This window comes from Mesorhizobium sp. M0904, from assembly GCF_040319475.1.
GTDB lineage: Bacteria > Pseudomonadota > Alphaproteobacteria > Rhizobiales > Rhizobiaceae > Mesorhizobium.
In genome coordinates, this window is record NZ_JAMYOC010000031.1 from 1 (window position 1) to 57,428 (window position 57,428).

At 63.2% G+C, this 57,428-nt stretch carries 52 protein-coding genes (1 of these 52 running past the window's edge); 23 read left to right on the forward strand and 29 right to left on the reverse strand.

Annotated features, from left to right (window positions below):
- Both NKH80_RS26685 and NKH80_RS26690 read left to right on the forward strand, forming a co-directional pair.
- On the forward strand, positions 1-372 hold a 372-nt coding region (locus NKH80_RS26685), incomplete at its 5' end, for an ABC transporter permease subunit (protein ID WP_352994636.1).
- A 33-nt stretch (positions 373-405) separates the two neighbouring features.
- On the forward strand, positions 406-1,407 hold the full coding sequence (locus NKH80_RS26690) for an Ldh family oxidoreductase (protein ID WP_352994639.1): 1,002 nt from the start codon (positions 406-408) through the stop codon (positions 1,405-1,407).
- A 57-nt stretch (positions 1,408-1,464) separates the two neighbouring features.
- On the opposite strand, the gene NKH80_RS26695 is transcribed toward NKH80_RS26690, so the two are convergent.
- Positions 1,465-1,881: a hypothetical protein gene (locus tag NKH80_RS26695; protein ID WP_352994642.1), complete on the reverse strand. Its 417-nt coding sequence runs from the start codon at positions 1,879-1,881 to the stop codon at positions 1,465-1,467.
- A gap of 98 nt (positions 1,882-1,979) precedes the next feature.
- Here NKH80_RS26695 and NKH80_RS26700 point away from each other — a divergent pair, with 98 nt between their 5' ends.
- Positions 1,980-2,954 (forward strand): complex I NDUFA9 subunit family protein, encoded by a 975-nt coding sequence (locus NKH80_RS26700; protein WP_352994645.1) that lies wholly within the window; start codon positions 1,980-1,982, stop codon positions 2,952-2,954.
- A gap of 21 nt (positions 2,955-2,975) precedes the next feature.
- Here the strand turns inward: NKH80_RS26700 and NKH80_RS26705 are convergent, their stop codons facing one another.
- A complete protein-coding gene (locus NKH80_RS26705) occupies positions 2,976-4,349 on the reverse strand; it encodes a cytochrome P450 (RefSeq protein ID WP_352994648.1) in 1,374 nt (457 codons plus the stop codon).
- Positions 4,350-4,534: 185 nt separating this feature from the next.
- On the opposite strand from NKH80_RS26705, the gene NKH80_RS26710 reads away from it, so the two are divergent.
- The 4 genes from NKH80_RS26710 (at position 4,535) to NKH80_RS26725 (ending at position 11,610) form a co-directional block, all read left to right on the forward strand.
- Complete coding sequence (locus NKH80_RS26710; RefSeq protein WP_352994651.1) at positions 4,535-5,104, forward strand: NADPH-dependent FMN reductase; 570 nt, start codon at positions 4,535-4,537, stop codon at positions 5,102-5,104.
- A gap of 58 nt (positions 5,105-5,162) precedes the next feature.
- Positions 5,163-7,829 (forward strand): caspase family protein, encoded by a 2,667-nt coding sequence (locus NKH80_RS26715; protein ID WP_352994656.1) that lies wholly within the window; start codon positions 5,163-5,165, stop codon positions 7,827-7,829.
- Between the two features lie 146 nt (positions 7,830-7,975).
- Positions 7,976-10,447, forward strand: a complete 2,472-nt coding sequence (gene gyrB, locus NKH80_RS26720) for a DNA topoisomerase (ATP-hydrolyzing) subunit B (protein ID WP_352994658.1) — start codon at positions 7,976-7,978, stop codon at positions 10,445-10,447.
- 245 nt (positions 10,448-10,692) lie between these two features.
- A complete protein-coding gene (locus NKH80_RS26725) occupies positions 10,693-11,610 on the forward strand; it encodes a hypothetical protein (RefSeq protein WP_352480094.1) in 918 nt (305 codons plus the stop codon).
- A gap of 95 nt (positions 11,611-11,705) precedes the next feature.
- Here NKH80_RS26725 and NKH80_RS26730 read toward each other — a convergent pair whose 3' ends face one another.
- The 11 genes from NKH80_RS26730 to NKH80_RS26780 form a co-directional block, all read right to left on the reverse strand.
- Entirely contained in the window at positions 11,706-13,226 is a 1,521-nt protein-coding gene (locus NKH80_RS26730; RefSeq protein ID WP_352994661.1) for a hypothetical protein, read from the reverse strand.
- A gap of 92 nt (positions 13,227-13,318) precedes the next feature.
- Entirely contained in the window at positions 13,319-14,716 is a 1,398-nt protein-coding gene (locus tag NKH80_RS26735; RefSeq protein ID WP_352480092.1) for an NAD(P)(+) transhydrogenase (Re/Si-specific) subunit beta, read from the reverse strand.
- A 6-nt stretch (positions 14,717-14,722) separates the two neighbouring features.
- On the reverse strand, positions 14,723-15,145 hold the full coding sequence (locus NKH80_RS26740; protein ID WP_302893582.1) for an NAD(P) transhydrogenase subunit alpha part 2: 423 nt from the start codon (positions 15,143-15,145) through the stop codon (positions 14,723-14,725).
- Positions 15,145-16,419, reverse strand: a complete 1,275-nt coding sequence (locus tag NKH80_RS26745) for a Re/Si-specific NAD(P)(+) transhydrogenase subunit alpha (protein WP_352686627.1) — start codon at positions 16,417-16,419, stop codon at positions 15,145-15,147. The genes NKH80_RS26740 and NKH80_RS26745 overlap by 1 nt, the downstream gene beginning before the upstream one ends.
- 81 nt (positions 16,420-16,500) lie before the next feature.
- A complete protein-coding gene (locus tag NKH80_RS26750; protein ID WP_254816044.1) occupies positions 16,501-16,725 on the reverse strand; it encodes an aa3-type cytochrome c oxidase subunit IV in 225 nt (74 codons plus the stop codon).
- Between the two features lie 173 nt (positions 16,726-16,898).
- Entirely contained in the window at positions 16,899-17,048 is a 150-nt protein-coding gene (locus NKH80_RS26755; RefSeq protein WP_352480107.1) for a DUF3096 domain-containing protein, read from the reverse strand.
- 116 nt (positions 17,049-17,164) lie between these two features.
- On the reverse strand, positions 17,165-17,947 hold the full coding sequence (locus NKH80_RS26760) for an N-acyl amino acid synthase FeeM domain-containing protein (protein ID WP_352480090.1): 783 nt from the start codon (positions 17,945-17,947) through the stop codon (positions 17,165-17,167).
- A gap of 149 nt (positions 17,948-18,096) precedes the next feature.
- Positions 18,097-20,418 carry a putative bifunctional diguanylate cyclase/phosphodiesterase gene (locus NKH80_RS26765; RefSeq protein ID WP_352505881.1) on the reverse strand — a complete coding sequence of 774 codons (2,322 nt, stop codon included), beginning with the start codon at positions 20,416-20,418 and terminating at the stop codon, positions 18,097-18,099.
- 152 nt (positions 20,419-20,570) lie between these two features.
- The gene (locus tag NKH80_RS26770; RefSeq protein ID WP_352505882.1) at positions 20,571-24,050 is read right to left on the reverse strand and encodes an indolepyruvate ferredoxin oxidoreductase family protein; all 3,480 of its coding nucleotides are present in this window, start codon (positions 24,048-24,050) and stop codon (positions 20,571-20,573) included.
- Positions 24,051-24,274: 224 nt separating this feature from the next.
- Entirely contained in the window at positions 24,275-24,805 is a 531-nt protein-coding gene (locus tag NKH80_RS26775) for a hypothetical protein (protein ID WP_352505883.1), read from the reverse strand.
- The gene (locus NKH80_RS26780; protein ID WP_352505884.1) at positions 24,798-25,406 is read right to left on the reverse strand and encodes a CGNR zinc finger domain-containing protein; all 609 of its coding nucleotides are present in this window, start codon (positions 25,404-25,406) and stop codon (positions 24,798-24,800) included. The genes NKH80_RS26775 and NKH80_RS26780 overlap by 8 nt, the downstream gene beginning before the upstream one ends.
- Before the next feature lie 138 nt (positions 25,407-25,544).
- On the opposite strand from NKH80_RS26780, the gene NKH80_RS26785 reads away from it, so the two are divergent.
- The 4 genes from NKH80_RS26785 to NKH80_RS26800 all read left to right on the forward strand — a co-directional run bounded on the left by NKH80_RS26785 (position 25,545) and on the right by NKH80_RS26800 (position 30,074).
- Positions 25,545-26,450: a branched-chain amino acid ABC transporter permease gene (locus NKH80_RS26785; protein ID WP_352820150.1), complete on the forward strand. Its 906-nt coding sequence runs from the start codon at positions 25,545-25,547 to the stop codon at positions 26,448-26,450.
- Between the two features lie 206 nt (positions 26,451-26,656).
- Positions 26,657-27,241 carry a TRAP transporter small permease subunit gene (locus tag NKH80_RS26790; protein WP_352700890.1) on the forward strand — a complete coding sequence of 195 codons (585 nt, stop codon included), beginning with the start codon at positions 26,657-26,659 and terminating at the stop codon, positions 27,239-27,241.
- Complete coding sequence (locus NKH80_RS26795) at positions 27,241-29,019, forward strand: TRAP transporter large permease (RefSeq protein WP_352506052.1); 1,779 nt, start codon at positions 27,241-27,243, stop codon at positions 29,017-29,019. Before NKH80_RS26790 ends, NKH80_RS26795 begins: the two co-directional genes overlap by 1 nt.
- A gap of 32 nt (positions 29,020-29,051) precedes the next feature.
- Complete coding sequence (locus NKH80_RS26800) at positions 29,052-30,074, forward strand: zinc-dependent alcohol dehydrogenase family protein (protein WP_352820151.1); 1,023 nt, start codon at positions 29,052-29,054, stop codon at positions 30,072-30,074.
- A gap of 66 nt (positions 30,075-30,140) precedes the next feature.
- Here the strand turns inward: NKH80_RS26800 and NKH80_RS26805 are convergent, their stop codons facing one another.
- A complete protein-coding gene (locus tag NKH80_RS26805) occupies positions 30,141-31,250 on the reverse strand; it encodes a TRAP transporter substrate-binding protein (RefSeq protein ID WP_254816035.1) in 1,110 nt (369 codons plus the stop codon).
- Between the two features lie 284 nt (positions 31,251-31,534).
- Between NKH80_RS26805 and NKH80_RS26810 the strand changes: the two genes are divergently transcribed.
- Positions 31,535-32,308: a gamma-glutamyl-gamma-aminobutyrate hydrolase family protein gene (locus NKH80_RS26810; protein ID WP_352480083.1), complete on the forward strand. Its 774-nt coding sequence runs from the start codon at positions 31,535-31,537 to the stop codon at positions 32,306-32,308.
- A gap of 6 nt (positions 32,309-32,314) precedes the next feature.
- Here the strand turns inward: NKH80_RS26810 and NKH80_RS26815 are convergent, their stop codons facing one another.
- The 5 genes from NKH80_RS26815 to NKH80_RS26835 form a co-directional block, all read right to left on the reverse strand.
- Positions 32,315-32,710, reverse strand: a complete 396-nt coding sequence (locus NKH80_RS26815) for a hypothetical protein (protein WP_352480082.1) — start codon at positions 32,708-32,710, stop codon at positions 32,315-32,317.
- Between the two features lie 152 nt (positions 32,711-32,862).
- Positions 32,863-33,843: a 2-hydroxyacid dehydrogenase gene (locus NKH80_RS26820; protein WP_352994668.1), complete on the reverse strand. Its 981-nt coding sequence runs from the start codon at positions 33,841-33,843 to the stop codon at positions 32,863-32,865.
- On the reverse strand, positions 33,840-34,862 hold the full coding sequence (locus NKH80_RS26825) for a LacI family DNA-binding transcriptional regulator (protein WP_254816382.1): 1,023 nt from the start codon (positions 34,860-34,862) through the stop codon (positions 33,840-33,842). Before NKH80_RS26825 ends, NKH80_RS26820 begins: the two co-directional genes overlap by 4 nt.
- 68 nt (positions 34,863-34,930) lie before the next feature.
- Entirely contained in the window at positions 34,931-35,815 is an 885-nt protein-coding gene (locus NKH80_RS26830; protein WP_352994671.1) for a DMT family transporter, read from the reverse strand.
- Positions 35,816-35,991: 176 nt separating this feature from the next.
- A complete protein-coding gene (locus NKH80_RS26835; RefSeq protein ID WP_352994674.1) occupies positions 35,992-36,399 on the reverse strand; it encodes a DUF2000 family protein in 408 nt (135 codons plus the stop codon).
- 51 nt (positions 36,400-36,450) lie between these two features.
- On the opposite strand from NKH80_RS26835, the gene NKH80_RS26840 reads away from it, so the two are divergent.
- Positions 36,451-37,323: an AraC family transcriptional regulator gene (locus tag NKH80_RS26840; protein ID WP_352994732.1), complete on the forward strand. Its 873-nt coding sequence runs from the start codon at positions 36,451-36,453 to the stop codon at positions 37,321-37,323.
- 1 nt (position 37,324) lies between these two features.
- On the opposite strand, the gene NKH80_RS26845 is transcribed toward NKH80_RS26840, so the two are convergent.
- The gene (locus tag NKH80_RS26845) at positions 37,325-37,807 is read right to left on the reverse strand and encodes a MarR family winged helix-turn-helix transcriptional regulator (RefSeq protein ID WP_254816029.1); all 483 of its coding nucleotides are present in this window, start codon (positions 37,805-37,807) and stop codon (positions 37,325-37,327) included.
- A 202-nt stretch (positions 37,808-38,009) separates the two neighbouring features.
- Complete coding sequence (locus tag NKH80_RS26850) at positions 38,010-38,606, reverse strand: intradiol ring-cleavage dioxygenase (protein WP_352994677.1); 597 nt, start codon at positions 38,604-38,606, stop codon at positions 38,010-38,012.
- A gap of 327 nt (positions 38,607-38,933) precedes the next feature.
- On the opposite strand from NKH80_RS26850, the gene NKH80_RS26855 reads away from it, so the two are divergent.
- Together NKH80_RS26855 and NKH80_RS26860 are read left to right on the forward strand one after the other, a co-directional pair.
- The gene (locus NKH80_RS26855; RefSeq protein ID WP_352505892.1) at positions 38,934-40,001 is read left to right on the forward strand and encodes a CobW family GTP-binding protein; all 1,068 of its coding nucleotides are present in this window, start codon (positions 38,934-38,936) and stop codon (positions 39,999-40,001) included.
- A gap of 153 nt (positions 40,002-40,154) precedes the next feature.
- Entirely contained in the window at positions 40,155-41,129 is a 975-nt protein-coding gene (locus tag NKH80_RS26860; protein ID WP_352505893.1) for a WD40 repeat domain-containing protein, read from the forward strand.
- An 8-nt stretch (positions 41,130-41,137) separates the two neighbouring features.
- Here the strand turns inward: NKH80_RS26860 and NKH80_RS26865 are convergent, their stop codons facing one another.
- The gene (locus tag NKH80_RS26865; RefSeq protein WP_352994680.1) at positions 41,138-41,593 is read right to left on the reverse strand and encodes a hypothetical protein; all 456 of its coding nucleotides are present in this window, start codon (positions 41,591-41,593) and stop codon (positions 41,138-41,140) included.
- Between the two features lie 158 nt (positions 41,594-41,751).
- Between NKH80_RS26865 and NKH80_RS26870 the strand changes: the two genes are divergently transcribed.
- The 3 genes from NKH80_RS26870 to NKH80_RS26880 all read left to right on the forward strand — a co-directional run bounded on the left by NKH80_RS26870 (position 41,752) and on the right by NKH80_RS26880 (position 45,379).
- Positions 41,752-43,134 carry an aspartate aminotransferase family protein gene (locus tag NKH80_RS26870; RefSeq protein WP_352994683.1) on the forward strand — a complete coding sequence of 461 codons (1,383 nt, stop codon included), beginning with the start codon at positions 41,752-41,754 and terminating at the stop codon, positions 43,132-43,134.
- A gap of 14 nt (positions 43,135-43,148) precedes the next feature.
- Positions 43,149-44,570 (forward strand): glutamine synthetase family protein, encoded by a 1,422-nt coding sequence (locus NKH80_RS26875; RefSeq protein WP_352807425.1) that lies wholly within the window; start codon positions 43,149-43,151, stop codon positions 44,568-44,570.
- A gap of 86 nt (positions 44,571-44,656) precedes the next feature.
- A complete protein-coding gene (locus NKH80_RS26880) occupies positions 44,657-45,379 on the forward strand; it encodes a UdgX family uracil-DNA binding protein (protein ID WP_352994735.1) in 723 nt (240 codons plus the stop codon).
- A 1-nt stretch (position 45,380) separates the two neighbouring features.
- On the opposite strand, the gene NKH80_RS26885 is transcribed toward NKH80_RS26880, so the two are convergent.
- The 4 genes from NKH80_RS26885 to NKH80_RS26900 form a co-directional block, all read right to left on the reverse strand.
- On the reverse strand, positions 45,381-46,646 hold the full coding sequence (locus tag NKH80_RS26885) for a glycerate kinase type-2 family protein (RefSeq protein ID WP_352882246.1): 1,266 nt from the start codon (positions 46,644-46,646) through the stop codon (positions 45,381-45,383).
- Positions 46,643-47,146, reverse strand: a complete 504-nt coding sequence (locus NKH80_RS26890; protein WP_352800659.1) for a heme-degrading domain-containing protein — start codon at positions 47,144-47,146, stop codon at positions 46,643-46,645. Before NKH80_RS26890 ends, NKH80_RS26885 begins: the two co-directional genes overlap by 4 nt.
- Positions 47,147-47,220: 74 nt before the next feature.
- Positions 47,221-48,534 carry a guanine deaminase gene (guaD, locus tag NKH80_RS26895; protein WP_352994688.1) on the reverse strand — a complete coding sequence of 438 codons (1,314 nt, stop codon included), beginning with the start codon at positions 48,532-48,534 and terminating at the stop codon, positions 47,221-47,223.
- A 1-nt stretch (position 48,535) separates the two neighbouring features.
- Positions 48,536-49,753: a urate hydroxylase PuuD gene (locus tag NKH80_RS26900; protein WP_352882241.1), complete on the reverse strand. Its 1,218-nt coding sequence runs from the start codon at positions 49,751-49,753 to the stop codon at positions 48,536-48,538.
- A gap of 139 nt (positions 49,754-49,892) precedes the next feature.
- On the opposite strand from NKH80_RS26900, the gene NKH80_RS26905 reads away from it, so the two are divergent.
- The 5 genes from NKH80_RS26905 (at position 49,893) to dps (ending at position 53,780) form a co-directional block, all read left to right on the forward strand.
- On the forward strand, positions 49,893-50,813 hold the full coding sequence (locus NKH80_RS26905; RefSeq protein ID WP_352882238.1) for a LysR family transcriptional regulator: 921 nt from the start codon (positions 49,893-49,895) through the stop codon (positions 50,811-50,813).
- A gap of 75 nt (positions 50,814-50,888) precedes the next feature.
- Complete coding sequence (locus NKH80_RS26910) at positions 50,889-51,239, forward strand: LLM class flavin-dependent oxidoreductase (RefSeq protein WP_352994691.1); 351 nt, start codon at positions 50,889-50,891, stop codon at positions 51,237-51,239.
- Positions 51,203-51,895 carry an LLM class flavin-dependent oxidoreductase gene (locus tag NKH80_RS26915; protein WP_352994738.1) on the forward strand — a complete coding sequence of 231 codons (693 nt, stop codon included), beginning with the start codon at positions 51,203-51,205 and terminating at the stop codon, positions 51,893-51,895. The genes NKH80_RS26910 and NKH80_RS26915 overlap by 37 nt, the downstream gene beginning before the upstream one ends.
- On the forward strand, positions 51,892-53,145 hold the full coding sequence (locus tag NKH80_RS26920) for an LLM class flavin-dependent oxidoreductase (protein WP_352994694.1): 1,254 nt from the start codon (positions 51,892-51,894) through the stop codon (positions 53,143-53,145). The genes NKH80_RS26915 and NKH80_RS26920 overlap by 4 nt, the downstream gene beginning before the upstream one ends.
- 146 nt (positions 53,146-53,291) lie before the next feature.
- Positions 53,292-53,780 (forward strand): DNA starvation/stationary phase protection protein Dps, encoded by a 489-nt coding sequence (gene dps, locus NKH80_RS26925; protein WP_023676226.1) that lies wholly within the window; start codon positions 53,292-53,294, stop codon positions 53,778-53,780.
- A gap of 8 nt (positions 53,781-53,788) precedes the next feature.
- Here the strand turns inward: dps and xdhC are convergent, their stop codons facing one another.
- The 3 genes from xdhC to xdhA all read right to left on the reverse strand — a co-directional run.
- Positions 53,789-54,769 (reverse strand): xanthine dehydrogenase accessory protein XdhC, encoded by a 981-nt coding sequence (xdhC, locus tag NKH80_RS26930; RefSeq protein WP_352994740.1) that lies wholly within the window; start codon positions 54,767-54,769, stop codon positions 53,789-53,791.
- A 62-nt stretch (positions 54,770-54,831) separates the two neighbouring features.
- The gene (gene xdhB / locus NKH80_RS26935; RefSeq protein ID WP_352994743.1) at positions 54,832-57,183 is read right to left on the reverse strand and encodes a xanthine dehydrogenase molybdopterin binding subunit; all 2,352 of its coding nucleotides are present in this window, start codon (positions 57,181-57,183) and stop codon (positions 54,832-54,834) included.
- Positions 57,183-57,428: the 3' portion of a xanthine dehydrogenase small subunit gene (gene xdhA / locus NKH80_RS26940; RefSeq protein ID WP_352994697.1), read on the reverse strand. Its footprint extends 1,236 nt past the window's final position; 246 of the gene's 1,482 nt are visible here — the last part of the coding sequence; the start codon falls outside the window, past its right edge — the gene reads right to left on this strand; the stop codon is at positions 57,183-57,185. The genes xdhB and xdhA overlap by 1 nt, the downstream gene beginning before the upstream one ends.

Below are 57,428 nucleotides of genomic sequence, written 5' to 3' on the forward strand. Positions count from 1 at the left end.
AACTCGTATGCCGGCTATGAAGGCGAACTAATGCGTGGCGCCTTCGCCGGGGTACCGCATGGCCAACTCGAAGCGGCCCGCGCTTTCGGCATGAGCCGTTGGAAAATCTTCAAGCGCATATGGCTCCCGCAGGCGATCAGCCGGGCACTGCCGACGCTGGCGGGTGAAACTGTTCTCCAGCTGAAAGCAACACCGCTGGTGGCAACGATAACCATGGTCGACATCTACGCCGTAGCCTCGCGGGTGCGCCAGGATCTATTCATCACCTACGAACCCTTGCTGCTTCTGGCGTTGGTCTATATGTCCATCACCGGTATCCTGGTGTTCGGTTTCCGCAGGCTCGAGGCGCGGATCCCGAGCAAGCTAGGCTAAGGCTGTTAAAGTCGCGAATTCAGGGCAGCTGCCATGCAACTCAGTCTCGACCAGGCGACAGGGCTGTGCCGGATGGCCGCACTTGGCGCCGGCGCCAACGAAGAGGCGGCGCAGTCGCTGGCTGCCTCGATCGTGGCGGCCGAGGCTGAAGGACTGTCGACCGTCGGGCTGTCGCACTTCATCGATTATCTCGAAGCACTGGAAGCTGGCCGTATCGACGGCAACGCCGATCCGGTGATCACCAGGCCGGCACTCGCGGTCTATCTTTGCGATGCGCGCGGCGGCTTAGCGCATACCGGTTTCGACCGCACGATCGATGACCTCGCCAAGGCGGCGCGGCTGTTCGGCGTCGCCATCTTTTCGCAGAAGAATGCTTATACCTGCGGCGCGCTCGGCTATTTCACCGGACGGCTGGCCGCGCAGGGATTGGTGTCGTTCGCCGCCACCAACGGCCCGGCCGTGCTTGCCGGCTCAGGCTCGATCAAGCCGGTCTACTGCACCAACCCGATGTCCTTTGCTGCACCCACCATGGACGGGGCGCCGCTGGTCATCGACCAGTCGTCGAGCGCCACCGCCTTCGTCAACATCCGGAAAGCGGCCGAGGACGGCAAGAAGATACCCGAAGGCTGGGCACTGGACGCCAGCGGCAATCCGACCACGGACCCGGCAGCCGCCATGAAGGGCGCCATGCTTGCCTTCGGCGGCCAGCGCGGCGCCAACATCGCGCTGATGGTCGAGGTGCTGGCTGCGGGCCTGTCGGGCGCCAACTGGTCGCTCGATGCGCCATGGTTCGACGGCGGGCCGGACAGTCCGGGAACCGGCCTGTTCGTGCTTGCCGTCGAGCCCAAGCTGCTCGATCCGGATTTCGAAAAACGGATGAAGGACCAGCTCGACAGGTTGCGGCGGCGCTATGGCGTGCATGTGCCGGGGCGTGCTCGGGCCGAGGCCGCGGAGAAGGCGGCGGCGCGCGGCATAAGCGCGCCGAAAGCCGTGGTGCAACGCATTTCCGAATTCGCCGCGCGCTATTCGTCCTGAAGAAATTCGTTTGTCGGATGAGCGGCTGAGGAGGCCGGCCGATCCGGCAGCGCGAGCCTACTTCCCGCAATGATGATCGTTGATGACGTTCACCGCGTTCGCGTCCGGTCCTGCCCTGTTGTAGGAGCAGGGTTCGGCGGCCGTCGTGAACAGGTGGTTGTCATAGTAGCGCGGGCCACCGAACAGAATGTCGATGATATCGCCGTTGGCGGGAACGTAGCGTTCGGGTTGCGCTTGGTGGTGATGCCGGTTTGCCGCGAATGCCGGGGCACCAATGCTGCAGCCTGTTGCGAAAGCCAGAGCGAAGATCGCAACGCGTTTTGTCGTCATCGGCAATATCCTCCATTCGGAATCAAACCATACATCTAAAATCGCCGACCGAACAAAGGTTCCTGTTCCTAATGGAGTTGCCGTAAAGCCGGGCCTCGGCGGCGTTTCTGCCATTTCGAACGGATCCGGAAAATCATGCTTCAACAGTGCCGGGCGACCTATGGTCGCCCTTTGCCTTTGGCGCGAAACCGACTATGAAACGGCTTCAATCAAGCCATCTGGATAGCCCGCCGGAGCCAGCCATGACCGAAATCCTTCAGACCCCAAAGCTCGTCGTCGTTTTCGGCGGCTCCGGCTTTGTCGGTCGTCATGTCGTGCGGGCGCTGGCCAAGCGCGGCTACCGCATCCGGGTGGCCTGCCGCCGGCCCGATCTCGCCGGTCATTTGCAACCGCTTGGCAATGTCGGGCAGATCCAGCCGGTGCAGGCCAATGTCCGGGTGCGCTGGTCGGTCGACCGCGCCGTGCAAGGCGCCGACCATGTCGTCAATCTGGTGGCGATCGCGCATGAGGCCGGCCGGCAGAAATTTACTGCCGTCCACGAGTTCGGCGCGCGCGCTATTGCCGAAGCGGCGCGCGCCGTCGGCGCCGGCCTCACCCACATCTCGGCTCTGGGAGCGGACCTCCACGCGCAATCGGACTACGCGCGTACCAAGGCGCTCGGCGAAAAGGCCGTTCTTGAGACGGTCCAAGACGCCGTGATCTTGCGGCCATCGATCAATTTCGGGCCGGAGGACGGTTTCTTCAACCGCTTTGCCAACATGGCCCGCTTTTCCCCAGTGCTGCCGCTGATCGGCGGCGGGCAGACGAAATTCCAGCCGGTCTATGTCGGCGACGTCGCCGAGGCGGTGGCGCACTCGGTCGACGGCAAGGTCCAGGGCGGCTGGATCTATGAACTCGGCGGGCCGCAGGTGCTTACCTTTAAGGAATGCATGCAAGGGCTGCTCGTCATCATCGAACGCAAGCGGTTTTTGCTGCCCGTGCCATGGTGGCTGGCGAACCTCCAGGCATCAATTCTCGGGCTGCTGCCCAATCCGTTGTTGACCAAGGACCAGGTCCTGCTGTTGCGCCAGCACAATGTCGTGTCGGATGCCGCCGTCAAGGACAACAGGACGCTCGCTGGCCTCGGTATCCAGCCGCGTTCGATCGGAACCATCCTGCCAAGCTATCTCTGGCGCTACCGCGCCGCCGGCCAGTTCCAGCGCAAGTCCGCCGCATAACACGAACGGACGTCCGGTTGCCTACGGCGCGCGCCTGGTGACCTGCATCGGCAGCCCGCCTTGCGGCTGCGTCGTCAGCTTCTGCACCGGCCAGGGTCGGGTTTGCGCGGTGGTATCGAAACGATAGCGCGAAAGCATGATCGCCAATGCGATGATTGCTTCCTGCATGGCGAAGCTGGCGCCGATGCAGACGCGAGGCCCGGCGCCGAACGGCAAATACTGGAAACGGTCGATCTTTTCGCGATTCCCCGGATGGAAGCGTTCCGGCATGAAAGCGTCCGGCCGGTCCCACAATTTCCGATGGCGGTGGACGACCCACGGCATCACCAGCACCGCGGCACGCCGCGGTATGTAGAGGCCGTTCCAGGTTTCGGGCTCGATCGGTTCGCGATTGATCGACGGCGCCGGCGGATAGAGCCTGAGCGCCTCGTCGAAGGCGGCGCGTGTCAGCGGCATGGCGTCGAGCCATTTCGTCGGGTCGGGCTCACGCGCCAGCACGGCATCGATCTCGTGCTCGATCTTTTCGCGCTCCCACGGCGCTTCGGCAAGGCAGTAGAGCGTCCAGCCGAGCGCCCTGGCCGTAGTCTCGTGGCCGGCGCCGATGAAGGTGATGATGTTGTCCTCGACCTCGGCCCGGGTCAGCCCGCCCGGTCCCTCCGCTTTCAACAGCAGCGTGAGAAAATCCTGCGGCACCGTGTCCGGAGCACGCCTCAACCGCGCCTCGCGCATCTGCACCGTGTCGGTGACGATCTTGCGGAAGTAGGCCATGGTCTTGCGGCCGCGGATGCGGGTCAGGCGGGGCAGCCAATCGGGTGCCCGCAAAAGGTCGAGCGGATCGACCCGACCCATGGTCTCGAACAGGCGGTCGATCTCCTTGGCAAAGCTGCCCGGCTCGCCTGAAATCTCACCGGAAAACAGCGTCTCGGCCAGGATGTCAAAGGTAAGCAGCGTCATGTCGTGAGCGATGTCGAACGTACCGCCGCCCTCGTAGCGCGTGACGAACTCCCGCGTGCGCCTCAGCATCGGCTCGGCAAAACCGAAGATATGGCGCGGCGTGAACACCGGCGCCATCGCCTTGCGAGAACGCCTCCACACCTCGCCCTCGGCGGTCAGCAAGCCGTCGCGCAGGATCGGCCGCAGGATCAGCTGGCGAACCGTCGCCATCTTGTAGTTCTTGGCGTTATCGACGAGCACATGGCGGATGAGGCCGGGATCGTTGGCGATGACCAGCGGCCCACCGATACCGGTCACCGAAATCCAGGGCTCGTTATAGGTCGGCTCGCCCCACAGCTCGAGCGGATTGCGGTAGACGATGCGGATCATCTCCAGCGTCGAGGGCGGCGCTGTGCGCGGCTTCGGCGCCGGCGGGACGAAGGGGACGGGCTGACTGTCCATGGCTTGCTCCGCTGACACCTCAATGTAGTGGCGGGCAAGGCAGGCGTCCATGTGACTGGACGACAAGGCGAAGCATCCGCTCTCTGGAATGTGACCAGGGCACCGGAAAGTGCCTGCTTGCTGTGTCCGGCTGCGTGTCTTAGGTGGCAGCACCACAGATGCCACCGATCGGCAGGAGCCCCGCTTTGAAGCACCAGTTGAACGTCATCATCGGCAGCACGCGGCCGGGCCGCGCCGGACCGGTTTTCGCAAAGTGGCTGGAAAGCTTTGCGCGCGAACACGGCAAATTCGAGCCGTTGCTCACCGATATCGCCGCCTTCAATCTGCCGGTGCTGGACGAGCCGCATCATCCGAGACTCGGCAAATACGAAAACAGCCACACGAAAGCCTGGTCGAAAGCAATCGACGCCGCCGACGCATTCGTCTTCGTAGCGCCGGAATACAATTATTTCGCCGCTCCCGCGATCGTCAACGCGGTCGACTACCTGCTCAGGGAATGGCGATACAAGCCGGCCGCCATCCTCAGCTACGGCGGTGTCTCCGGCGGCTTGCGAGCGGCGCAGGCAGTCAAACCGTTGCTGACCGCGGTCGGCGTCATGCCGATCCCGGAGGGCGTGGCGCTGCCGATGTACCAGGAGCTGCTCGACGAGACCGGCGCCTTCCTGCCCAGCGAGCAGGTGCTCGGCGGGGCCAGGACCATGCTGGACGAGCTGTTCCGCTGGAGCGAAGCGCTGAAGCCGATGCGGGTCGGCTGACAACGCGAACGGCCGAGCTTGCCGATGCCATAACTTGCTCATGCCATAAAGAGATGGAATGCTCCGGCAAACGACCGGGCCGGGGCGGTTCGATTTGCGTCTTCTGTTTGCCTTGCTGCTGATCCTCTCGACGGCCTCCGCTGCCGTGGCGGAGCGGCGCGTTGCGCTAGTTATCGCCGAGAACGACTACCGGCTGATCCGGCCGCTCGCCAATCCCGTCAACGACGGCGAGGTGATGGAAACGGTGCTGAGCAAGCTCGGCTTCGAGGTCTTCCTCGAAACCAACCGCGACCTGCGGCGCATGCGCCGGGCGCTCGACGATTTCCGAGAGGATGCCAAAGGCGCCGACGTGGTACTGGTGTTCTTTTCCGGCCATGGCGTCGAGATCGCCGGCAAGAATCGGCTCCTGCCGGTCGATGCAGACGCGTCGTCGCTCGACGCACTGGAAAAGACCAGCCTGCCGCTGGAGGAGATCCGCACGACCGTCGCCGCCACCAGCAAGGTCGGACTGATCGTGCTCGATGCCTGCCGCAGCGATCCGTTTGCGGCTACAGGCGGCGAAGGCCGCGGCGCAACGGCGCTGGCAAAAGAGGTCCGCGTCAAAGTCCGGCCGGGTCTTGGCCGCGTCGGGCGGGCTGAAAACATTCTGTTTGCCTTCTCCGCGGCGCCCGGCGAGACGGCCGCGGATGGGACCGGCCAGAATTCGCCGTTCACCGCGGCGTTGACGAAATATCTCGGCACCGATGGACTCGAGATCCGCTCCGTGCTGACGCTCGTGCAGCAGGAGGTCTACGACCTCTCGCGCGGCAAGCAATTGCCCTATGTCGAGAGCGGCCTGCCGCAGCTGTTCTTTGCCACGACAGCCAAGGAGAAACTGCCCGAGCGCGAACGCTTGTTGCTCGCCATGGCCGAGGTGACGCCTCAGATGCGCGGCGAGGTGGAGAAGATCGCCAGCGACGCCGACATGCCGCTGGCACCGCTCTATGGCGCGTTGATCAGTTCCGATACCGGCCACCTCTCCGCTGACAGTCTGAACGCCAGGCTGCGTGAGGCAGCCGACGCCTTCGTCAAGGTGCGGAGCGAAATGCAGACGCTTGGATCCGACGATCTGCGGGTGGCAGCGTTGCGCCGGCAGGCCGAAGAGCAGCTTTCCCTGGGAGCGTTCGATGCGGCGCGTAAAAAGCTCGCCGAGGCAGCCGAGATCGATAATGCCTCTCGCAACGCTCTGAAGGCCAATTTCGTCAGCCGCACGCTCTCCGAGGCCGCAACGCGCTATCTGTCCGGCGGGGCGGCGCGCGCCGACCTCGACTACGCCACAGCCATCAGGGACTATGAGTCCGTACTCGCGCTTTATGGCGAAGCCGGACAGGTGGTGCTGTCGCTCGACGATGCCGACCGCTTGATCCGCACGCTGGACGAACTCGGCAAGCTCTATACCACGGTCGGCAATATCGATGCGGCCGGCCGCGCCTTCGAGGCGCTGCGAGCCGATCTCGAACGGCGGTTGCATCATGAAACCGATCCCAACGTGAAGCGCGACTTCGCCGTCAGCCACGTCAAGCTCGGCAATGTGCGGATGGCGCAAGGCAATCTGCCGACAGCGCTGCAGAATTATGAGACCGCCAAGACCATTCTGCAGGGTCTGACCGAGGCAGAACCGGACAATCTGGAGTGGTTCGGCGACCTCGCCATGGCCGACGATAAGATCGGCAACGTACTGGCGACGCAAGGCGATCTGGCCGGCGCCGCAGAGGTCTACCAGGAAAGCCTGTCGATCAAGAAACAGCTCGCCGCCGGAGAGCCCGACCGTGCCGAACTGCAGCGCGACCTGACCATCACCTACGATGAGATCGGTCACCTTGCCCATGTCGCAGGCCAACTGGACAACGCACAGGCGGCCTATGAAGAGAGCCTGAAGGTGCGGCTGGCGCTGGCGGCGGACAAACCGGGAGACGCCGACCGGCAGCGTGACGTCTCGGTCAGCCACGATACGATAGGCGACCTGCTGCGCGAACGCGGCGACGCCGCCGGGGCGCTGGCGGCTTACAGGGAAGGCCTCGCGATCGTCAAGCACCTGGCGAAACGCGATCCGGACGACACCGAGCTAAAACGAGACCTGTCGGTCGGCAACGCCAAGATCGGCAATGCGCTGAGCGACCAGCAGAATTGGCCGGCGGCACTTTCGGTTTATCGTGAGGCACTTTCGCAGGCCAGCGCGCTCGCCGTCGGCGACCCGAACAACACCGAATGGCAGCGCGACCTGTCCGTCTGCCTCGAGAAAGTCGCTGGCGTCCTGGCGATACAGGGCGACCACAAAGGCGCGCTGAAAGCCTATCTGGACAGCTACGCGATTGCGCAGCGGCTGGCCAAGCTCGATCCCGCCAATTCCGACTGGCAGCGGGACTTGTCGATAACGCTGTCCGAAGTCGCCACCCTGCGCCTAAAGCAGCGCGACGTCAGCGGAGCCCGGCAAGCCTTTCAGGACAGCCTGACCATCCGCGAGAAACTTGCCCGGTCCGATCCGGACAACGCCACCTGGCAGCGCGACCTGGTGGTCGCCTATATCGACTACGCGCAAGTCGCTAAGGATCCGAAAGCCGTGCTTTCCAAGGCGCTCGACATGACGCTCGAGCTCGACCGAAGCGGGCGGTTGGCGCCGCGATACAAATTCATGATCAAGTTCCTGCGTCAGCGGCTGGCCAGGATCGAAGCCAAGCGCCAGTAGCCGGCCGACGCGACCGTCATTCCGTCCGGAAATGCCTGCAAACCTTGGAAAAACCGCCTTTTGCGCCTATATCTACGACATTAGAAATGCGCGATTCGAAGCCGATTTTTCGCGCTCTGCACACGGCATCAATCAGACAGGTTTTCATGAGCGAACAGACCGACATCGCCAACGGCGTTGAAGCCGAGTACGGCGCCGATTCCATCAAGGTTTTGAAGGGCTTGGATGCCGTTCGCAAGCGGCCGGGCATGTATATCGGCGATACCGACGATGGCTCGGGCCTACACCACATGGTCTATGAAGTCGTCGACAACGCCATCGACGAAGCCCTGGCCGGCCATGCCGACCTGGTGACGGTGACGCTCAATCCGGACGGATCGGTGACGGTCATCGACAATGGCCGCGGCATTCCGACCGATATCCACACCGGCGAAGGCATTTCGGCGGCCGAAGTGATCATGACGCAGCTGCATGCAGGCGGCAAGTTCGACCAGAACTCCTACAAGGTGTCGGGCGGCCTGCACGGCGTCGGCGTGTCGGTCGTCAACGCGCTGTCGGCCTGGCTGAAACTGAAGATCCGCCGCAACGGCCAGATCTACGAGATGAGCTTCACGCATGGCAATGCCGACGCGCCGCTGCGCGTCACCGGCAGTTATGAACAAGACAAGGTCCCCGGCACCTATGAAGGCCGCAGCGGCAGCGAAATCACGTTTTTGCCGTCGTCCGAAACCTTCACCATGGTCGAATTCGACTACGGTACGCTGGAGCATCGGCTGCGCGAACTCGCCTTCCTGAACTCCGGCGTGCGCATCGTTTTGACCGATGCCCGCCATGCCGACATCGTGCGCCATGAATTGCACTACGATGGCGGCCTCGAAGAGTTCGTCCGATATCTCGACCGGACGAAAAAGCCGTTGCTCGACAAGCCGATATCGATCCGCGCCGAGCGCGACGGCATCACGGTCGAAGTCGCCATGTGGTGGAACGACAGCTACCACGAGAACATGCTGGCCTTCACCAATAACATCCCGCAACGCGACGGCGGCACGCATCTGGCAGGCTTTCGCGGTGCGCTGACACGCCAGATAACCGGCTATGGCGACTCTTCGGGCCTGACCAAGAAGGAAAAGGTGGCGCTGATCGGCGACGATTGCCGTGAAGGGCTGACGGCGGTGCTGTCGGTCAAGGTTCCCGACCCGAAATTCTCCTCGCAGACCAAGGACAAGCTGGTGTCGTCCGAGGTCCGTCCGGTGGTCGAAGGGCTGGTCAACGAAGCGCTCGGCACCTGGCTCGAAGAGCACCCGACCGAGGGCAAGGCGGTCATCGAGAAGGTCATCCAGGCCGCCGCCGCGCGTGAAGCCGCGCGCAAGGCACGCGACATTACCCGCAAGAGTTCGCTCGGCGTCACCTCGCTGCCCGGCAAGCTGGCCGATTGCCAGGAGCGCGATCCGGCAAAATCGGAGATCTTCATCGTCGAGGGCGACAGCGCCGGCGGCTCGGCCAAGGGCGGCCGTTCGCGCCAGAACCAGGCCATTCTTCCGCTGCGCGGCAAGATCCTCAATGTCGAGCGCGCCCGCTTCGACCGTATGCTCGGCTCCGACATGATCGGCACGCTGATCACTGCGCTCGGCACCTCGATCGGCAAGGACGAGTTCAATGCCGACAAGCTGCGATACCACAAGATCATCCTGATGACCGACGCCGATGTCGACGGCGCCCACATCCGCACCTTGCTGCTGACCTTCTTCTTTCGCCAGATGCCGGAACTGATCGAACGCGGTCATCTCTACATCGCGCAGCCGCCGCTCTATAAGGTGACGCGCGGGAAGAGCTCGCAATACATCAAGGACGAAGCCGCCTTCGAGGAATTCCTGATCGGCTCCGGGCTGGAAGAAGCGTCGCTTGCGCTCAGCACGGGCGAGGTGCGGGCCGGGCAGGACCTGCGCAGTGCCATCGACGACGCCTTGGCTGTCCGCCAGCTCATCAACGGATTGCACACCCGCTATAACAGAGGCGTGGTCGAGCAGGCAGCGATTGCCGGCGCGCTCAACCCGGAGATCTTCACCGACCTCGGCCGCGCCAATGAGACGGCCGAGCGTGTTGCCCGCCGTCTCGACATTATCGCCGAGGACACCGAGCGCGGCTGGATCGGCCGCATGTCGACCTCGAACGAGGGCATTGGCGGCTATGTCTTCGAGCGAACGGTGCGCAGCGTCAAGGAGTTCGCACATCTCGACCTGGCGCTGATCAATTCCGCCGACGCACGCCAGCTCGACCGCTATGCGCCGCGTCTGGCGGAAATCTATGGCGAGCCGCCGGTGCTGCGCCGCAAGGATGTCTCGGAAACCATTTCGGGGCCGCTGGCACTGCTCAATGCCGTGTTTGCCACCGGCCGCAAGGGCCTCACCATGCAGCGCTACAAGGGCCTTGGCGAAATGAACGCCGAGCAGCTCTGGGAAACGACGCTTGACCCGAATGTGCGCTCGCTCTTGCAGGTCAAGGTCAATGACGCAACGGATGCGGACAGCTTGTTTTCGCGGCTGATGGGCGACGAGGTCGAGCCCAGGCGCGAATTCATCCAGGAAAACGCGCTGTCGGTCGCCAATCTGGACATCTGAGCCACGATCTCAGATACCCAGCCAGCAGGCATGAAGTGCATTGGTGCGCCTTGGCGCACCGATGCCGACTGTTGCAAGCAACAGAGATCAGCAGGACCGCCGGAACGGAAAGGCTTTCAAGGCATTGTAGTTGATCACAATCGCCGCAGGAGGCATCCATGGGACGTGGCATTTTGCTCTGGCTTCTCGGAGTCCCGATTCCGATCATTATTCTGATCATGCTGTTTGCAAGGTAGGGGGCTTCGATGCCGTCCACCCTAACGACTGCCGACGTTTCCGCACCGACGGAATCCGCTTCCCCCGCTGTCAGCTGGGGGCCAATCGTCGCCGGCGCCTTTGCTGCGTCGACGCTTACCTTCATCTTGATGCTGCTCGGCTCCGGGCTTGGGCTGAGCATGGTGTCGCCATGGTCCGGCTCGGGTGCGTCAGTCACCACTTTCGCAGTTTCCACTGCCGTCTGGCTGATCGTCGTGCAGTGGTTGTCGTCGGCGCTGGGCGGCTACCTCGCCGGACGCCTGCGCACCAAATGGGTCGGCATCCACACCGATGAAGTCTTCTTCCGCGATACCGCTCACGGTTTCCTGGCCTGGGCGCTGGCGACGTTGCTCGTCGCCGGCGTGCTCGGCACGGCGCTTTCGGCCGCAATAGGCAGCGGTGTCCAGGCTGCTTCGACTGTGGCATCGGGCGCGGCAATGGGCGCTTCGGCAGGTGCTGCCGCAAACGCTGGTGGCGCCTCGACTAACGACGCCACGTCGTATTTCGTCGATACGCTGTTTCGCCCGGCCGATCCGGCAAGGCTCGCTGCCGCCAATCCGGAGAGCGACGCCGCGGCATCGGCGCAGGCATCGCGCATTCTGATCGCGAGTGCCGCAGCAGGCGAAATATCGGCCGACGACAAGACCTATCTGTCGCGGCTGGTGGCCGCCCGCACAGGCCTGTCCGAAGCGGATGCCACCGCTCGCGTCGATGCAGTAATCGCCAGAGCGCAGGAGGCCAAGGTCAAGGCGCAGCAGGCGGCCGACACCGCCAGAAAGGCAGGCGCCACCTTCTCGCTGATTGGCGCGCTGTCGCTGGTCATCGGCGCCTTCATTGCCAGTGCGGCCGCAGCACTTGGCGGCAGGCAGCGCGACGACGAGGAAGCAATTTTCCTGACCAATCGTTGATCGGTGACTAGGCGAACTCGGTCCGCTTCGGGAAGATTACGCCCGAAGCGGACCCTTGCCTTGAAGTGCCGCCGCGGCATTGTTGTGCTCACCGCCTACAGCTCAGCTTCCAGTTTGCGGCCGAGATCGACCGCATCGCGCAGCACGGCAAGGTGCGAGCGCGGCCGTGCGCCGACCGGCGCATTGACTTCGACGCCGCTCGCCGTCAGCGACCAATAGAGCCTGTGCGTGAAGACGCGGCCAAGCGAGCCGCGCAGCTCGACCTGGATGTTTTCCACGCCGGGACCGAAGTTTTCCGTCATCCGCCCTGAGATCGGGTCGCCGGTCAGCCAGCCATTGCCCCTGTCAAAAATATTGGTCCAGCGCGTTGCGGCAAACACCGCGCCATGATGCACCGCCCGCTGCGGCTTGCCGGAATGGCTGCGCCCTTCCTGGTAGAGCATGGTCCCGCCCGCCGCCCTGTCGGCGATCGGCGGGCATGCCGAAAACAGGCGCTCGGCGATGCCGCGCCTGAATTCGGCGAGGTTGTAGGTCACCAGGAACTCGCTGTGGGTCAGCGGACTGCCGAGCGTGACGAAATCGCTGATCTTCCACGGCAGCGGATGATCGGCGTCGCCGACGCGAAGCTGCCGGTAGAGCTCCCATTGGTGGCGCCGGAATGCGGGGAGATCATTGAGGCTGTCGGGCCAGGCGGAGGCATCGGCGGCCAGCGTCGCCTTGTCGACGGCGTGGATCGCCTTCAGCCGCGCTTTGTCGCGAATGGCTTCCAGCTTTCTAGGCCTGAAATCAGCCCACAAGATCTGCAACAGATCATAGGCGATGATCGACCCGAGGCTGTGCGAGACCAGCACGATGCGATCATAGGCATCGTCCATCATGAGACGCTTCAGCAGCTTGAGGCCACGCTCGCGGACCAGCGCCCGTTTCTCGACCGTTGCCGCTTCGGCCCGCACATAGGCGGCGACGTCGCCGAAATAAGGCAAGCCAAACTGGTCCACCGACCAGATGACGAACGACGCCAGAACCGTGACAAGCACACCGGTCGTCCAGGAGATGTAGCCTTGCCAGGTCGACGTTGCGAGCGCCAGCGCCGCGCCGAGGACGACGATGGTGGCCAAAAGCGTGACGACGTAGAGTTTGCGCACATCGCGCGGAATATCGACGGGCTTGCGCCAGAGCAGGGTCGTCACCCAGGCAGCAAGGCGGCTTCGGGTCGTGCCCTGGGTGATGTCGGCCCAGTAAAGCTCGTAGAAATCGGTGCGGCGGCCATCGACATCATAGGGCGTGGTGATCCGGCGGAGTTCGTGCGAATTGGTCCGGCTGTCGGGCGTGATCCAGCTCTGGTTGATCTTCGCACCCATCGGGTCGGCCGGATCGGCGACATGGGCATAGAACGGTGCACGGGCCGGATCGTGGCTCCATACGGCCTGGACAAACTCCCTCAACGTGTCCATGGGCCGCTGCTCGCCCATGCCGTGCACGACCACTACCGCCTGGCTGCGCTTGCGTGGCACCTTCTCTGCTGCGGTCAGATCGGCGGCCGGCGATGCAGCAGAACCAGGGTCGGGCACCAGCACCTCCACGATGACGCCGTTTGCAAGACGACGGGTCGGCATCGTAGCTTCAGAACCGGTAACAGCCAAGAAAAAGCCCGGCGCGGAGCCGAGCTGTATTCGACGATCGGCAGTGAATTGGCAACGAGGCCTTTTCAGTGATCCATGGCCTTGACGATCTCCTCGGTCATCTTCTTGGCGTCGCCGAGCAGCATCATGGTGCCGTCCTTGTAGAACAGCGTGTTGTCGATGCCGGCATAGCCGGAGCCAAGCGAGCGCTTGACGAACAGGCAAGTGCGCGCCTTGTCGACGTCGAGGATCGGCATGCCGTAGATCGGTGAGGACTTGTCGTCACGAGCCGAGGGATTGGTGACGTCGTTGGCGCCGATGACATAGGCGACGTCGGCCTGCGCGAACTCAGAGTTGATGTCCTCCAACTCGAACACTTCGTCATAAGGCACGTTGGCTTCGGCCAAGAGCACGTTCATGTGGCCGGGCATGCGGCCGGCGACGGGGTGGATGGCGTATTTGACGTCGACGCCGTTGGCCTTGAGCTTGTCGGCCATCTCGCGCAGCGCGTGCTGCGCCTGGGCGACGGCCATGCCGTAGCCCGGCACGATGATGACCTTTTGCGCATTCATCATCAGATAGGCGGCATCCTCGGCCGAGCCCTGCTTGACCGTGCGCTCGATGCCGTCGTTGGCAATGGCTGATGTCTCGCCGCCGAAGCCACCGAGGATGACCGAGATGAAGCTCCGGTTCATGCCTTTGCACATGATGTAGGACAGGATGGCGCCCGATGAACCGACCAGAGCGCCGGTGATGATCAGCGCCAGATTGCCGAGCGTGAAACCGAGTGCGGCGGCGGCCCAGCCGGAATAGGAATTCAGCATCGACACCACCACCGGCATATCGGCGCCGCCGATCGGGATGATGAGAAGGACGCCCAGCACCAGCGAGCCGGCAACGATCAGCCAGAACACCAGCTTGGACTCGGTGGTGACGAGCAGCACGATCAGCACGATCAGCGCAATGCCCAGGGCCGCGTTGATGAAGTGGCGGCCACCGATCATGATCGGCTTGCCCGACATGCGGCCGTCGAGCTTCAAGAAAGCGATGACCGAGCCGGTGAAAGTGATGGCGCCGATGGCAACGCCGAGGCTCATCTCGATCAGCGCCTGGGCATGAATATCGGCGACGGTGCCGATGCCGAAGCTTTCCGGTGCATAGATGGCGGCGGCCGCCACCATGACCGCAGCAAGACCGACCAGCGAGTGAAAGGCGGCGACCAGCTGCGGCATCGAGGTCATGGCGATGCGCCGTGCCGTGACCGCACCGACCGAGCCGCCGATCAGCAGCCCGAGCACGATCAGCGCGAAGCGGCCGGCGGAAGGGGTGGCCAGAGCCAGCGTCGTGGCGATGGCAATGCCCATACCGATCATGCCGTACATGTTGCCCTGGCGGCTGGTGGTCGGATGCGACAGGCCGCGCAATGCCAGGATGAACAGGATGCCGGAGACCAGATAGAGGAAGGAAGCGAAGTTGGCGTTCATAGCGGCCTACTTTTCCTTCTTCTTGTACATAGCCAGCATGCGCTGGGTGACGAGGAAGCCGCCGAAGATGTTGACCGATACCAGCATCAGCGCAACGAAGCCGAAGCCGGTGGCGATGCCCGAGGCCGAGATGCCGACGGCCAGCAACGCGCCGACTACGATGACGGAGGAAATGGCGTTGGTGACGGCCATCAATGGCGTGTGCAGCGCCGGCGTCACCGACCAGACGACGTAGTAGCCGACGAAGATCGCCAGCACGAAGATGGCGAAGCGGAAGACGAAGGGATCGATGGCACCGCCGGACAGCGCGTGAGCGGCGTCACCCGCCGCTTCGGTGCCGGGCGCGGCGGCTAGGTTCTGAACCGCGAGCCGCACGGCAGCTGTCGCCTGGTCGAGCTGGTCGAGGGCTTTCTGCAGAGTCTGATCCATCACGCGATCCCTCCGGTGGTCTTGGGCTTCCTCGAAGCGGCTGGTCTCTTCGCAGCCGGCTTCGCCGAAGCCTCGGCAACCATCGTCCTCGCCGGAATGGCCGGTGGTTCGACATGTTGGCCCTTTGGTGGCTCCTGTTCAGCCCTGACGAACGCGGGATGCACGACCTTGCCGGCATCGGTCAGCATGGTTGCCTTGACCAGCTCGTCGTCGCGGTTGATGGCAAGCGTCTTCGTCGCCTTATCGACCAGCGTCTCAAGGAAGGCATAGAGGTTCCTGGCATAGAGAAGCGAGGCCGAGGCGGCGACGCGACCGGGAACGTTGAGATGGCCGACGATCTTTACCCCGTTGGCGGTGGTCACCACCTTCCCGGGCACGGCGCCCTCGACATTGCCGCCGCGCTCGACCGCGAGGTCGACGATCACGGAGCCGGGTTTCATCGACGCGACCATCGCCGCCGAAACCAGCTTCGGCGCTGGCCGGCCGGGGATCAGCGCCGTGGTGATGACGATGTCCTGCTTGGCGATGTGCTCGGCGGTCAGCGCCGCCTGCTTGGCCTGGTACTCCTTCGACATTTCCTTGGCGTAGCCGCCAGCCGTCTCGGCCGCCTTGAACTCCTCGTCCTCGACGGCCAGGAATTTTGCGCCGAGCGAGGCGACCTGCTCCTTGGCGGCCGGGCGCACGTCGGTGGCGGTGACCACGGCGCCGAGGCGGCGCGCGGTGGCGATGGCCTGCAGACCGGCGACGCCGACGCCCATGACGAACGCCTTCGCAGCCGGCACCGTGCCAGCCGCCGTCATCATCATCGGCAACGCCCGGTCATATTCGGCAGCCGCATCGATCACCGCCTGGTAGCCGGCGAGGTTGGCCTGGCTGGATAGAACGTCCATCGATTGCGCCCGGGTGATGCGCGGCATGAACTCCATGGAGAAGGCAGTAACACCGGCCCTGGCAAGGGCTGCGACGGCAGCATCGTTGCCATAGGGATCCATGATGGCGATGACGGCGGCGCCGGACTTGTAGCCCTTCAGCTCGACGTCCATGGGGCGGCGCACCTTTAGCACCACGTCGGCCTTGGCAGCATCGCCGGCTTTGCCGATCGCGGCGCCCGCCTTGGCAAACTCCTCGTCGGGAATGCGCGACGCCGTGCCGGCGCCGGTTTCCACGGTTACGTCGAAACCCAGCGCTGCCAGCCGCTTCACCGTATCGGGCGAGGCCGCGACGCGAGGCTCGTTTGCGTCGAGCTCACGAGGGATGAAAACCGTCTGTCCCACCGCACGATCCTTTCGGCCGGAACCCTGTTACCGCAAGACACCGACCGTCCGCGGCGGCGCCTTCGACAAAGGTTGGAGGAGTTATCGGAGAATAAAGGCGCCGATGGCCAGGATCAGCACGAACAGGATAGTCGCCGAGAAGAAGCCGCCCACAAAGAAGCCGAACGCCATGGCAAGAAGCACGGCGGCGCAAAATAGCGACCCATATTTGGCCAGCATCACAAAGCCGGCATAGGTGCGGTCGTGCTCGGCATAGTCCATCTTCGCGCCCAGTTCGACAGGACCGGTCGGCGTATGTTCAGCCATTGGAATACCCCTTCGAAGACATCTTTCAGGCACATAGCGAAAAGCCGCGTTAAGGGCAATGGCGCTATTGCCGCATCGCCGCAGCCAACAATCTCAAGCAAAACTTGAAATCGCTGCGCGGAGCGCGGCGATACCAATCCTAATGGATGGCAGGTCCGCTATTGCCGATGTCGTTAGCCGGCGAGATGCGGGAACAGACCGAGCAGGCCGACAACGATCAGATAAAGGGCGACGATATAATTGAGTAGCCGCGGGATCACCAGGATCAGCACGCCTGCAATCAGCGAGATAAGCGGGGTAAGGGCGAGCGTGGAAATGGTCATATCGGTTCCTTTGATCGGATCGCTATCGAAGCGGTGCGTGATGGATGTCGGCCATGCCGACCTACCAACACCCTTGCCCAGAACGCCGAAGCGATCGGAAGGCTCCATGGGCTCGTTCAGGCGGCTTCGCGAAAATACTTGGCGGTGGGCAGGATGGTCAGCGGCGCGAGTTCGCCGGCGCCGGGCTTATCGAACAACATGCGCTGCTCCATCGGCGTCGAACGGAAGAACGGAAAGCGAGCGTAGGTTTCATTCTTGATCGCCAGGACATCGGCCTGATAAAGCAGCGCAAAACAGTTGATCACGCCGGCATAGGGCCGCGCATCACCGATCGGTCGCGCCCGATAGATGCGCTTGTAGAAAGCCGCATGGTCCTCACGGATCATGGATATGCAATAAGGCGCGCCGAAATGGAAGCACGCCATGCCGGCAAGGCGCAGCGTCACATACGGGATCTGAGGGTAAAGCCGTGACCATTCGGCGTCCACGGCAAAACGGCTCGGGTCGATAAAGACTTCGCCGGCCGCCAGACGCGGCATCAACAAGTCCTTGTATACGCTGAGCGCTGGTGATGTGGCGTTATCAGCAGACACGTCATGCAGGCGCATCGTGCTGACCAGCCGCCCCTCGATGTAGATTCCAAACGTATGGCAATTGGGCAGTTCGTCAAACTCGTCATGGACCTGACGGGACGCATTCTCGGGCACCAGATCGTTCATCCGATAGGAATTGTAGCGCAGCCTGTAAATGCTTTCGAAGTCCTCGCCGCTTTCACAGCGTCGGTACTCCGTCCGGTCAAGCAGCGCATAGACATGTTGCGCGAAGCTGGACATGGTCTCGGACGCATCTTTCCCACCAGCGCCCGCCGCATGGCCGAGCGAACTCAACTGGGCACACATGAACTCTATTCCCCGCGATTGCCGCCACCAGCCGACACTACGGACGGGTCATGAGATGTAAAGATGAAAATAAGTAGGAGGTCGTTTACCGCCCGTTAAGGTTAATAATTAATAAAATTATACTAAAATACGCGGTTTTCAGCGCGAAGTCAGCGCCGCGGCGCCTTCCTTGCCGTCTGGATGTCCTTGGCGAAAGGCCAGACGGTGCTCGACATGGTCTCGATGCCGGACGCGCTGAGCGCAGATCCGAACAGAAAGCCCTGGACCAGGTCCGGCTTGACCTGCAATGCCAGGATCTTGAGCTGTTCGAAGGTCTCGACACCTTCGACAGTGACTGAAAGTCCCAGCGGTCGCGACAGGTTGACGATGCCCTTCAGCAATTCGAGCGACCGGCTGTTCTGGGTGACGTCGATCAGGAACGAGCGATCGATCTTGATCTTGTCGAGCGGCAGCTTGTGGAGATAGCTCAGGCTCGAATAGCCGGTACCGAAATCGTCGAGCGCAATGCGCACGCCGAGCCGCTTCAACTCCTCGATATATTGGCGTGTCAGCGACTTGTCGTCGAGCAGCGCCGTCTCGGTGACCTCGATCTCCAGACGTCCGGCGGAAAGACCGGATTCAGCTAGCGCGTCGCGAACCTTCTGGATGACATCACGGTTGCGGAAATCCTTGGCCGAGAGATTGACCGACACGCTGGTCTGGGCCGGCCATTTCGCGCATTCCGTGCAGGCCGCATGCAGGACGAAGGTGCTGATGTCGGAAATAATCCCCATTTCCTCCGCCAGCGGAATAAAGATACCGGGGGAAATCGGCCCGAGATCGGGATGATCCCAGCGGCACAGCGCTTCGCAACTGGCGATACGCATCGTGCTCATCGCCACGATCGGCTGATAGACCACCCGCAATTCGTTGTTTTCCACGGCGCTGCGCAGGTCCGCCTTCATCAGCTGACGGCTGCGGAAGGCAGCATCCATGGAGGCCTCGAACAGCCGCCAACCGTTCTTGCCAAGCTCCTTGGCCTTGTAGAGTGCAAGGTCGGCTTTGACGATCATGGCGTCGACGTCGGTATCCTTGACCCGCGACAGCACCGCGCCGCCGCTGGCCTGGATGCGTAATCCGTGGCCGGCGACATCGACCTCGCCCTGTAGATTGACAAAGATCTCATCAACCTGGCCGATCAGGTGGCTTTCATCCTCGATGCGCTCGAAGAAGATCATGAACTCGTCGCCGCCGAAGCGGCTGACGGTGATGCCTGGCCCAGCGACCGCGGCCAGCCGCTCAGCAACGGCGTAGATCAATCCGTCGCCGACCGGATGGCCGAGCGTGTCATTGACGCTCTTAAAATCGTCGAGGTCGAGCACCACCAGCCCGCAGAGACGCGCGGGATCCCCTGAGGCCATGGCTTCCACCACCAACTCGTGGAAGTAGCCGCGGTTGGGCAGGCCGGTGAGACTGTCGTAGCGCGCCATGAAGCGGATCTTGTCTTCCGCCTCGACCCGGGCGGTCACATCCTCGAAAGTGACGACGCCCAGTTCCTGGCTGCCTTCGCGCGCCGAAAATTCATAGTGCTGGCCGTTGGTGAGCGAGACCAGGACCTTGCGGTCGCGGCCCTCGCGCAACGCACGCGTCAGTTGGGCTTCGATGTAACGGCAATCTTTCGGCGCCAGCATGCCGCCTGCAGCGCCGCGCATCAGCAGACCGTGGATCGAGCGGCCGAGCAGCGCATCGGCCGATTTGAGCGACATCAGGTGCGCGGCTTCGGCATTGGCCACCGCAACCCGGCCGTCGGGACCAAGCATGACAAGGCCATGCGACATGGTATTGAGCGCGCGGTTGAAACGCTGCGCGATGCGGTTCGCCTTCTTTTCCTCCGACAGGGCGGTAAACAGGACTTCGCGGACGATGTCGGCGAATCGCTTGATTGCAAACAGAAAAGGGGCCGACATCAGACCGAGGATAATGTGGTAGATATCGCCGCGCAGGATAAAGCCAAGCGATATGGGCCATGTGGTGGTAATGATAAAAATCATGACCATGCGCGGCGACCCATAATTGCGGCCGGCAATCGACGTGACCGATGCAAGAGTGACGCAGACAGAGGCTATTTCGGCATAGTTGTCGTGGCTGTCATTTGCCAGATAGATACTAACGAAACAGAACGCGCCAAGCATAAAACCATGCATCGAACCGAAAATTATGTAATCATTTTCGCGATCATGGGCTTCTTCCCACGTCGTCGGGGAAGGAAGTCGCCCGTATTTCCGGATGTTGCGAAGGCGCAGAGTACCGACGATGATGAGCCCAGCAGCAACCAAAAGATACGCCAGGTCCATGGTCTTCCAATAGACCAGAATGACGAGAAGTGTCTGCGCAACAAGGCCGATCGACAGCGTGAACCCGTCGCGAAACAGTGTTTCCACGAACGGAATGTAAACGTCGACCGGAATCTCGTTTTTTCGTCTCAGATGCACGCCTGGATCCCAACCCTGGGGAACCCAGCAGTGTCACATTGGCCTTAAGAAAGGTTTAGAGCGGCGTTTCGAGCCCTGCCGTCATCCATTGGTGACGCTGCGGAAGCAGGGAAACTACAGTTCAGGTAAACAAGGGGTATCAGAGCGCGGAATCATTCGGCGGCTTGAAGTTGCGGCCGCAGCGGCGCCCTCGAGAGGCGGTCGAGTAGACGCTGGCGTTCGCCGGCGGCTTTTTCGGCACTGGCCTGCTTGACGCGGCCAAAGCCGCGGATGAGCGCCGGTACCGAAACAAGCGCGGCAGCGGCCTCGATCTTGCCCGGCGTCAGCGCGCCGGCGACAAGCTCCAGGTCGGCTTCATAGAGGGCAAGAAGCTGCCGCTCCATACGCCTCTCGGCGCTGTAGCCGAACAGGTCGAAAGCGGTGCCGCGCAGGCCCTTCATCGCCGCCAGCAGGCGGAACCCGTTCATCATCCACGGGCCAAAGCTCGATTTCTTCGGCTTCCCGTCACTGCCGCGCCTGCCCATGATCGGCGGTGCGAGATGGAATTCGAGCTTGCCGTAGCTCTGGAACTGCTTTGCGAGCTCCGCGGCAAAGGAGCCGTCCGTATAAAGCCGCGCCACCTCGTATTCGTCCTTGATCGCCATCAGCTTGAACAGGTTCTTTGCGGCAGCCTCGGTCACCACGGTCGACCCGGGCACAGCATCGGTTTCGGCCTTGCGCAGCGCCGCCAGTCTGTCGGCATAGCGTTTGCCATAGGCGGCGTTCTGATAGGCGGTCAGGAAGGTGACGCGGCGGGCAATGATGTCGTCCAGCGTCTCGGCAATGGCGGCAGGCTGCGTGGCCTTGCCCGGCTGGGCGAGAAGGCCACGCACGAAATCCGGCTGGTGGGCGGCGCGGCGGCCCCAGCGAAATGCCGCGACATTCATCGCCACCGCCTCGCCGTTGAGTTCGATCGCCTTCTCGACCGCCTCCGCCGACAGCGGCAGGCCGCCATGCTGGAAGGCGAAGCCGAGCATGAACATGTTGGCGCCAAGCGAGCTGCCGAACAGCGCGGTGGCGGTGCGGGTGGCGTCGAAGAAATGCGCCTTGTCGTCGCCTGCGGCCGTTCTTATCGCTTTCTTCAGCCGCTCGACGGGCAGCGAGAAATCGGCCGAACGGGCGAACTCGCCCGGCATGATCTCGGCGGTGTTGGCGAGGAAGATGGTATGGCCTTCGCGCACCGCGGCCAGCACCTTCTTGGCACCCGAAACGACGAGATCGCAGCCAAGCACGAGGTCGGCCTTGCCGGCCGATACCCGAATGGCGTGGATGTCGTCCGGCGTGCGGGCGATGCGGACATGGGTGAACACGGAGCCGCCCTTCTGGGCGAGGCCGGCCATGTCGATCATGCCGCAGCCCTTGCCTTCCAGGTGCGCGGCCATGCCTAGCACCGCGCCTATGGTGACGACGCCGGTGCCGCCGACACCGTCGATGATCGCCGCCCAGCCTTGTTCACCGAGCGTAAATTGCGCCGGCGCCGGCACCCCCGCGAGCGGGTCGGCCGCGCCGGCTATGCCTTCGGCTTTCCTGATTTTGGCGCCGTGGACGGTGACGAAGGACGGGCAGAAACCGTTGACGCAAGAGAAGTCCTTGTTGCAGCTCGACTGGTCGATCTTGCGCTTGCGGCCGAATTCGGTCTCGACCGGCTGGATCGAGACGCAATTCGACTGCACGCCGCAATCGCCGCAGCCTTCGCAGACCAGCTCGTTGATGAAGATACGCTTGTCGGGATCGGGGAAGGTGCCGCGCTTGCGCCGACGACGCTTCTCGGCAGCGCAAGTCTGGTCGTAGAGCAGCACCGAGACGCCTTTGACCGAGCGCAACTCGCGCTGGATGAGATCGAGGTCGTCGCGGTGATGGATAGTGGCGCCGGCGGGAAATTCCACCTTGCCGGTATATTTGTCCGGCTCGTCGGTGACGATGGCGATGCGCTGGACGCCCTCGGCGCGCACCTGCCTGGCGATCATGTCCACCGTCAGGCCGCCTTCGTGCGGCTGCCCGCCGGTCATCGCGACGGCGTCATTGTAGAGGATCTTGTAGGTGATGTTGGCGTCGGTCGACAGCGCGAAGCGGATCGCCAGCACGCCCGAATGGTTGTAGGTGCCATCGCCCAGGTTCTGGAAGATGTGCTCGCGCTTCGAGAACGGCGCCTGGCCGACCCACTGCGCGCCCTCGCCGCCCATGGCGGTGAAGCCTACGGTATTGCGGTCCATCCATAACGCCATGAAATGACAGCCGATTCCGGCGGCGGCGAGCGAGCCGTCCGGCACCTTGGTCGAGGAATTGTGTGGGCAGCCGGAGCAGAAGAACGGCGTGCGCGAGGCGATGTCTGACGTGTCGGCCAGCATCGCCTGGAACTGTCGCAACTTCGCCACCCGCGCGGCGATTTCCTCCGACGGGCCGATCGTTCGCAAAATCCTCTCGCCGAGCGCGATGGCAATATCGTTGGGGTCGAGCGCGCCCTTGGCCGGGAACAGCCAGTCGCCGCGCTCGTCCTTCTTGCCGATGATGACCGGCTGCGTCGCGGTGCCGTAAAGGTTCTCGCGCAGTTGCACCTCGATCAGCGAGCGTTTCTCCTCGACGACGACGATGGTATCGAGGCCGCGAGCAAAGTCGGCGACGTGCTGCAGGTCGAGCGGCCACGGGCAGCCGACCTTGAACAGCCTGATGCCGATACGATTGGCGGCCGCTTCGTCGATGCCGATATCCTCCAGCGCCTGGCGAACGTCGAGATAACTCTTGCCGATGGTGACGATGCCAAGCCTGGCGCTGCTGCCGCCCGAATAGACGATCCGGTTCAGCCCATTGGCGTGGATGAAGGCGGAAGCTGCGGCGCGCTTGTATTCATGCAACCGCTCCTCCTGGCCGAGCATGTCGATCTCGTTACGGATGTTGAGGCCGCCGGGCGGCATGTCGAAGTCCGGGACGACGATATCTAGCCGGTCGAGCGCGGCATCGACCGAGGCCGTCGATTCGATGTTGTCCTTGACGCATTTGATCGCCGCCCAGGTGCCGGCAAAACGCGACATGGCAAAGCCGTAGAGGCCGTAGTCGATGATCTCCTGGACGCCGGCAGGATTGAGGATCGGCACCATGGTGTCGACGAACAGGAACTCGGTGGCATGCGCGTTGGTCGAGGATTCGGCCATGTGGTCGTCACCCATCAGGGCTAACACGCCGCCATGTTTCGACGACCCGGCGAGATTGGCGTGGCGGAACACGTCGCCGGAGCGGTCGACGCCCGGACCCTTGCCGTACCAGACCGAAAAAACGCCGTCATGGGTACCCTCGCCCAGCAATTCCGCCTGCTGCGAGCCCCAGCACGCGGTGGCGGCGAGCTCCTCGTTGAGACCGGGCTGGAAGACGATGTCCGACTGCGCGAGCTGGTTTCTGGCCTTCCACAGCTGCATGTCGAGGCCGCCGAGCGGCGAGCCACGATAGCCGGAGACGAAACCGGCGGTGTTCAGGCCAGCCCGGCGGTCGCGCTCGCGCTGCATCAGAAGCATGCGGATGACTGCCTGGGCGCCCGACAGGAAGATGCGCTCCCTTGCCAGGTCGAACTTGTCGTCGAGCGCGACGTTGTGCAGCGTCATCAGGCGTTTCCTGTGCGGAGACCGTGCCAGGAGATGCACGGCCAACGTCGGAGTCGAGTGCCTACAGTCTTTCTTCCCTTGCCGGGGAGGTCAAACAAAATCGAAGGTGCCAGGCGGTCCGCAACAAACGATCGGTGCGCGGCCGTGTGGCGCCACGAAACGCCTGTCGGGGAGGATGGCCGAGCACGAAAACTCCGGCGGCGGTCGGTGCCGCTGGTGACGCATCATGCAGCCTTTGGGCAACTGGGCTTCGGTTCACCGGGCAGCTTGCCGTCGACGTGGCCGGCCAAGTCCTTGTTGAGCTCGTAGACTGGCCCGACCACCAGGGGCCGGTCGGGCAGGACCGACTGGTCGAGCGAGGACGTCAGAGTGGTCTCGAAACTCTGCAGCAATTTGCCGCTGGAATCCTCGATGCGGATCGACACCGCATAGGGCTTGTCCTTGACAACGCAGGTGAGCGGCGGGCTGGTGAGCGTCACATGCGGCAGCTTCGGCCATATTTTCTGGGTGACGATGATCGGATCACCACCGGCCGGGTTCTGGAAGGACACCACGGCGACCTGCCCCTCACCCACCGGCCGCAGCGGATTGAGGGTGATGACGTAGGTGGCGATACCCAGCCGGTAGTTGAACTCGAACAGCTTCCCGGAAATGGCGAACAGCTGGTCCTTGCCGGAATCCCGGCAGGCGCCGAGCGCGGCCGCCGCGAACAACGCCGCGACGACAATCATCGCGCGCGAATATTTCTTAGGCATTGGTGACCTCCCTGGCCGCGGTCCGGCGGCGATAGTATCGGTTTGCCTTCTGGCGGTTGCCGCACACCGCCATGTCGCACCAGAGGCGGCTGGAATTGCGGCTTTTGTCGACAAACAGCCAGCTGCAGTTCGGACATATCCTCAGCCTGGCGATGGTGTCGCTGCGCAGCAGCGACAGCGCCGAGACCGCAAGCGCCGCCTCGAAGGCGATCGGCGTTGCCGGATCGCCGAACGGTTTTCCGGGCGTGCCGATTTCGGTGCGGCCATCGGCGAGGCCATCGGCGCAGGCTTCCAGGAATTCAGGCATGTCGGCGGTGTCGATCGCACCGTTCGATACCGCGCCACGAAACAGCCGATCGGTCGTCTCGCGAATCGACAGCACCACCGGTGCGATCTTTTCAGGCGCCGGCGCTACGAGCCGCCTGCCGCCGAGCTCGGCGGCGCGAAAGCCACTCGCGGCTTCGGCAAAGCGGGCGATCTCGGCCGGATCGTCGAAACGGTCGAAAGTTTCCTCCGGATCGTTCCGCAAAACGACGGTATTCGCCGTGTCGAGCGCCAGCATGCCACCGGTGAAGCGGTGCGGAGTCCAGGATACTGTCATATCGCGAATCTAACCGATAAATCGCGTTTGACAAGTTAGATTCCGGGTGCAACGCTCGTCAGTGAGGCGATCGCCGTATCGAGAATGTCGTTCGTCCCAAGCCCCGCCCCGATGTGGGGCATGCATCGAGGGTCTTGCATGCTCTATTTCTTCCAGCAGGTTCTGAACGGGCTGCATTCGGGCGCGCTCTACGCATTGCTTGCCTTCGGCTACGTGCTGACCAACGGCATCCTGCACCGCACCAATCTTGCCTATGGCGCGCTGTTCGCCTTTTGCGGGCATACGATGATCCTCACCGCGGCGTTCGGCTATCAGGCGCTGTGGTTGACGCTGTTTGCATCGGTCGCGCTCGGCGTAGTGGCGGCATTCCTTTATGCGGCGCTGCTCAGCCATGTCCTGTCGCGAAGCATCTTCGAACCGCTGGCCGCCCGCTCGCCCAACGCCATCGTGGTGACCACGCTCGGCATATTGCTGGTCTTGTCGGAAGCCAGCCGCATCGCCGCCGATACCCATGACCTATGGTTGCCGCCAATGCTGGCCCAGACCATCGTCTTCGCGCAGAATGCCAGCTTCAAGGCGACGTTGACACTGATTCAGTTGCTCGATTGCGCCGCCGTCCTGGCGGCTATTTCGCTGGCTGCGTGGGGGTTCACACATTCCAGCTTCGGCCGAAGCTGGCGTGCCGTATCCGACGATCCAAACGCCGCTGCGATGTGCGGCGTCGATGTCCGCGCGGTGTTTCGGCGTGCGGTGCTTTTCGGCGGCCTTTGCGCGGCAATGGCTGGCGTGCTCGCCGCCTTCTACTACGGCAACATCAGCTTCGGCACAGGGTTGGTCTACGGGTTGAAAATCCTGTTCGTGACCGCAGTGGGCGGCTATCTCTCGCCTTTGCGGGCGGCACTGGGCGCCGCCGCTTTCGGCATGGCCGAATCGCTATGGGCCGGCTATTTCCCGCTCGAATGGCGGGACGGCTGGATGTACCTGTTCCTCGTCGCCATGCTTGTGCTGATCGGCTCCGGCCGCGACCAACAGAAGATCGCCTGAGCCGCATCCGACTTTGGTTGGATGAATGAACCACATGTCCCCTTGGACATGCAAAGGACGCGGCGCCATTTTGCCGGCGGCCACCTCACAACTGTGTTTATGCGGGCTGTCCGATGTTGACCCGCCGAACCACGCACTGCATACCGTTGGTCCACAGCGACGCGACGGACAGGGAACCGGCGCGCTCCGACACAAGGGAGGAATGCATGGCAGGGCTTCTCGCTCTTTCCAGAGCCATTGACCGTTTGAACGAATTCATCGGCAAATGGGTTTCGTGGCTGATCCTGCTGGCGATCCTGGTAAGCGCCGCCAACGCCGTGATCCGCAAGGTGTTCGACATGTCCTCGAACGCCTGGCTGGAATTGCAATGGTATCTGTTCGGCGCCGCCTTCATGCTGGCCGCCGCCTACACTCTGAAGCAGAACGACCATATCCGCATCGATATCGTCTACGGCATGTTCTCGCGCCGTGTGCAGCACTGGATCGACCTTTTCGGTCACGTCTTCTTCCTGATGCCGTTCGTGACGTTGATGGTCGTCTATTTCGTTCCCTATGTGTCGCTGTCGTATCGCAGCGGCGAGATGTCGAACAATTCCGGCGGGCTGATCATCTGGCCGGCGAAGGCGATTCTGCTGGCCGGCTTTTTTCTGCTCGCGCTGCAGGGCATTTCCGAGATCATCAAGAAGATCGCCATCATGCGCGGTCAGATGGACGATCCCACTCCGTTCATATCGGTGCATGAGCAGGCCGAGCTAGAAGCCAAGGCGCTCGTGGAAGAGGTGCGCTCGTGATCGAGTTCATCGCCCAGAACATGGCGCCGATCATGTTTGCCTCGCTGGTCGTCTTCCTGCTGATCGGCTACCCCGTCGCCTTCTCGCTCGCCGCCAACGGCCTGATGTTCTTCTTCATCGGCGTGCTGCTGTCGCCCTATTCGGGCGGCTCTATCAATCTCGCCTGGCCGTTGCTGCACGCGTTGCCGGATAATTTCTATGGCAGCCGGGTGATGTCGAACGATACGCTGCTGGCGATCCCGTTCTTCACCTTCATGGGCATCGTGCTCGAACGATCCGGCATGGCCGAAGACCTGCTCGACACCATCGGCCAGCTGTTCGGACCGGTCCGTGGTGGCCTTGCCTATGCCGTGATTTTCGTCGGCGCGCTGCTTGCCGCGACGACCGGCGTGGTGGCGGCCTCCGTCATTGCCATGGGTCTGATTTCGCTGCCGATCATGCTGCGCTACGGCTACGACCGGCGGCTGGCATCCGGCGTCATTGCCGCGTCCGGGACCCTCGCCCAGATCATCCCGCCGTCGCTGGTGCTGATCGTCCTGGCCGACCAGCTCGGCCGCTCGGTCGGCGATATGTACAAGGGAGCGCTGATCCCCGGGCTCATTTTGACCGGCATCTACATGCTCTACATCCTGCTCATGTCGATCTTCCGGCCGAAGTCGATGCCGGCCCTGCCGCTGGAGGCCCGCACGCTCGGCCACGGCGTGCTGTCGCTGCTGGCGGCGGTGCTGGCGGCGGTGGTGGTTTCCTATGCGGCGTATCGCTACCTTGCGCCGAACCATGGCGGCGACGCCGATATCCTCGGCGCCACTATTGGCGTCATCTTCATCTATGTCGTGGCGATCGTCGACCAGCGCCTGAAGATCAACCTGATGTCGAGGCTGGCGCAGCAGGTGATCATCGTCCTGATCCCGCCGCTGGCGCTGATCTTCCTGGTGCTGGGCACCATCTTCCTCGGCATCGCCACGCCGACGGAAGGCGGCGCCATGGGCGCCGTCGGCGCGCTGGCAATGGCCGCGATGAAGGGGCGGCTGTCGCTCGACGTGGTCAAGCAGGCGCTGGCCTCGACGACCAGGCTGTCGTCCTTCGTTCTGTTCATCCTGATCGGCGCGCGGGTGTTCTCGCTGACCTTTTACGGGGTCAATGGCCACATCTGGGTCGAGCACCTGTTGACCTCGCTGCCGGGCGGTGAAGTCGGTTTCCTGATTGGCGTCAACATCCTCGTCTTCGTGCTCGCCTTCTTCCTCGACTTTTTCGAGCTTGCCTTCATCATCGTTCCGCTTTTGGCACCGGCGGCCGACAAGCTCGGCATCGACCTGATCTGGTTCGGCGTGCTTTTAGGCGTCAACATGCAGACCTCTTTCATGCATCCGCCCTTCGGCTTCGCGCTGTTTTATCTGCGCTCGGTCGCCGCGCGCGTGCCCTATCTCGACCGGCTCACCGGCAAGCAGATCGCGCCGGTCACCACAGGGCAGATCTATTGGGGCGCAGTGCCCTTCGTCTGTATCCAGGTGATCATGATCGGCTTGACCATCGCCTTCCCGCAGATGGTGATGCACTACAAAGGCACCGTCGTCGATCCAGGCACCATCAACTACCAGGTGCCGGAAACGCCTGGCATCGGCTTGTCGCCGCTTGGCACGCCGCCGGCCAACGGCGGCACTGCCCCGGCCTCACCTTCCACACCGGATTTGTCGCAGCCGCCGAGCTTCGACGAAAAGCCGCCCGCGAAGCCGGCGGCACCGGCAATCGATCTGTCGCAACCCCCGAGTTTCAACTGAGGCGAGTTTCAACTGAGGAAGGCCCTGCAGCCATGAAGGCGGTTCGGTTGGAGCGAGTGGGCGGCCTCGCCGTGTGCGAGGTCGAGAAACCGACCGCCGGGCCAGACGAGCTGCTGGTGCGGATCGAGGCGTGCGGCGTCTGCGGCACCGACAGGCATCTTTTCCACGGTGAATTCCCGTGCACGCCGCCGGTGACGCTCGGGCATGAATTCTCCGGCATCGTCGAGGCGATCGGACCTGAGGTATCCGGCTTTTCGGTCGGCGACCGCGTCACCGGCGATCCCAATATTGCCTGCGGGCGCTGTGCGCATTGTCAGGCGGGCCGAGTCAATCTCTGCAGCAATCTGCGTGCCATCGGCATCCATCGCGACGGCGGCTTTGCCGAATATGTTGCCTTGCCACAGAAACAGGCCTTCGCCTTGCCAGGCGATCTGAAGCCTACGCATGGTGCTTTCTGCGAGCCGCTCGGTTGCTGCCTGCATGGCGTGGACCTTGCCGCGATCAAACCAGGCTCGTCAGTCGCGGTGCTCGGCGGCGGCGTGATCGGCCTGCTCACCGTTCAGCTGGCAAAGCTCGCCGGTGCGACGGCCATCATCCTGTCGACGCGTCAGGCCTCGCGGCGGGCTCTTGCCGAGCAACTTGGCGCAACGGCGACGGTCGATCCCAGCGCCTTCGATGTCACCGATGCGATCGTCGGCCGGTCGGGTTTGATGCCGGGCGGCGTCGACGTGGTGTTCGAATGCGCAGGCGTGAAAGACACTGTTGAGCAGGCGATGCGGCTGGCCAAAGCGGGCGGCACAATTGTCGTCGTCGGCGTTATGCCGCAAGGCATGAAAGCGGCGTTCGAACCGTTCGACCTGCTGTTCCGCGAGTTGAAGGTCCTGGGCTCCTTCCTCAATCCCTTTACCCATCGCCGGGCCGCCGATCTTATCGCTTCGGGGGCTATCGAGGTAGACCGGCTGATATCGCGGCAGGTCACGCTTGAAGAGTCAGCTGCAGTGATCGCCAATCCGCCTGCGCCAGGCGAGGTCAAGGTTCTGGTGGTGCCCGGCTGATCGCAAACGGAATGCGCTGCGGCGCCAGCGTCCCGAAGGAACGCCGGCGCCGCAGAGCAGCAAGGTTCAGAGCCTGCTATTGCGCTGCTGGACCATCATGAAGGTGTCGTAGTTGTACTCGGCCACCTGCGCCCAGAGATAATGCTCCTTGCGGAACGCCTTGATCGAGTCCCAGATCTTCTTGAACGGCGCGTTCGAGGCTTCCATCTCGGCATAGACCTCGTTGGCCTTTTCGAAGCAGGCGGCCATGATCTCCTGGCTGAACGGACTCAACTTGGCGCCGCCGGCAACCAGCCGCTTCACCGCCGCCGGGTTGAGGTAGTCGTATTTCTGCAGCATGTTGGCATCGGCCGCTTGGGCGGCAGTGTGCACCAGCGACTTGTAAGCCGGCGAAAGTTCGTCGTATTTCGCCTTGTTGAACATCAGATGGACGGTCGGTCCACCTTCCCACCAGCCGGGATAGTAGTAATAGGGCGCAACCTTGTAGAAGCCGAGCTTCTCGTCATCATAAGGGCCAACCCATTCGGCGGCATCGATCGTGCCCTTTTCCAGCGCCGGATAAATGTCGCCACCGGCGATCTGCTGCGGAACCACGCCGAGCCTTTGCACCACTTTGCCGGCAAAACCGCCGATGCGCATCTTGAGGCCGGAAAGGTCGGCAACCGTTTTGATCTCCTTGCGAAACCAGCCGCCCATCTGCACGCCGGTATTGCCGCCCGGCAGCCCGAACAGACCCTGCGTCGCCAGGAACTCGTTGAACAGATCGATGCCCCCGCCATGATAGTGCCAGGCGTTGATGCCGCGCGCGTTGAGCGAAAACGGAACCGCCGCTCCCAGCGCCCAGGTCGGGTCCTTGCCCCAGTAATAGTATGCCACAGTATGGCAGGCCTCGACCGTGCCGGCTGTGGTGGCATCGGCGGCCTGCAGGCCGGGAACGAGTTCGCCGGAGGCGAAGACCTGGACCTGGAAGTTGCCGTCGGTCGCCTCCGAAAGCATCTTGGAAAACACTTCGGCACCGCCGTAGATCGTATCGAGCGACTTCGGGAAGGAAGACGCCAGCCGCCAGGTTACTTTCGGATTGGACTGGGCGATGGCCGGCGCAGCAAGTGTCGCGGCAGCGGCCGCAGCGCCGAAACCGGTGGTGCCGGCCTTGCGGATGAACGAACGACGATCCATGAAGTTCCTCCCGTTTGGATCAACTGACCGACGTTCGGGACGCTTCGGCGCCCGCATCGGCTTCGAGCCGACAATACACAGGCAAGGAGTCGAGTCCAGCGCGGCAGCACGGTTTGAGTGGCGCATTTCGGAGAAATTCACGGCGTTGGGCCAGATCTTGCAACTATAGTCTAACGTCGATTAACTGGCCTACGCGACACGCCGAAACTTGCCATGGAAATGCGCCTTCGGATCGCCTATTTTGCAGGCAGATAATTCGTTGCACCCGATGGGATCCGGACCAAATGCACCAGCCGCTCGTCGCCATATCGACCGACGTCCGCCAGTTCGACAATTACACCTGGCATGCCGCGCCGCAGCAATATCTTGAAGCGGCGCTTTCAGGGGCAGGCGTGTTCCCGCTGCTGGTACCGTCCTTCGGCGACCGGCTCGACTTCGATGAACTGCTTTCCGCCGTCGACGGCGTCATGGTCACCGGTTCGAAGTCCAACGTTCATCCCTCGCTCTACGGCGGTGACGCCAGTGAAGCCAATGGTCCCTACGACCCCGCCCGCGACGCCACCACGCTGCCGCTGATCCGCAGGGCGGTGGAGCGCGGAGTACCGCTGCTCGCGATCTGCCGCGGCATCCAGGAGATGAATGTGGCGCTGGGTGGCACGCTGGCCACTGAAATCCAGGAACGCGCCGGTTCGCTCGATCATCGTGCGCCTGCAAGCGACAATCAGGACGAACGCTTCGCCATCCGCCAGAGCGTGTCGATAAAACCCGGCAGCTGCCTGGCCGGGGTCTTCGGCGCCGGCGACATCATGGTCAATTCGGTGCATCGCCAGGCTGTCGACCGGCTTGGCCCAAAGCTGCAGGTCGAAGCGGTCGCCGCCGACGGCACTGTCGAGGCGGTCTCGGTGCGCGATGCACGCGCTTTCGCCGTCGGCGTCCAGTGGCATCCCGAATACTGGGTCAAATCGGACAGCATCTCGGTAAAGATATTTCGCGCTTTCGGTGACGCCGTGCGGCTGCATCAGGCGGCGAAATCGGGTGCGCGCGCCGCGGCGGAATAGGGCTCGTCAGTTGCCGGCCGACGCCAGGGTCAGCAGCGGCAGCACCGGCGCGTAGGATTCGTAACCGTCGCCATCGGCGACCGAGAACATGACGATCGGATCGTTGCCGTTGGCGCTGAATGTGACCGTGCCGTCATCCTGCTCTCGCCAGAACTTCGCCTGCTCGACACCGGGCAACACCCGGCGGCAATTCGCGGCGACCGTCAACAGCGACAGGCCTTGCGAAATCTCGGCGCCACGGGTGACCGCACAAGACGCCTCGTCACCATGGGCTACCAGCCTGTAGGTGCTGGACGAAGGTGCTGGCTCACTGGCTGCGCGGCTTTGACCGCTACCGGCGTAAAACAGCTGGACGCTGCCTAACAGCGCAGCAATCGCCATCAATGCGGGAAGCGTTTTCATCCTGTTTCTCCGCGCATTTCAAGCGCGCCGTGTTCGATGTCATCAGGAGGAGGCGCGCTTCATCTTGCTGCCATGTGCTGTCAAGGGGACATACACTAGCCAAGGAGGCAGAATGATTCCGAAGGGTTAAGCTGAAGTTAACAATAGGGCGGTCACGGCCTCGCCTTGACGTTTGCCGTCTCCGGCACCGGCGTCAGCGCCTTGCGCTGCGAAAACCACGAGACCAGATTGTCGACGCACAGGTCCGCCATGGCGCGGCGGGTGTGCTGCGAGGCCGAGCCGACATGAGGCAAAAGCGAGGTGTTGGGCGCGGCAAGCAACGCCGCAGGCACGTTCGGCTCGTCGGCAAAAACGTCTAGCCCGGCAGCGGCGATGCTGCCGCTGGCAAGTGCGGCGGCAAGAGTTGGTTCGTCGACCGTGCTGCCCCTGCCGATATTGACGAAGACGCCGTTCGGCCCCAGAGCCGAGAGGATTTCGGCATTGACGGCCTTGTCCGTCGAGGCCCCGCCGGGCGCCACCGAGATCAGCGTGTCGACCGCCTCGGCGAGACCTTTCAGCGTCGGGTGATAGTCATAGGGCAGGCCTTCGACGCGGCGCCGGTTGTGATAGGCGATGGGCAGTCCGAAAGCATCGAGCCGGCGGGCAATGGCGAGTCCGATGCGGCCCATGCCGAAGATGCCGACACGGCGACCGCGCAAAGTCAGCCGGCTCAGCGGATAGTTGCCGTTGCGCAGCCAACTTCCGTCGCGCAGCCAGGCTTCGGCGCGCGGCAGTTCGCGGATGGTATTGATCAACAGGCCGAGCGCCGTGTCGGCGACCTCTTCGGTCAGCACATCCGGTGTGTTGGTGACCATGATGCCGCGCCGTGCGGCGTGGTGGACATCGACCGAATCATAGCCGACGCCGAAATTGGCGATAATCTCGAGCTTTGGCAGCGCGTCCATCAACGCGGCGCCTATGCCGCCAAAGGCGGCTATGCCGCGCACGGTAAGGCGCATCTCGTCGGTGACCAGCGACGGATCGGCGCGTTCGATCCGGACGCGGCTGAACGCCCCGTCGATGCGGCCGACCGCATGGTCGTTGAACTGGCCCGGCACCAGAATGGTAACAGCTTGCTGGTCGGTTTTTGTCATGCACGTTCCACCGGTTTGCCGGTCGACTGGCGCACATGCAGTTCCGGCTTGATCAGTTCCTGCGACGGCCGCACCGTCTGTCCGTTGAGTTTGTCGAGCAGCGCGCTGGCAGCGCGGCGGCCAACCTCACGCTGGCCGTTCCAGACCGTGGTTAGCGCCGGCGTCGCGATCGCCGCCTCCTCGAGGTCGTCATAGCCCGTGACCGAAATGTCGATGCCCGGCACCAGACCAGCGCGGGCAATGCCGTTCATCAGGCCGATGGCGACGAGGTCATTCCAGCAGCAGGCCGCGGTCGGCCTGTCCTTTAGCGCCAGGAACTGCCCGGCAGCCTCGAAGCCGGCCTGCTTGGTGCGCGGGCCGGCGATGCGCCAGGACGGCCTGACCTCAAGCCCCGCCGCCTCCATGGCGTTGACATATCCCTGATAGCGGTCGCGGCCGGTCGACGTCTGATCGGTACCGCCGATCATTGCGATGCGCTTGTGGCCAAGCGAGATCAGATGGTTGGTGGCAAGCCCGGTGCCATAGGCATCGTCGCCGCGAAACACCGGCACGTCGGCACCTTCGACGGTGCGTGCAATCAGCACTGCCGGGAGACCGTTCTCCTCGGCCATGAATATGTCTTCGGGAGGCGTGCCGATGGCCGGCGACATGATGACCCCGTCAGCGCCGAGCTGCAGAAGCGTGTCGATGAAAGTGCGTTGTTTCTCGAGCTGGTCGTAGTGGTTCGACAGGATGAAGGTTTGCCGGCTGCGGTCGAGCTCGCTCTCTATCGAACGCAATATCTCGGCAAAGAACGGGTTCATGATGTCGTGGACGACAACGCCGACTATGCCCGAGCGCGAGGTGCGCAGGCTGGCGGCGCGGCGGTTGTAGATATAGCCGATGGCGCGGGCATGTTCCTTGATGCGGTCGCGGGTGCCGCCGGCGACCAGCGGGCTGTCGCGCAAGGCCAGCGAGACCGTGGCCGTGGACACGCCGAGCGCATCCGCGATGGTCGAAAGCTTGATCTTCTGTGCCAGCGCCCTGCGCTCCCGAAGCAATTTAAACTGTTTAAAGGCCGGCTCTTATGCCATCGATTCCGAGCAAATCAAAGTTTTTTTGCCAGCGCTTCCGCCTCCGCGTCCAGCGTCGCGCGGTTGCGCAAACGAAGCCGGTGCTCACGGTGAACGATGTAGAGGCCGCTGGCGACGATGACTGTGGCACCGACCAGCGTCCAGCGATCGGGGAACTGGTTGAAGACGATCAGGCCGGAGATGATCATCCAGATCATCTGCGAATAGGGATAGGGAGCCAGGGCCGTGGTGGTGGCAAGGCGATAGGCCTGCACAGGAAGCCAATGACCGATGGCGCCGAAGACGCCAAGCATCAGCAATATGAACCAGTGCCAGCCATCCTGCGGCAGCGAAGGCGAAAACGGCAGTGTCGGCAAAAGCAGCACGGCCGGCGCCAGCGCCGAAAACAGGATGAGGCTTTCCGAGGTTTCCGTAGCCGACATGCGGCGCGTCATGATGACGTAGAAACTGTTCGACAGCATCGAGCCGAGCGCAAAGAGATGGCCGACGCCAAAAACGCCGACACCCGGCCGGGTGATGATGAGGACGCCGACAAAGCCGCTCATGATCGCCAGCCAGCGCCGCCAGCCGGCCCATTCGCCGAGCAACGGACCGGCAAGCGCGGTGATCACCATCGGGCCGAAGAAGTAGATCGAGGTGGTTTCCGCCAGTTGCAGCGTCCGCAGCGCCAGAATGTTGAACATCGTCGATCCGAACAGGAGCAGACCGCGCGTGATGTGCGCCGGCAGGTTGGCGGGACGAAAGCGCAGCGGCTCACGCCATCCTCGCAGAAAAACGCCGACGATCAGCACATGGACCGCGAAGCGGGTCCACGCGACGATCAGCGCCGAGACGCCGGCCAGGACAAGGTACTTGCTGCTGGTGTCGAGGAAGGTGAAAAACACATAGACGGAAAGCATGCACAGGATCGCCGCCGGCGATGTCGCGCTTTCGTCATGTCTTGGGGAAGCATTCAATTTCAGGCCGGACGGGAAGCAAGGCAGTCCTTCACCCATGCGGGAATTGTCGCCCGCGGGCAAGCCAAAAGAGGCTGGCACAACGACAGGCTCAGGTTTTGTTGCTGGTGGCCGGCGAGTCAGGCGTGCATGCGGGCGCCCTTGGTGATCTTGTCGACGAGTTTCTTTTCGGCGCGAAGCGCGATGCCGACCACCTTGGCATCCTCCGGCGCAAATTCGGCAAAGACGGCACGGTTGGCCAGATCATAACCAGTCGAAAACATTTCCCCGACATAGAGCGATACCGTCACACCACGCTCCAGCGCCCGCCGCTGGATCGCGCCGAGCGTCTGGCCGTCCGCCGAAAGCACGATGACCGGCTGGATCGACAGCGGGTTGTAGATGTTGCCGGCGCGATCACGGTAGGGATCGCCGATAATGTCGGGAAATTGCGCGACGATGCCGCTGGTCAGAAAGGCGGTGACATTGAGCTTTTGCCAGACGGGAAGATCATCCTTGAGCACGATTGCAAATTTCGTATCGAACATGCGACAGTTTCCAATCCCAAAGGGGGCCAATCCGAGGCTGCGAGAGAAGCGATGCCGCACGGTCTAGACGGGGAAGCCTTTCGGGGTCTTGGACGTTTGTGCGTGGATGCAGCCGAAAACTGCATCGTACCGGCACCCCGTGCTGCCGGCATGGAACGCATCGAGGCCCGGTTCCACGGCAACGCCTTCGATCTCCATCGCCACGACACCTATGCGATCGGGGTGACGCTTTATGGCGTGCAGCGCTTCCGCTATCGCGGCCAAATGCATCTGAGCCTGCCTGGCCAGATCATTATCCTTCATCCCGACGAACTGCACGATGGCGGTGCCGGCACCGAAGACGGCTTGCGATACAGAATGCTCTATTTGGAGCCGTCCCTGATGCTCGATTGTCTCGGCGGCGGATCACTGCCGTTCGTCAGGAATGCCGTGGTGACAGACCGCGATCTCCGCGCGACGCTGCTTTCGGCGCTCGGGCCGCTGGATCAGCAACTGGACGAGCTGTTTGTCGTCGATTTCATGACGCAGCTTATGCAAAGCCTGGCCCGGCACGCCGGTCAGCCGGCGAAACCGGTAGCGAAAACGGCGTGGCGCGCCGCCAGCCTGGCGCGCGACTATCTGGAGGAAAATGTCGCGCGGATTGTACGTTCAGACGAATTGGAGGCGATAACCGGGTTGGACCGTTATGCCCTGTCGCGGCATTTTCGCGCGACCTTCTCGACCAGCCCGCACCGGTTCCTGTTGATGCGCCGGCTTCAGCGAGCCCGTCGGATGATCGAAGCCGACGAGCCGCTGGCGCAAATCGCCATCGCAGCCGGCTTCAGTGATCAAAGCCATTTCAATCGGCATTTCAAGAAGGCGTTCGGCGTCACACCGGGACGTTGGTCGGCACTGACGCGGCGGCCGTCAGCGGCGAACGCGTGAGCTATTCAAGCATCTTGTCCTCGATATCCAGTTCGTCGTCCGGGAGCACCATTTCGCCGTTCGACAGGTTCGCCTCGACGCGGGCAAGCAGCTTGAACAGCGCTTTCTGATCCTTCTTGTCGAGACCCTTCAATGCCTGCTTTTCGGTCTTCTTCACCGATTTCTCGATGGCGTGGATGATTTCGCGGCCAGTGTCGGTGAGGAAAATATGCGCCTGGCGGGCATCGGCGGAGGAGGCGCGCTTTTCCAGAAAACCCTGCGCCTGCAGCCGGTTGATGGTCTTGGTGATGGTCGGCGGACGCACGCCGAGGCGGCCGGCAAGGTTGCCGGGCGTCTGCCCATCCTCGCGGTCGAGCGCCAGCATGATCTGGTCCTGGCCGGCATAGAAACCATGCGCCAGAAGCCGGGCGGCGAGCGCCGTGCGCGCCAGCCGCGCCGCCGAATGCAGCCGGCTCATTGTTGCAGTCTTGTCCGCCTTGGCCATGCTCATCCCTCCTCGGCCGAACCGGAGCGGACAGCATAGAAGCAGGCCGCCGGTTGGCAATGACCATCGAAAACATTCCGGCTCGGAAAATAGCTTTGCCGGCAAGCATCGCGGTGTTCGCCGTGGCTAATGCCAGAGGTTTATTTCAGTTAGATGACAAACGACTTTCTGGAAGGGCTGGATGGGACATGACGAGGCGTTCTCAACCGGCCTTCACCGCGACCACCATCAAGGCCTGAAAGGCGTCCGCCATTTCCCGCAGCGCTGCCTGTGACAGCAGCCCGGCCTGCCGCTTAATGCCGTCCCGCGCGTTCGATGTATCGCGTTTGCCCGGGCGATCTTTATAGGGCGCGACGGTGGCGAATATCTGCTCGCTGAGGCTGTCGGGGAAGAACATCTGGCCGGTCATTACGGAGCGGTCGTCAGGGAAAATCTTGAAATGGATGTGCGTGGTGCGGCCGCGATACCAGCCGGGATAGATGGTGGCGAAAGAAGCGATGCCGCTTTCATCGGTTCTCTGCCAGCCCCGCAGAAAACTCTGGCCGGACGTGTCGATATCCTGCCCGTCGCCCTGTCCGGGATAACCGGAATAGGCGCCCTGGGCGTCGCAATGCCAGATGTCGACGCGTGCGCCGGGAAGCGGCCGGCAGGCGGCGTCGACGATTTGCAGCCGCACATTGAGGGCGATGCCCTTCTTGCCCTCGGTGATATCGGCGCGTTCGAGCTTCGGGTCGAAATAGAACGGCCCTTCGGTGACCTCAGGCGTGATGGCGCAGACGCCGGCACCGGCTTCGAACAAAGCAAGCCCGGCATAGGGCGAAACCTTCCCGGCGCCCTTGCACCGGCGGGCAGGAATATGCCGCCAGCGGTAACCGCAACGAGACGGAGCGCCTGCCGACGGCTTAGTGGCAAGGACTTGTCGGACATCTGGCGTCTCTTCAATGCGAACAGCCCTCGTGAATGACCCTTTGCCTATCTAAGCCCACCGCCAACCCGCGCCAATGAAAGTTCGGCAATGTGAGGAAAGTTCGGCAATACCAGCCTCTCTTTGGTCCACCGGTTTGGCTCGTGCAAAAGCCGAGCACACATCCTATATGGAGCCGACAATCCCTATTCGAGGCACATTATGAGCGACGCACAGACGCAGATCCCCGTAACCGTCCTCACCGGCTATCTTGGCGCCGGCAAGACGACACTGCTGAACCGCATCCTTTCGGAAAACCATGGCAAGCGCTACGCGGTCATCGTCAATGAATTCGGCGAGATCGGCATCGACAACGAGCTGATCGTGGAATCCGACGAGGAAATCTACGAGATGAACAATGGCTGCGTCTGCTGCACCGTGCGCGGCGACCTGATCCGCGTCGTCGAAGGCCTGATGCGCCGGCCCGGCCGCTTCGACGCCATCGTCGTCGAGACCACAGGCCTCGCCGATCCCGTGCCGGTAGCACAAACCTTCTTCATGGACGACGACGTGCGTTCCAAGACCAGGCTCGATGCGGTGGTGGCGCTGGTCGACGCCAAGCACCTGCCGCTGCGCCTCAAGGATTCCCGCGAGGCCGAGGACCAGATCGCCTTTGCCGATGTCGTCGTGCTCAACAAGACCGATCTCGTCACCCCCGAAGAGCTGAGCAAGGTGGAGGCAACGATCCGCGCCATCAACCCGGCGGCACGAATCCATCGCACCACGCGCGCCAGCGTGGCGCTGTCCGAGGTGCTGGATCGCGGTGCCTTCGACCTGTCCCGGGCGCTGGAGAACGATCCGCACTTCCTCGAGGCGCATGACGATCACGACCATCATGATCATGATCATGACCACCACCACCACGATCACGACGGCCATTATCACCACGATCATGACGGCCATCATCATGCGCACCCTTCCGACATCCATGACGTGACCGTGCAGTCGGTGTCGCTGCGCGGTGGCGAGATGGACCCGAAAAAGTTCTTCCCGTGGATCGAGAAGGTCACCCAGATGGAAGGCCCGAACATCCTGCGGCTGAAAGGGATCATCGCGCTGAAAGGCGATGACGAGCGCTATGTCATCCAGGGCGTGCACATGATCATCGAGGGCGACCACCAGCGCGCCTGGAAGGACGGCGAGAAACACGAGAGCCGGCTGGTGTTCATCGGACGCGAACTCGATGCCGAGCGGCTGAAGACAAGCTTCGAGGCCTGCCAGGCCGCTTGATTTTAGCTACCTTCTTCCTTTTCCCCCTTGTGGGAGGAGGGGCAGCCGCAACGCTGGCGCTCTCTACTCACGACGATCCGAAGCACGGGTTGAGACGGGCGGCTCAACCCCTTAAGGGTGAGGCAGCAGAAACCTCGGACGGAATTATCTCTCATGCCCACAGTCGCCCCGCTCGATCTCGAAGGCCACTGCCTCGCCGCCGTGTTCCTCGGCGACGTGCCGCACTTTGCGCTGGCTGACGGCACAATCCATCGGCTCGACCACGGCCACAAGACGGTGCAGGCCAATGACGGGATGCTCGCCGCCTTCCATGATGCGGCGAACGACCGGCTGATCACCGGTGGTGAGGACGGCAGGATCTTTGCCGTGACCGCTGGCGGCAATACCGCGGAATTGGCGACCGCAGGCAAAAAATGGATCACCAGCGTCGCCGCCGGGCCGCAAGGCGCTGCTGCCTATGCTTCGGGCAAGATTGCCTATGTGCGCTTTGCCGACGGCAAAACCAGGGAATTCTCGCATCCGCGCTCGGTCGAGGGGCTGGCCTTCTCGCCCAAGGGCATGCGCTTCGGCGTTGCCCGCTACAATGGCGCGACGCTGCATTTCCCGGCCGCCGACGGCAAGCCGGTCGAACTCGAATGGGCCGGTGCCCACACCGGCATCACCTTCTCGCCGGACGGCGGCTTCGTCGTCACCACCATGCAGGAAAACGCGCTGCATGGCTGGAAGCTCGCCGACGGCAAGCACATGCGGATGTCCGGCTACCCCGGCAAGGTCAAAAGCCTGTCGTGGAGCGCCAAGGGCAAATGGCTGGCGAGTTCCGGTGCGCCGGCGGCGATCGTCTGGCCGTTTTCGGGCAAGGACGGGCCGATGGGCAAGGCGCCGCTGGAACTCGGCACGCGCGGCAATGCGATGGTCACCTCCGTCGCCTGTCACCCGAGCCAGGACGTCGTTGCTATCGGCTATGATGACGGCATGGTGATGGCGGTGCGTTTCGCCGACGCCAGGGAGGTGCTTTTGCGCCGGCCGGGCAAGGGCGCCGTCACCTCGATGATGTGGGACAGGCAAGAGCGCCGCGTCGCCTTTGGCAGCGCCGCGGGTGACTGCGGCGTCATCGATATTTCGGCGTAGCCTGTCACTTACTCGGCTCCGCAAGATACTTTGCCGGTCAATTCATCCGGTTTGCCGTCCTTTTCGGTATCAGCCGTAACATCATAGATTGAGAGCAAATAGCGGCCGTCATAGACGCCTTCGTCGCTGGCCTTGGTCAGGATCGCCAGTTCGACATAGCCGTAGGCGTTTTCGACCTGCCGTTCGTGGTAGACGAGCAGCCGCAATTCCTTGTTGTCGAGCCAATATTGCGTGAGGTTCTGATCCCCGAACACCGTCTTGCGCAGACTGTCGGCAGCCGGCCTGCCCAGAATTTCGAGCTCGCCGCTAAAATTGAAGGTCGGCCCGCCCATGCCTCTGGTGACCCCGGCACCGACCTGAAATTTGACGGCTGCATCCTCGGCGGAACACCAGATGCCGCCCGACGCCAGAGCCGCACCAACCGACGACAGCAGCGTTGCTGCGCAGACGATCGCCCGCACCATCTTGTCCCCTCCGGCCGAAGTACCATTGGCGCCCGAAGGCGGCTCGCGGTCAAGCGCCTGTTTCCATTTAAATGACCGCTGACCCAACACAGGGCAGCCGCCCGGCCAATTGCGGTGGCGGATGCCGATTGTTTAAACTGCGACTGAGAGGGGCCGCCATGAACGTCATCGACCATGCAAAGACTTCCATCGGCGGCATCGGCCCGGCCCGGATCGCCGAGTTGTACGAGACCGAGGCAGAAGTCTTCCGCCGGGCGCGGCCGAAATCGATGGCCATAATCGGCAATGGCTTGCCCGGCTTCTTCGGCGGCGTGCCGATGCACTGGATGAACGACTGGCCGACGCCTTTCCCGATTCTGGTCGACAGCGCCAGGGGCGCCACGATCACCGACATCGACGGCAACCGACTGGACGATTTCTGTCTTGGCGACACCGGCTCGATGTTCGGCCATTCGCCGCCGCCGGTCGCCCGCGCCATCCGCCGGCAGGCCGGACGCGGCCTGACTTATATGCTGCCCAGCGAAGACGCACTGGCCATCGGGCCGCTGCTGAAACAGCGGTTCGGCCTGCCTTTCTGGCAGATCGCAACGACGGCGACCGACGCCAACCGCTTTGCGTTACGCGTTGCCCGCGCCGTCACCAGCCGCGAGAAGATTCTGGTCTTCAACGGCTGCTATCACGGCTCGGTCGACGAGACTATGGTGCGGCTGATCGACGGCAGACCGGTCAACCGGCCGGGATTGGCCGGCGAGTTCCGCGACCTGACACGGGCAACTGATGTCGTCGAGTTCAACGATCTGCGGGCGCTCGACGCGGCACTCCGGGGCAACGATGTCGCCTGCGTCATCACCGAGCCGGTGCTGACCAACTCCTGCATGGTGCTGCCCGAAGCCGGCTTTCATGATGGCTTGCGGCGTCTTACTCGTGCGACCGGCACGCTGCTGCTAATCGACGAGACGCATACCATCTCGACCGGTCCCGGCGGCTATACGAGAAAATTCGGGCTGGAGCCTGATCTGTTCGTGCTCGGCAAGCCGATCGCCGGCGGCGTGCCGGCCAGTGTGTGGGGGATGAGCGAGGACGTCGCGACCCGCTATGCCGCCTATAACAGGGTGAAGGAACCGGGCTATTCAGGCATGGGGACGACACTGTCGGGCAATCCGCTGCAATTCGCGGCGATGCGCGCCGCATTGGAAGAGGTGATGACCGACGAGGCCTACGGCCATATGGATCATCTGGCGCGGCGGCTCGACGCCGGACTGACCGCCGTCATCGACCGCTACCGGCTGCCCTGGCATGTCTCACGTGTCGGCGCCCGCGTCGAGTTCATCTGCGCGCCCGGCCCGCTGAGGAATGGCGGCCAAGCGGAAGCAGCCCATGCGCCCGAACTCGAAGCGGCGATGCATGTCGCGCTGGCCAATCGCGGCGTGTTGATCGCGCCCTTCCACAACATGATGCTGATCTCCCCGGCCACGAGTGCGGCCCAGGTGAACCGGCTGATGACCGCCTTCGCGGCGGTTGCGGCCAGGCTCACGGCGTGAGACAAGCTTGCGACATGAGAGAAGCACGCAAGCCAGATTTGAGTTCCATAGTGACGTCACCTTCGGGTTCCACGCCGGCAGAGGCGCGAGCCTTTCTCGAGGCCCATCCCGAGATCGAAGCCTTCGATATCGTGCTGACCGACGCCAACGGTGTCGGGCGCGGCAAGATCGTGCGCCGGCACGAACTGACGAGCATCTTCGAGAACGGCCGGCACATGCCAATCTCGATCCTCGGCCTCGATATCACCGGCGAGGACGTGCACGAGACCGGGCTGATCTGGACGACTGGCGACGGCGATCTCCGGGCATGGCCGATCCCTGGCACGCTGGTGCCGCTGTTCGGCACGCAGCCGCCGCGCGGCCAGGTGCTGATGGCGATGTACCATCTCGACGGTCAGCCGATGTCGTCCGACCCGCGGCTGGCGCTCGCCCGCCAGGTGGATATCCTTGCGGCCAAGGGCCTGCATCCGGCCGGCGCCTTCGAGCTCGAATTCTTCCTGCTCGCCAACGAGCGCGATGCCGAAGGCAAGGTGCAGCCGGCGCACGCGGTGCTCGACGGACGCCGCTCGGCCAAGACGGAGGTCTATTCCGTCGACCATCTGCACGGCATGGAGCCACTGTTTTCCGACATCTATGCTGCAGCCAAGGTGCAAGGCATCCCGGCCGAGACGGTCATTTCCGAATATGCGCCGGGCCAGTACGAATTGACGCTCAACTACCGCAAGGATGTGATGCGGGCGGCTGACGATCTCGTCATGCTCAAGCGTCTGGTGCGGGCGCAGGCGCGCCGTCATGGTGTCACCGCTTGCTTCATGGCCAAGCCGATCGAGAAATATGCCGGCTCGGGCATGCATTTTCATGTCTCGCTGCTGGACGATGCCGGCAAGAATGTCTTTGCCGAAACCGGCGGTGAAAGCTGGTCGCTGCCGCTGCTGCGCGGCCTCGGCGGACTGATCCAGACGATGGCGGAATCGATGCTGGTCTTTGCGCCGCACGCCAACTCGTGGCGGCGCTTCGTCTCGCAATCCTATGCGCCGGTGGCGCCGACCTGGGGCGTCAACAACCGTTCGGTGGCACTGCGTGTGCCGGCCGGCGACGCAAAAAATCGGCGCATCGAGCACCGGCCATCGGGCGTCGACGCGAATCCTTACCTTGTGGCAGCAACGGTGCTGGCAGGCATCGTCAAAGGCCTTGACGAAGGCCTCGATCCCGGTCCCGAAACCACCGGCAATGGCTACGAATCGGCCGTCACGCGCACGACGATGCCGGTCGACTGGCGTGCCGCGATCGAGGCGGCAAGGGCGTCGAGTTTCCTCAAGGGCGCATTGGGCGAAGACCTGCACCGGACGTTCGTGGCGATCAAGCAATCGGAATATCTGCGCGTGGCGCGCACGGTCAGCGAACTGGATTATCACCTCTATCTGCACGAGGTGTAGGGCATCACATCGTCGGCCATCCGCCGTCGAAGGCCCATGCGGAATAATTTCAGCGGAACCTTCGGCGGGCTTTGCTCATTGCGTGTCTGATTGCAGGAGCGAACAAGGCCGCCTTAGTCATGATCGCCAGGATGCAGCCAACCCCGACGCCGCACGATGCCAAGGTGCAGGCAAGAAGCTTGCCTGCAAGCAAGTCTCCGGAAACGACAGAAATCGACGCCAGAACGATTCCTGAACTGCGCGAAACGGCCAAGATCTGCCGCCGCTGTCCGCTATGGCACGACGCCACGCAGACGGTGTTCGGTGAAGGCCCTGATATAGCCAAGGTGATCTTCGTCGGCGAACAGCCGGGCGACCAGGAGGATCTGGCGGGCAAGCCTTTCGTCGGTCCGGCCGGCAAGGTGTTCGACGCGATCCTGGACGATGCGGGCGTCGATCGGCTGAAAGTCTACGTCACCAACGCGGTCAAGCATTTCAAGTTCGAGCCGCGCGGCAAGCGGCGCATCCACTCGAAGCCCAATGCCGGCGAGGTGCAGGCTTGCCGCTGGTGGCTCGACAAGGAGATCGATCTGATCAAGCCCAATCTGGCGGTAGCGCTCGGCGCGACGGCGGCGCAGGCGCTGCTCGGCAAGGTGGTGCCGATCATGAAGATGCGCGGGGCGGTGGTGGAGCGCGACGATGGCTTGCGTGTCTTCGTCACCATCCACCCGTCCTTCATCCTGCGCATTCGCGAGCCGGCGGATAAGCAGGCAGAACGCGACCGGTTCCTGCAGGATATGAGAGCGGTGAAAAAGCTGATGGCCGCCTGAGCTATTTGATCAATATCGCCCGGAAATCGTTGACGTTTGTGCCGGTCGGACCGGATACGAAAAGGTCATCTACGGCATTGAATGCCGTCCAGGCGTTGTTGCCGGCAAGCATGGCCTTGGCATCGACGCCCGCCTTACGCATCCGCGACACGGTCGAGCCGTCGGCGAAGGCGCCGGCATTGTCTTCCGAACCGTCTATGCCGTCAGTGTCGGCGGCCAGTGCGTGCACGCTGACCATGCCGCTGATGCCAATGGCGAAGGTGAGCAGGAATTCTGAGTTGCGGCCGCCTTTGCCTTTTGCGCGCAAGGTCACCGTCGTCTCGCCGCCGGAGAGGATCAGAACCGGTTTTGCAAACGGCCGGTTGCGCGTCGCCACTTCGCGCGCGATCGCGGCGTGGACGCCGCCGACCTCACGCGCCTCGCCCTCGATGGAATCGGAGAGAATGACCGCCTGAATGCCTTGGCGCTTCGCTTCGGCCGCTGCGGCTTCCAGCGAGACGCCGGCGGAAGCGATCAGATGCACCTCGTTGCGGATAAAACGCGGGTCGTCCGGTCGTGGCGCATCGGCCGCCGGCGAATTGATATGCGCCATGACCGAAGCCGGCAGGTTCATGCCATAGGCAGCGATCGACGCCAATGCGTCCTTACGACTGCCTATGTCCGGTACGGTCGGACCAGAAGCGACCAGAGCCGGATCGTCGCCCGGAATGTCAGAAACAACCAGCGAGACCACCTTGGCTGGATATGCGGCGGCCGCCAGCCTGCCGCCCTTGATCGTGGAAAGATGTTTGCGGATGGTGTTCATCGCGGCGATCGGCGCGCCGGAGGCGAGCAGCGCCTCGCTGACGGCGATCTCGTCGGCCAGCGTCAAGCCTTCGGCAGGTGACGGCAGCAGCGCCGAGCCGCCGCCCGAAATGAGCGCCACGACGAGGTCGTCCGCAGTCAGTCCCTGGACTTTTTCGAGCAGCCGCCGGGAAGCTTCGAGCCCTGCGGCATCCGGCACCGGATGCGCCGCCTCGATGATCTCGATGCGCCGGCAGGTCGCGCCATAGCCGTAGCGGGTGACGACCAGCCCTTCGATCGGCCCGTCCCACACTTTCTCGAAAGCCGCCGCCATCTGCGCCGAGCCTTTTCCTGCACCGATGACGACCGTGCGGCCCTTCGGCCTTGCCGGCAGATGATCCTTGATCGTCCTCTGGGGATCGGCGGCGGCAACGGCGGCGTTGAAGATCGAAATGAGAAAGGACTTGGGGTCTACCTCTGTCATTTTGCTTCCGCCGGCAATGCCAGCTCGCGCGCGTCGATGCGGAGATGCTCACACAGCGCATCGACGACCACGCCATGGTCCTCACGCTCCGGCAGGCCGGAGACGGCGATCACGCCGATGACGCCGGCGCCCTTGACAGAGATGGGAAAGCCGCCGCCGGCCAGCACGTAGTCGGCAATATCCAGTCCCTCGCCTGGCTTGAAGCTGCGGTCGGGGCGCTGCTGCTCCAGCACCATGCGGTAGGTGCTTTTCAGGAACCGCCGCACCACGTTGATCTTGCGCCGCGCCCAATCCGGATTGGAAGCGTTCGAGCCGGGCATCGCCGCATAGAACAGCGGCCGGTCGAAGGTTCTGATATCGACGATGATCGGCAGGTTTTCCTTGAGAGCCCGGTCGCGGATCGCCGAGCCGATCTCGAAAGCGACGGCTTCATCGAAGCCCGAAAAGACAAGCGTGGCTTCCTGTTTCTTGATCAGAGCGATGTCGTCCGCAACGGCCATGTCGTTCCCCTGTCAACTTCGCCGCACGCTTTGCCGGATGGCTGCCGCACGGTCAAGCCGGTCGCATGCGACAGCTAAACCGCCATGTCCGTCTTGGCCGCGCGGCCGGCGACATAGACCTCGCGCACGGCGCGGTCGTCGCCGAGCGTCTGCAGCAGAAACAATTCCTCGGCGAGCGTGTCCGCCGTCTCCACCCGCAGCCGCATCGCCGGCGTGGCGCGGGCGTCGAGCACGACGATATCTGCGTCGCTGCCTTCCTCGAGGGTGCCGATCTTTTCCGCAAGCGACAGCGCCTCGGCATTGCCGCGGGTCAATTGCCAGAACGACTGGAACGGATTGAGCTTCTCGCCGTTCAGCGCGATCACCTTGTAGCCCTCGTCCATGGTGCGCAGCATCGAATAGTTGGTGCCACCGCCGACATCGGTGGCGGCGGCGATGCGAAGCGGCTTCTCGCGGCGGCGATAGCGCTGATAATCGAAAAGGCCCGAGCCGAGAAACAGGTTGGAGGTCGGGCAGAACACCGCCACCGAGCCGCTATCGGAAAGTGCGTCCGCCTCGCGTTCCGAGAGATGGATGCAATGGCCGAACAGGCTTCTGCGGCGGAGCAGCCCGTAATGCTCATAGACATCGGTATAGTCGCGCGCCTGCGGATGAAGCTGCTGCGTGAAGGCGATCTCGGCATGGTTTTCCGACAAATGCGTCTGCATGTGCAGATCAGGATATTCGCGGCAGAGCGCGCCCGCCATCTCCAATTGCTCGGGCGACGAGGTGATGGCGAAGCGCGGGGTGATGGCATAGTGCTGGCGCCCCTTGCCGTGCCACTCCTCGATCAGCGCCTTGCTGTCGTCATAACCCGATTGCGGCGTGTCGAGCACGCCTTCCGGCGCGTTGCGGTCCATCATCACCTTGCCGGCGATGTTGAGCATGTTGCGGTCATGCGACTCGGCAAAGAACGCTTCGGCAGATTCCTTGTGCACCGAGCAATAGGCTGCGACAGTCGTCGTGCCGTGGCGCAACACTTCATCCAGGAACAGCCTGGCGATACGGCGGCCATGCTGGGCGTTCTGGAATTTGGTCTCTTCCGGAAAGGTGTAGGTGTTCAGCCAGTCGAGCAGCTCGGCGCCGAAGGAAGCGATGACCTGCATCTGCGGAAAATGCGCGTGCGCATCGATGAACCCGGGCAGCAGCAGATGTGGCCTATGGTCGATCTTTTTTGTTCCCTCGCCCGCCTTTCTCTCGACCTCGGTATAGGCGCCAGCGGCAACGATCCTTCCGTCGCGCATCAGTAGGCCGCCATCTTGCTCGTAGCGCCAGGCGGAATGGTCGTCGATAGTTTCTGGCCAGCGCAAAAACGACAGCGTGCGGCCGCGCAGGAGCGTGCTGGTCATGCTATTTCCCCGCGCCTTCGAACCAGGCTACCAGCAGTGCCCGTTCCTTGTCGGTGATCTGGGTGACGTTGGCGGGCGGCATGGCGTGGCTGCGTCCGGCCTGCAGGTAGATCTCGCCGGCGTGCTCGGCGATACCGGCATCGGTATCGAGCATCACGCCCTTGGGCGCGTGGTAAATGCCCTCGTAGGACGGCTCCGCCGCATGGCACATCGAACAGCGGCCAAGCACCGTATCACGCACGGCGGGAAAATGCGCCGAGGCGACGTAGACCTGTGCCGCCGAGGACGTTTTGACCTCGCCGGTCAGCAGCTTCGGCGCCGTCGACAGCCAGATGATGACGACGAACAGGACGGCGGCGGCCAGCCAGGTCCAGGTCGGATTGCCTTTGCGCGCATGCCTGGTGTTGAAATAGTGCCGGATCAGCACGCCTATGATGAACACCAGCGAGGCAATGACCCAGTTGAACTCTGTGCCGAACGCCAGCGGATAATGGTTCGACAGCATCAGGAACAAAACCGGCAGCGTCAGGTAGTTGTTGTGCAGCGAGCGCTGTTTGGCGATCTTGCCGTATTTCGGATCGGGCTTACGGCCGGCGATCAGGTCGGCGACGACGATCTTCTGGTTGGGGATGATGACCATGAAAACGTTGGCCGACATGATCGTCGCGGTGATTGCGCCGAGATGCAGGAAAGCGGCGCGGCCGGTGAACAGGTGGGTCAGCCCCCAGGCGATGAACACCAGCACCCCATACAGCACCACCATCAGTCCGGTGTCGCTGTTGCCGAGCGGCGAACGGCATAAGAGATCGTAGACCACCCAGCCGACGCCGATCGTCGCCAGCGACAGCAAGATGCCTGCAGGCACCGACATGGCGAGCACATTCGGATCGATCAGGAACAGGTCCGCCCCGGCATAGTAGACGACGCACAGCATGGCGAAGCCCGACAGCCAGGTGGCGTAGGATTCCCATTTGAACCAGGTCAGGTGCTCGGGCATTTCGGCCGGCGCCACCAGATATTTCTGCACGTGGTAGAAGCCGCCGCCATGCACCTGCCATTCCTCGCCGAAGGCTCCGGCAGGCATGCCCGGACGCTGGCGCAGCCCGAGGTCGAGCGCGACGAAATAAAAGGACGATCCAATCCAGGCGATGCCGGTGACGACGTGCAGCCAGCGCACGGCGAAACTCAGCCAATCCCAGAATATCGCGAAATCCATCATGAAAAATCGTCCCTGCCGATCGGCTGACTTTACGGGTTGGAGCGCAAACGGAAAGGCCCGAGACGCACGATGACTTTCAAAAAAAATTGGAAAATACTAGGCTGATCATACGCAGCCACATGAGAGCCACGAAAGCCGCATGGCCTATCTCGATAACATCGCCGTTTTCGTCCGTGTCGTCGAGCTCGGCAATTTGTCGGCGGCTGGGCGCGACATGCGCATTTCGCCGGCGGTCGCTTCCAACCGGATCAAGGAGCTCGAGAAGCATCTTGGCGTCAGGCTGTTCAACCGCACAACGCGGCAATTGATGCCGACCGAGCACGGCGCGGTGTTCTACTCCGGCGCCAAGCAGGTACTGGATGCGGTCACCGAGGCGGAAGCGGCAGTCAGCGCGTTATCCGGCCAGCCGCGCGGCACCATAAAGGTGACAGCGCCGCTCGGCCTCGGGCGGCGGCTGGTGGCATCGGGCATTCCGGATTTCCACGACAGGTACCCCGATATCGAGGTGCGGCTCCGGCTTTCCGACCACAATGTCGACATCATGAAAGAAGGCATCGACGTTGCGTTCCGGCTGGGCATCATCGAGGATTCCAGCCTGAGGATGCGCGGCATCATGGAATGCGAGCGCGTGCTGGTGGCGGCCCCACAATATCTGGAGGCGCGCGGCGAACCGAGAGAGCCGCAGGAACTGATCGGCAAGAAGCACGATTGCCTGATGCTGCGCTATTCCGGCGCGCGTGAATATGTCTGGACGCTGCAGACGCCGAACGGCCCGCAAAAGTTCGAGGTGCACGGCCCTTACGATACTGATGATGGCGACGTGCTGACCGGCTGGGCGCTGTCCGGCCGCGGCATCATCAATAAACCGCGCTTCGAGGTCGAGCCGTTTATCCGCGACCAGCGGCTGAAGGTGATCCTGAGCAACACACCGCCGACGCCGGTGCAGTTTGCCGCCGTCTACCCACACAAAAAGCTGCAGGATCCGAAGGTGCGGCTGCTGCTCGATTTCATGGCCGAGCGCTGCCAGCGGCTGATCCGGGATATTCTGGCCGGCAAATGATCGCCGGCTGGCCGGTTGCTTTCCGTCCAGCCGACGAGATAATTCCCAAGGAATCTCGCTCAACAGGGAAAAGCGATGGCCGACGGCGCCACAATGTGTCTCGCCGTTTCACTGTCTCCGGAAGCCGCCCCTTCCCATCCGCCCGGCGCCGGCCCGGACTTCAGTCTGCTGGCGCGGTTCGTGCAAGAAGCCGAAGCGGCCGGCCTGGACATGGTGTTGCTCGGCGATTCCGCGCCGGTTGCAAGTGGGCCGAACCGGCAAATGCGCTTCGAAGCGACGACCTTGCTGGCAGCGCTGGCTACGGTGACAAGCAGGATCGGCCTCGTCGCGCGTCGACGGTCGCCCACCAGCCCTACAATCTCGCGCGTCGTTTCGCCTCGCTCGATATTATCAGCCATGGTCGCGCCGGCTGGAACGCGAGCATGACGTCCGAACCGCGCGAGGCGGCCAATTTCAGCCGGCCGGAAGGGTTTTCCGGCGACGATTTCCACCTGCGCGCAGAGGAATTCATCGGCATCGTGCAAGGTTTGTGGAAAGGCTGGGACGCAGACGCGCTGCTGTTCGACAAAGTTGGCGGCCGCTTCTTCGATCCCGAGAAGATGCACCTTCTCGACCACAAGGGCGAATATTTTTCCGTGCGCGGGCCGCTCAACGTGGCGCGGTCGCCGCAGGACACGCCGGTGCTGGTCATGTCCGGCCTGTCTGAGCCCGCCATGGATATCGCCGCCCGCACCGCCGATGTCGTGCTTCTGGATGAGCCATCGATCGAGCCGGCGAAGGCTGGCGATCTGAAGCGCCGTGCGCTTACCTTCGGGCACAGGCCGGAGGCGCTGAAAGTGCTGATGAACGTTACCGGCAGCGCCGAAATAACCGCGCCGGACCTGTTTGCGGACAGGCTCGAAGAGCGCTTTCGCTCGAAAGCCTGCGACGGTTTCAACATCGCCATGCCGTTCACATCGGCGCTCGACGATTTCGTCGGTCTCGTGCTGCCGGAGCTTCGCCGCCGCGGCCTTGTCCGGTCCGGCTACAGCGCGGCGACACTGCGCGCCCAGCTCGGGCTTGCAGGGGAGGATCGGCAATGAGCGCCGGTCGGGGCCAGATGAAGCTCGGCGCCTTCCTGTGGGCGACAGGCCACCACATCGCCGCCTGGCGCCATCCGCAGGCGCATGTCACGGCCGGCATCGACATCGATCATTACATCCAGCTGGCGCGGACGGCGGAAGCGGCAAAGTTCGACATGATCTTCTGCGAGGACGCCGCCGGCGTGCGCGAGGCCAATGTCAACATCGCCAGCCAAACGTCGCGCTCGATCGGCTTCGAGCCGATCAGCCTGCTTGCGGCGCTCGCGGTGCAGACGGAGCGCATCGGCCTCGTCTCAACGGCGTCGACGAGCTATAACGAGCCTTACGGGCTGGCGCGAACCTTCGTGTCGCTCGACCATCTGAGCGGCGGCCGAGCCGGCTGGAACCTTGTCACTTCGGCCAGCCAGATCGAGGCCGCCAATTTCGGCTCGACCGGACTGCGCCCACATGCGGACCGCTACGAACGCGCGCGCGAATTCGCTGCCGTGGTTGCTGGCCTTTGGCAAGGCCAGGGTGGACACGAAGGCAGAAGTTTTTCGGCGCGTGACCCGCTCGATCTGCCGCGCTCGCCACAAGGTGCACCGGTTATGGTCCAGGCGGGAGCGTCGGATGAGGGCCGCGATCTCGCCGCCCGGACCGCCGATGTGGTGTTCACTGCGGCGCAAACATTCGAGGAGGCAAAGGCCTTCTACGACGACCTCAAGGGACGGCTGGCTGCCCATGGGCGCGAGCCGGAGGACGTCAAGATCATGCCCGGCGTCGCGCCGGTCGTCGCGGCAAGCGAAGCGGAAGCCCGGGCAAAACATGATGAACTGCAGGAGCTGATACCGGACGATGTCGGTGTCGCGCTGCTTTCCAGCTATCTCAGCATATCCGATCTCGCGCGCTATCCCATCGACGGACCGCTGCCCGAGCTGCCGGCCAGCGAAGGCATGCAGAGCCGGCAGGCGCTCGTCATCGAGCAATCACGCCGCGACAATCTGTCCATTCGCCAGCTTGCCCGTCATTTCGCCGGCGCGCGCGGCCATTGGCGCGTCGTCGGAACGCCCGCCCAGATCGCCGACGAGCTCGAGGCACGCTTCGAGGGCGGCGCGGCAGACGGTTTCAACGTCATGCCATCCTATTTTCCCGGCCAACTCGATGCCTTTGCCACACTAGTCGTGCCGGAGCTGCAGCGGCGCGGGCTGTTCCGTACGCATTATGAAGGCAGCACGCTGCGCGACCATCTGGGCTTGAAAAGGCCGGCGTAAACGACGAGCGGAACGAAAGTCGGAGATCGCCGTTTTGGGATGCTGTGCCGCGCGGCGATGAGGGCGTCTGCGCGCATGTTCGATTGACCTTCCACAAACTTCGCCCTTTTTAAACCAAGCGGACGCAACCGCCACAGGAGCCGATCATGGATGCCATCGCCACCCGCAACGACCTGCAATCCAATGCCAAGAAAGAGTGTATCGATCTTCTCAATGCCCGCCTCGCCGACGCCATCGATCTGGCCCTGATCACCAAGCAGGCGCACTGGAACGTCAAGGGACCGCAATTCATCGCCATCCACGAGATGCTCGACACGTTCCGCGAGGAGATCGACGGCCATGTCGACACCATCGCCGAGCGCGCCGTACAACTCGGCGGGACGGCGCTCGGCACATCGCAAGAGGTGTCGAAGGCGACTATGCTCGAGGCCTATCCGACCGACATCCACAAGACCCGGGATCATCTGGCGGCGCTGATCGACCGCTATGCCGCAACCGCCAAGCGGGCACGCGCGGCGATCGACGAGGCGGCTGGCGCGGGCGATGCCGACACTGCCGACATCTTCACCGCCTATTCACGCTCGCTCGACAAATTGCTGTGGTTCCTTGAGGCGCACACGCAGGAGAAGGAATAGCCAAAACGTCAGCCGGCCATCGCCTTGCGGCGAGGGGTTTTGGACTGAGCGGACGGTGCCGCCGCATGGCCGGCCAACGCCGTCATAATCTCGGCTACGGCGAGTGCGGCGATCACCTGCGGGCGCTTGTCCTTAACGGCATCGCCGCCGATCGGCGAGACGAGGCGGGCAAATTCCGCCTCGCTTCCGTCCGCCGATTTCAGGAACCAGTTCCGGAACGTCGCCTTCTTGGTTCTGGAGCCGATCATGCCGACATAGGCGGCATCCCGGCGTTTCAGAGCCTCGGCAACGATCAGGAAGTCCAGCGCATGGTCATGGGTGAGGACGACGAAGGCCGATCCAGCCGGGGCTTCGCGCACCATCGCCTCAGGCATCGGCGTCAGCTTGGTTTCGACTGCTTCCGGCATGCCTTTGAGCGCCTCGGCTCGCGTCTCGACAACGACGGTATGCACCGGCAGCAAGGCCATCGCCGAGGCCAGCGCTTGGCCGACATGGCCGCCGCCGAGGATGTAGACATGCGGTAGCTGCGCTTCCTCGGCTTCCGCCGCCGCAACCAGCTTGGCTTCAAGCGCGGGGTCGACCAGCTGGATCAGCAGCTCGACCCTGCCGCCGCAGCACTGCCCGATCTCCGGCCCGAGCGCGATGTCGAGGGTATCCCTTCCCCTTGAGGGGAGGGTGGCGGCGAAGCCGCCGGGTGGGGTCGCTGCGGTAGTGCTCGACGCACCGGCGGTGCCTTCTGAGACGACCCCCTCTGGCCGCTCCGCGGCCATCTCCCCCTCAAGGGGGGAGAAAAGCATCTGCCGCGCTTTGTCGATCGCCATGTATTCGAGCTGGCCGCCGCCGATCGTGCCGAAAGTGGCCGATCCTGAGACGAGCATCAAGGCACCCGTCTCGCGCGGCGTCGAACCTTTTGTCCCGGCCACCTCAACTAAGGCGACCCGGGCGGCGCCGGCAAGAAAGGCTTTCAGGCTCCGCACTTTCGCGTTCATCATTCGTGTTCCCTATCGGGAAATATAGAGTTTTTCGGCCAGAATTGCACGTTCCCAGGGATTCAAGCGCCGGTCTTGGCTTCCCGCTTCAGCCGTTCGATCGCCATCAGCACACGCTCCGGCGTGGCCGGCGGGTCGAGGCGTGGGCAGATCTTGTGGCCGGCAACGCTCGCCACTGCGTCCGACAGCGCATGCAGCACCGACATTGCGAGCGGAAAGGGCGGCTCGCCGACCGCCTTGGAGCGGTACACCGTCGGCTCGCCTGCTTGCGCCCAGTCGGCCAAAGTCACATTAAAGATCTTCGGCCGGTCCGACGCGAGCGGGATCTTGTAGGTCGATGGCGCATGGGTGCGCAGCCGCCCCTTGTCGTCCCACCACAGTTCCTCCGTTGTCAGCCAGCCCATGCCCTGGATGAAGCCGCCCTCGATCTGGCCGAGGTCGATGGCGCGGTTCAGCGAGCGGCCGGTTTCGTGCAGGATGTCGGTGCGCTCGACGATATATTCGCCGGTCAGCGTGTCGACAGAGACTTCCGAGCACGCGGCGCCATAGGCGAAATAGTAGAAGGGACGGCCCTCGCCCTTGTCGCGGTCCCAATGGATTTTCGGCGTCTTGTAGAAACCCGCCGCCGAAAGCTGGATGCGCGCCATATAGGCCTGCCTGACGAGATCGGCGAAGGCGATCTCCTGGTTGCCGATGCGCACGCGGTTGGGCAGGAACAGCACCTGGTCGCGCGGCACCTGGTATCTCTCGACGGCAAAATTGGTCAACCGGTCCTTGATCTGGCGGGCGGCATTCTGCGCCGCCATGCCGTTGAGATCGGAGCCGGAAGACGCGGCGGTGGCCGAGGTATTCGGCACCTTGCCGGTCGTCGTCGCGGTGATCTTGACCTGATCGAGGTCGATCTGGAACTCTTCCGCCACAACCTGCGCCACCTTGACATAGAGGCCCTGCCCCATCTCGGTGCCGCCGTGGTTCAGATGCACCGAACCATCGGTATAGACATGCACCAGCGCGCCGGCCTGGTTGTAATGGGTGGCGGTGAACGAGATGCCGAACTTGACCGGCGTCAGCGCCAGTCCGCGCTTGATGAAGCGGCTGTTGGCATTGAAAGCATCGATAGTGCGGCGGCGCCTCGCATAGTTGGAACTCGCCTCCAGCTCGGCGACTATGCGGTGGATGATGTTGTCCTCGACCGTCTGGTGGTAGGGCGTGATGTTGCGGTCTGAGGTGCCGTAGAAATTCTTCTTGCGGATTTCGAGCGGGTCCTTGCCGACGGCAAACGCGACTTCGTCGATGACGCGCTCGGCGCCGACCATGCCTTGCGGGCCGCCGAAGCCGCGAAAGGCGGTGTTGGATACCGTATTGGTGTAGAGCGGCGCCGACTGCGCGTGCACCGCCGGCCAGAAATACGTGTTGTCGCAATGGAACAGCGCGCGGTCGGTGACCGGGCCGGAGAGGTCGGCCGAGAAGCCGCAGCGCGCCGCGAACACGAAATCTACGCCCAGAATATTGCCCTCATCGTCGAAGCCGACCTCGTAGTCGACGAGGAAATCGTGGCGTTTGCCGGTGGCGATCATGTCGTCGTCGCGGTCGGGCCGGATTTTTACGGCCCGATGATGTTTCTTCGCGGCGATAGCGGCCAATGCCGCAAACTGATTGCCTTGCGTTTCCTTACCGCCGAAAGCGCCGCCCATCCGGCGGATTTCCACCGTCACCGCGTGGCTCGGAACACCGAGCGCATGGCTGACCATGTGCTGGATTTCGCTCGGGTGCTGGGTCGAGGAATAGATGGTGACGTCGCGGTCCTCGCCAGGGATGGCCAAGGCGATATGGCCTTCGAGATAGAAATGCTCCTGGCCGCCAATGCGCATTTTTCCCTTCAGCCGGCGCGGCGCCGCATTGATCGCAGCCGCTGCGTCACCGCGCTTCAGCGTCAGCGGCGGCGTGACCAGCTTGTCTTTCCCGGGATTGAGCTCGCCGATATCGGCGACGAACGGCAATTCCTCGTATTCGACCTTGGCCAGCCTTGTCGCGCGGCGCGCCTGCTCGCGGGTTTCAGCGATGACACAGAAGATCGGCTGACCGAAAAATTGCACCTTGCCGTCGGCCAGCACCGGCTCGTCGTGACGGCCGGTCGGCGAAATGTCGTTCTCGCCTGGCACGTCGCTCGCGGTCAGCACATCGACGACGCCGGGTGCGGCGCGTACCGCCGAAAGATCCATGCTGGTGATGGTGGCATGCGTCGCCGTCGAAAGCCCAAGGCAGCCGTGCAGCGTGCCGGCCGGTTCCGGCATGTCGTCGATGTAAACGGCCGTGCCACTGACATGCTTGTGCGCGGAATCATGGCGCTGGTCAGTGGCGACGCCGCCGGCGATTTTTTGCGCCTTCAGGTTTGGCGTGGCGTGCTTGTTCATCATGCCGCCTCGTGCCGTGATACCTGGATCGGCGCCCGGGTGCCGGTGGTTTCGGCAAAGAAGCGCAGCAGCAGGTTGCGTGCCGCCAGCGCCCGGTATTCGGCGCTTGCCCGCATGTCGGTCAGCGGGGTGAAATCGCCGGCGTACGCGGCCATCGCCGCCTCGACCGTCGCTTCCGTCCAGGGCCTGCCCAGCAATGCCTTTTCGACGCCAAAGGCGCGCTTCGGCGTTGCCGCCATGCCGCC

Bases quoted from the DNA above. Each gene is read 5' to 3' on its own strand.
- NKH80_RS26690 (WP_352994639.1), top strand. From the start codon at position 406: ATGCAACTCAGTCTCGACCAGGCGACAGGGCTGTGCCGGATGGCCGCA.
- NKH80_RS26700 (WP_352994645.1), top strand. From the start codon at position 1,980: ATGACCGAAATCCTTCAGACCCCAAAGCTCGTCGTCGTTTTCGGCGGC.
- NKH80_RS26705 (WP_352994648.1), bottom strand. From the start codon at position 4,349: ATGGACAGTCAGCCCGTCCCCTTCGTCCCGCCGGCGCCGAAGCCGCGC.
- NKH80_RS26715 (WP_352994656.1), top strand. From the start codon at position 5,163: ATGCTCCGGCAAACGACCGGGCCGGGGCGGTTCGATTTGCGTCTTCTG.
- gyrB (WP_352994658.1), top strand. From the start codon at position 7,976: ATGAGCGAACAGACCGACATCGCCAACGGCGTTGAAGCCGAGTACGGC.
- NKH80_RS26725 (WP_352480094.1), top strand. From the start codon at position 10,693: ATGCCGTCCACCCTAACGACTGCCGACGTTTCCGCACCGACGGAATCC.
- NKH80_RS26730 (WP_352994661.1), bottom strand. From the start codon at position 13,226: ATGCCGACCCGTCGTCTTGCAAACGGCGTCATCGTGGAGGTGCTGGTG.
- NKH80_RS26735 (WP_352480092.1), bottom strand. From the start codon at position 14,716: ATGAACGCCAACTTCGCTTCCTTCCTCTATCTGGTCTCCGGCATCCTG.
- NKH80_RS26740 (WP_302893582.1), bottom strand. From the start codon at position 15,145: ATGGATCAGACTCTGCAGAAAGCCCTCGACCAGCTCGACCAGGCGACA.
- NKH80_RS26750 (WP_254816044.1), bottom strand. From the start codon at position 16,725: ATGGCTGAACATACGCCGACCGGTCCTGTCGAACTGGGCGCGAAGATG.
- NKH80_RS26755 (WP_352480107.1), bottom strand. From the start codon at position 17,048: ATGACCATTTCCACGCTCGCCCTTACCCCGCTTATCTCGCTGATTGCA.
- NKH80_RS26760 (WP_352480090.1), bottom strand. From the start codon at position 17,947: ATGTGTGCCCAGTTGAGTTCGCTCGGCCATGCGGCGGGCGCTGGTGGG.
- NKH80_RS26770 (WP_352505882.1), bottom strand. From the start codon at position 24,050: ATGACGCTGCACAACGTCGCGCTCGACGACAAGTTCGACCTGGCAAGG.
- NKH80_RS26775 (WP_352505883.1), bottom strand. From the start codon at position 24,805: ATGCCTAAGAAATATTCGCGCGCGATGATTGTCGTCGCGGCGTTGTTC.
- NKH80_RS26780 (WP_352505884.1), bottom strand. From the start codon at position 25,406: ATGACAGTATCCTGGACTCCGCACCGCTTCACCGGTGGCATGCTGGCG.
- NKH80_RS26785 (WP_352820150.1), top strand. From the start codon at position 25,545: ATGCTCTATTTCTTCCAGCAGGTTCTGAACGGGCTGCATTCGGGCGCG.
- NKH80_RS26790 (WP_352700890.1), top strand. From the start codon at position 26,657: ATGGCAGGGCTTCTCGCTCTTTCCAGAGCCATTGACCGTTTGAACGAA.
- NKH80_RS26800 (WP_352820151.1), top strand. From the start codon at position 29,052: ATGAAGGCGGTTCGGTTGGAGCGAGTGGGCGGCCTCGCCGTGTGCGAG.
- NKH80_RS26805 (WP_254816035.1), bottom strand. From the start codon at position 31,250: ATGGATCGTCGTTCGTTCATCCGCAAGGCCGGCACCACCGGTTTCGGC.
- NKH80_RS26810 (WP_352480083.1), top strand. From the start codon at position 31,535: ATGCACCAGCCGCTCGTCGCCATATCGACCGACGTCCGCCAGTTCGAC.
- NKH80_RS26815 (WP_352480082.1), bottom strand. From the start codon at position 32,710: ATGAAAACGCTTCCCGCATTGATGGCGATTGCTGCGCTGTTAGGCAGC.
- NKH80_RS26820 (WP_352994668.1), bottom strand. From the start codon at position 33,843: ATGACAAAAACCGACCAGCAAGCTGTTACCATTCTGGTGCCGGGCCAG.
- NKH80_RS26830 (WP_352994671.1), bottom strand. From the start codon at position 35,815: ATGCTTTCCGTCTATGTGTTTTTCACCTTCCTCGACACCAGCAGCAAG.
- NKH80_RS26835 (WP_352994674.1), bottom strand. From the start codon at position 36,399: ATGTTCGATACGAAATTTGCAATCGTGCTCAAGGATGATCTTCCCGTC.
- NKH80_RS26840 (WP_352994732.1), top strand. From the start codon at position 36,451: ATGCCGCACGGTCTAGACGGGGAAGCCTTTCGGGGTCTTGGACGTTTG.
- NKH80_RS26845 (WP_254816029.1), bottom strand. From the start codon at position 37,807: ATGGCCAAGGCGGACAAGACTGCAACAATGAGCCGGCTGCATTCGGCG.
- NKH80_RS26855 (WP_352505892.1), top strand. From the start codon at position 38,934: ATGAGCGACGCACAGACGCAGATCCCCGTAACCGTCCTCACCGGCTAT.
- NKH80_RS26860 (WP_352505893.1), top strand. From the start codon at position 40,155: ATGCCCACAGTCGCCCCGCTCGATCTCGAAGGCCACTGCCTCGCCGCC.
- NKH80_RS26865 (WP_352994680.1), bottom strand. From the start codon at position 41,593: ATGGTGCGGGCGATCGTCTGCGCAGCAACGCTGCTGTCGTCGGTTGGT.
- NKH80_RS26870 (WP_352994683.1), top strand. From the start codon at position 41,752: ATGAACGTCATCGACCATGCAAAGACTTCCATCGGCGGCATCGGCCCG.
- NKH80_RS26875 (WP_352807425.1), top strand. From the start codon at position 43,149: ATGAGAGAAGCACGCAAGCCAGATTTGAGTTCCATAGTGACGTCACCT.
- NKH80_RS26885 (WP_352882246.1), bottom strand. From the start codon at position 46,646: ATGACAGAGGTAGACCCCAAGTCCTTTCTCATTTCGATCTTCAACGCC.
- NKH80_RS26890 (WP_352800659.1), bottom strand. From the start codon at position 47,146: ATGGCCGTTGCGGACGACATCGCTCTGATCAAGAAACAGGAAGCCACG.
- guaD (WP_352994688.1), bottom strand. From the start codon at position 48,534: ATGACCAGCACGCTCCTGCGCGGCCGCACGCTGTCGTTTTTGCGCTGG.
- NKH80_RS26900 (WP_352882241.1), bottom strand. From the start codon at position 49,753: ATGATGGATTTCGCGATATTCTGGGATTGGCTGAGTTTCGCCGTGCGC.
- NKH80_RS26905 (WP_352882238.1), top strand. From the start codon at position 49,893: ATGGCCTATCTCGATAACATCGCCGTTTTCGTCCGTGTCGTCGAGCTC.
- NKH80_RS26910 (WP_352994691.1), top strand. From the start codon at position 50,889: ATGGCCGACGGCGCCACAATGTGTCTCGCCGTTTCACTGTCTCCGGAA.
- NKH80_RS26920 (WP_352994694.1), top strand. From the start codon at position 51,892: ATGAGCGCCGGTCGGGGCCAGATGAAGCTCGGCGCCTTCCTGTGGGCG.
- dps (WP_023676226.1), top strand. From the start codon at position 53,292: ATGGATGCCATCGCCACCCGCAACGACCTGCAATCCAATGCCAAGAAA.
- xdhC (WP_352994740.1), bottom strand. From the start codon at position 54,769: ATGAACGCGAAAGTGCGGAGCCTGAAAGCCTTTCTTGCCGGCGCCGCC.
- xdhB (WP_352994743.1), bottom strand. From the start codon at position 57,183: ATGAACAAGCACGCCACGCCAAACCTGAAGGCGCAAAAAATCGCCGGC.